61 protein-coding genes (1 of these 61 only partly in view) are annotated in these 53904 nt (G+C 65.7%); 23 read left to right on the top strand and 38 right to left on the bottom strand.

Going from position 1 to position 53904, the window contains the following annotated elements:
* From dmpH to WJU27_RS19150, 8 genes are all read right to left on the bottom strand, one after another.
* A protein-coding gene (gene dmpH, locus WJU27_RS19185; protein ID WP_020165927.1) for a 2-oxo-3-hexenedioate decarboxylase crosses the window boundary here: on the bottom strand, window positions 1-695 show its 5' portion. It extends 94 nt beyond the left edge of the window; the window shows 695 of its 789 coding nt (coding positions 1-695); it begins with the start codon at window positions 693-695; the stop codon falls past the left edge of the window.
* 3 nt (window positions 696-698) lie between these two features.
* Window positions 699-1739 (bottom strand): 4-hydroxy-2-oxovalerate aldolase, encoded by a 1041-nt coding sequence (dmpG, locus tag WJU27_RS19180; RefSeq protein WP_341423119.1) that lies wholly within the window; start codon window positions 1737-1739, stop codon window positions 699-701.
* A gap of 17 nt (window positions 1740-1756) precedes the next feature.
* On the bottom strand, window positions 1757-2674 hold the full coding sequence (locus WJU27_RS19175) for an acetaldehyde dehydrogenase (acetylating) (protein ID WP_341423118.1): 918 nt from the start codon (window positions 2672-2674) through the stop codon (window positions 1757-1759).
* Complete coding sequence (locus tag WJU27_RS19170) at window positions 2671-3285, bottom strand: carboxymuconolactone decarboxylase family protein (protein WP_341423117.1); 615 nt, start codon at window positions 3283-3285, stop codon at window positions 2671-2673. The genes WJU27_RS19175 and WJU27_RS19170 overlap by 4 nt, the downstream gene beginning before the upstream one ends.
* A 10-nt stretch (window positions 3286-3295) precedes the next feature.
* Window positions 3296-4081 carry a 2-oxopent-4-enoate hydratase gene (dmpE, locus tag WJU27_RS19165; protein WP_304011707.1) on the bottom strand — a complete coding sequence of 262 codons (786 nt, stop codon included), beginning with the start codon at window positions 4079-4081 and terminating at the stop codon, window positions 3296-3298.
* Window positions 4082-4186: 105 nt separating this feature from the next.
* Window positions 4187-5014 carry an alpha/beta fold hydrolase gene (locus tag WJU27_RS19160; RefSeq protein WP_341423116.1) on the bottom strand — a complete coding sequence of 276 codons (828 nt, stop codon included), beginning with the start codon at window positions 5012-5014 and terminating at the stop codon, window positions 4187-4189.
* An 11-nt stretch (window positions 5015-5025) separates the two neighbouring features.
* Window positions 5026-6486 carry a 2-hydroxymuconic semialdehyde dehydrogenase gene (locus WJU27_RS19155; RefSeq protein WP_341423115.1) on the bottom strand — a complete coding sequence of 487 codons (1461 nt, stop codon included), beginning with the start codon at window positions 6484-6486 and terminating at the stop codon, window positions 5026-5028.
* Window positions 6487-6513: 27 nt separating this feature from the next.
* Entirely contained in the window at window positions 6514-6951 is a 438-nt protein-coding gene (locus WJU27_RS19150) for a GlcG/HbpS family heme-binding protein (protein ID WP_341423114.1), read from the bottom strand.
* 190 nt (window positions 6952-7141) lie between these two features.
* Between WJU27_RS19150 and WJU27_RS19145 the strand changes: the two genes are divergently transcribed.
* Window positions 7142-7885, top strand: a complete 744-nt coding sequence (locus WJU27_RS19145; protein WP_341423113.1) for a GntR family transcriptional regulator — start codon at window positions 7142-7144, stop codon at window positions 7883-7885.
* A 189-nt stretch (window positions 7886-8074) separates the two neighbouring features.
* Here the strand turns inward: WJU27_RS19145 and WJU27_RS19140 are convergent, their stop codons facing one another.
* From WJU27_RS19140 to WJU27_RS19105, 8 genes are all read right to left on the bottom strand, one after another.
* Entirely contained in the window at window positions 8075-8410 is a 336-nt protein-coding gene (locus WJU27_RS19140) for a 2Fe-2S iron-sulfur cluster binding domain-containing protein (RefSeq protein ID WP_341423112.1), read from the bottom strand.
* 2 nt (window positions 8411-8412) lie between these two features.
* Entirely contained in the window at window positions 8413-9471 is a 1059-nt protein-coding gene (locus tag WJU27_RS19135) for an NADH:ubiquinone reductase (Na(+)-transporting) subunit F (protein WP_341423111.1), read from the bottom strand.
* A complete protein-coding gene (locus WJU27_RS19130; protein ID WP_020165940.1) occupies window positions 9471-9830 on the bottom strand; it encodes a phenol hydroxylase subunit P4 in 360 nt (119 codons plus the stop codon). Before WJU27_RS19130 ends, WJU27_RS19135 begins: the two co-directional genes overlap by 1 nt.
* Window positions 9831-9843: 13 nt before the next feature.
* Window positions 9844-11397, bottom strand: coding sequence for an aromatic/alkene/methane monooxygenase hydroxylase/oxygenase subunit alpha (locus WJU27_RS19125; RefSeq protein WP_020165941.1), 1554 nt, complete (start codon window positions 11395-11397; stop codon window positions 9844-9846).
* A gap of 80 nt (window positions 11398-11477) precedes the next feature.
* A complete protein-coding gene (locus tag WJU27_RS19120; protein ID WP_020165942.1) occupies window positions 11478-11747 on the bottom strand; it encodes an MmoB/DmpM family protein in 270 nt (89 codons plus the stop codon).
* 9 nt (window positions 11748-11756) lie between these two features.
* The gene (locus WJU27_RS19115; RefSeq protein ID WP_020165943.1) at window positions 11757-12749 is read right to left on the bottom strand and encodes an aromatic/alkene monooxygenase hydroxylase subunit beta; all 993 of its coding nucleotides are present in this window, start codon (window positions 12747-12749) and stop codon (window positions 11757-11759) included.
* A 42-nt stretch (window positions 12750-12791) separates the two neighbouring features.
* Entirely contained in the window at window positions 12792-13055 is a 264-nt protein-coding gene (locus tag WJU27_RS19110) for a phenol hydroxylase subunit (RefSeq protein ID WP_020165944.1), read from the bottom strand.
* Between the two features lie 10 nt (window positions 13056-13065).
* Window positions 13066-13992: a catechol 2,3-dioxygenase gene (locus tag WJU27_RS19105; protein ID WP_020165945.1), complete on the bottom strand. Its 927-nt coding sequence runs from the start codon at window positions 13990-13992 to the stop codon at window positions 13066-13068.
* Between the two features lie 405 nt (window positions 13993-14397).
* Here WJU27_RS19105 and WJU27_RS19100 point away from each other — a divergent pair, with 405 nt between their 5' ends.
* Entirely contained in the window at window positions 14398-16092 is a 1695-nt protein-coding gene (locus WJU27_RS19100; protein ID WP_020165946.1) for a sigma-54-dependent Fis family transcriptional regulator, read from the top strand.
* 10 nt (window positions 16093-16102) lie between these two features.
* On the opposite strand, the gene WJU27_RS19095 is transcribed toward WJU27_RS19100, so the two are convergent.
* From WJU27_RS19095 to rsxA, 10 genes are all read right to left on the bottom strand, one after another.
* On the bottom strand, window positions 16103-17359 hold the full coding sequence (locus WJU27_RS19095) for a putative Na+/H+ antiporter (protein WP_341423110.1): 1257 nt from the start codon (window positions 17357-17359) through the stop codon (window positions 16103-16105).
* 85 nt (window positions 17360-17444) lie between these two features.
* Complete coding sequence (locus tag WJU27_RS19090; RefSeq protein WP_341423109.1) at window positions 17445-18251, bottom strand: ankyrin repeat domain-containing protein; 807 nt, start codon at window positions 18249-18251, stop codon at window positions 17445-17447.
* 41 nt (window positions 18252-18292) lie between these two features.
* On the bottom strand, window positions 18293-19915 hold the full coding sequence (locus tag WJU27_RS19085; protein ID WP_341423108.1) for a nitroreductase family protein: 1623 nt from the start codon (window positions 19913-19915) through the stop codon (window positions 18293-18295).
* Window positions 19905-20186 carry an RnfH family protein gene (locus WJU27_RS19080; RefSeq protein ID WP_020165950.1) on the bottom strand — a complete coding sequence of 94 codons (282 nt, stop codon included), beginning with the start codon at window positions 20184-20186 and terminating at the stop codon, window positions 19905-19907. The genes WJU27_RS19085 and WJU27_RS19080 overlap by 11 nt, the downstream gene beginning before the upstream one ends.
* Window positions 20187-20207: 21 nt before the next feature.
* The gene (locus tag WJU27_RS19075) at window positions 20208-20885 is read right to left on the bottom strand and encodes an electron transport complex subunit E (RefSeq protein WP_020165951.1); all 678 of its coding nucleotides are present in this window, start codon (window positions 20883-20885) and stop codon (window positions 20208-20210) included.
* Complete coding sequence (gene rsxG / locus WJU27_RS19070; RefSeq protein WP_341423107.1) at window positions 20885-21520, bottom strand: electron transport complex subunit RsxG; 636 nt, start codon at window positions 21518-21520, stop codon at window positions 20885-20887. Before rsxG ends, WJU27_RS19075 begins: the two co-directional genes overlap by 1 nt.
* Window positions 21517-22590, bottom strand: coding sequence for an RnfABCDGE type electron transport complex subunit D (locus WJU27_RS19065; RefSeq protein ID WP_341423106.1), 1074 nt, complete (start codon window positions 22588-22590; stop codon window positions 21517-21519). Before WJU27_RS19065 ends, rsxG begins: the two co-directional genes overlap by 4 nt.
* Window positions 22587-24089 carry an electron transport complex subunit RsxC gene (gene rsxC, locus WJU27_RS19060; protein WP_341423105.1) on the bottom strand — a complete coding sequence of 501 codons (1503 nt, stop codon included), beginning with the start codon at window positions 24087-24089 and terminating at the stop codon, window positions 22587-22589. Before rsxC ends, WJU27_RS19065 begins: the two co-directional genes overlap by 4 nt.
* Window positions 24090-24092: 3 nt before the next feature.
* Window positions 24093-24629, bottom strand: coding sequence for an RnfABCDGE type electron transport complex subunit B (locus WJU27_RS19055; RefSeq protein ID WP_304003420.1), 537 nt, complete (start codon window positions 24627-24629; stop codon window positions 24093-24095).
* A gap of 28 nt (window positions 24630-24657) precedes the next feature.
* Entirely contained in the window at window positions 24658-25248 is a 591-nt protein-coding gene (gene rsxA / locus WJU27_RS19050) for an electron transport complex subunit RsxA (RefSeq protein ID WP_019916661.1), read from the bottom strand.
* 302 nt (window positions 25249-25550) lie between these two features.
* On the opposite strand from rsxA, the gene WJU27_RS19045 reads away from it, so the two are divergent.
* From WJU27_RS19045 to WJU27_RS18990, 12 genes are all read left to right on the top strand, one after another.
* Complete coding sequence (locus WJU27_RS19045; RefSeq protein ID WP_341423104.1) at window positions 25551-26759, top strand: IscS subfamily cysteine desulfurase; 1209 nt, start codon at window positions 25551-25553, stop codon at window positions 26757-26759.
* Window positions 26760-26796: 37 nt separating this feature from the next.
* On the top strand, window positions 26797-27201 hold the full coding sequence (gene iscU, locus WJU27_RS19040) for a Fe-S cluster assembly scaffold IscU (RefSeq protein WP_020165958.1): 405 nt from the start codon (window positions 26797-26799) through the stop codon (window positions 27199-27201).
* Window positions 27202-27212: 11 nt separating this feature from the next.
* Window positions 27213-27593 (top strand): iron-sulfur cluster insertion protein ErpA, encoded by a 381-nt coding sequence (gene erpA, locus WJU27_RS19035; protein WP_341423103.1) that lies wholly within the window; start codon window positions 27213-27215, stop codon window positions 27591-27593.
* A 10-nt stretch (window positions 27594-27603) separates the two neighbouring features.
* Window positions 27604-27927, top strand: a complete 324-nt coding sequence (gene iscA, locus WJU27_RS19030) for an iron-sulfur cluster assembly protein IscA (protein WP_019916657.1) — start codon at window positions 27604-27606, stop codon at window positions 27925-27927.
* Between the two features lie 31 nt (window positions 27928-27958).
* A complete protein-coding gene (gene hscA / locus WJU27_RS19025; RefSeq protein ID WP_341423102.1) occupies window positions 27959-29830 on the top strand; it encodes a Fe-S protein assembly chaperone HscA in 1872 nt (623 codons plus the stop codon).
* Window positions 29827-30159, top strand: coding sequence for an ISC system 2Fe-2S type ferredoxin (gene fdx / locus WJU27_RS19020; RefSeq protein ID WP_296813162.1), 333 nt, complete (start codon window positions 29827-29829; stop codon window positions 30157-30159). The genes hscA and fdx overlap by 4 nt, the downstream gene beginning before the upstream one ends.
* Before the next feature lie 653 nt (window positions 30160-30812).
* Window positions 30813-31952 (top strand): homocitrate synthase, encoded by a 1140-nt coding sequence (nifV, locus tag WJU27_RS19015; RefSeq protein WP_341423101.1) that lies wholly within the window; start codon window positions 30813-30815, stop codon window positions 31950-31952.
* Complete coding sequence (gene cysE, locus WJU27_RS19010) at window positions 31949-32770, top strand: serine O-acetyltransferase (RefSeq protein WP_341423100.1); 822 nt, start codon at window positions 31949-31951, stop codon at window positions 32768-32770. Before nifV ends, cysE begins: the two co-directional genes overlap by 4 nt.
* Window positions 32763-33095, top strand: coding sequence for a nitrogenase stabilizing/protective protein NifW (gene nifW / locus WJU27_RS19005; protein ID WP_020165964.1), 333 nt, complete (start codon window positions 32763-32765; stop codon window positions 33093-33095). Before cysE ends, nifW begins: the two co-directional genes overlap by 8 nt.
* A 15-nt stretch (window positions 33096-33110) precedes the next feature.
* The gene (locus WJU27_RS19000; protein WP_020165965.1) at window positions 33111-33560 is read left to right on the top strand and encodes a hypothetical protein; all 450 of its coding nucleotides are present in this window, start codon (window positions 33111-33113) and stop codon (window positions 33558-33560) included.
* Between the two features lie 22 nt (window positions 33561-33582).
* On the top strand, window positions 33583-33906 hold the full coding sequence (locus WJU27_RS18995) for a (2Fe-2S) ferredoxin domain-containing protein (RefSeq protein ID WP_020165966.1): 324 nt from the start codon (window positions 33583-33585) through the stop codon (window positions 33904-33906).
* Complete coding sequence (locus tag WJU27_RS18990; RefSeq protein ID WP_341423099.1) at window positions 33903-34391, top strand: hypothetical protein; 489 nt, start codon at window positions 33903-33905, stop codon at window positions 34389-34391. The genes WJU27_RS18995 and WJU27_RS18990 overlap by 4 nt, the downstream gene beginning before the upstream one ends.
* On the opposite strand, the gene WJU27_RS18985 is transcribed toward WJU27_RS18990, so the two are convergent.
* The 3 genes from WJU27_RS18985 to WJU27_RS18975 are packed head-to-tail and all read right to left on the bottom strand — an operon-like array spanning window position 34392 to window position 36892.
* Window positions 34392-34994, bottom strand: coding sequence for a DUF938 domain-containing protein (locus WJU27_RS18985; RefSeq protein WP_341423098.1), 603 nt, complete (start codon window positions 34992-34994; stop codon window positions 34392-34394). It lies immediately after the preceding gene.
* On the bottom strand, window positions 34991-35527 hold the full coding sequence (locus WJU27_RS18980) for a GNAT family N-acetyltransferase (RefSeq protein WP_341423097.1): 537 nt from the start codon (window positions 35525-35527) through the stop codon (window positions 34991-34993). Before WJU27_RS18980 ends, WJU27_RS18985 begins: the two co-directional genes overlap by 4 nt.
* A gap of 18 nt (window positions 35528-35545) precedes the next feature.
* Complete coding sequence (locus WJU27_RS18975) at window positions 35546-36892, bottom strand: (Fe-S)-binding protein (protein ID WP_341423096.1); 1347 nt, start codon at window positions 36890-36892, stop codon at window positions 35546-35548.
* 108 nt (window positions 36893-37000) lie between these two features.
* On the opposite strand from WJU27_RS18975, the gene WJU27_RS18970 reads away from it, so the two are divergent.
* The gene (locus tag WJU27_RS18970; protein WP_019916645.1) at window positions 37001-37234 is read left to right on the top strand and encodes an FmdB family zinc ribbon protein; all 234 of its coding nucleotides are present in this window, start codon (window positions 37001-37003) and stop codon (window positions 37232-37234) included.
* A gap of 173 nt (window positions 37235-37407) precedes the next feature.
* Here WJU27_RS18970 and WJU27_RS18965 read toward each other — a convergent pair whose 3' ends face one another.
* Window positions 37408-37587: a nitrogen fixation protein NifQ gene (locus WJU27_RS18965; protein WP_341423095.1), complete on the bottom strand. Its 180-nt coding sequence runs from the start codon at window positions 37585-37587 to the stop codon at window positions 37408-37410.
* 445 nt (window positions 37588-38032) lie between these two features.
* Here WJU27_RS18965 and WJU27_RS18960 point away from each other — a divergent pair, with 445 nt between their 5' ends.
* Genes WJU27_RS18960 through WJU27_RS18940 form a run of 5 tightly spaced genes read left to right on the top strand, consistent with a single transcriptional unit; the run spans window position 38033 to window position 45498 of the window.
* Complete coding sequence (locus tag WJU27_RS18960) at window positions 38033-38311, top strand: type II toxin-antitoxin system ParD family antitoxin (RefSeq protein WP_341423094.1); 279 nt, start codon at window positions 38033-38035, stop codon at window positions 38309-38311.
* 58 nt (window positions 38312-38369) lie between these two features.
* Complete coding sequence (locus WJU27_RS18955; protein WP_341423093.1) at window positions 38370-41099, top strand: class I SAM-dependent DNA methyltransferase; 2730 nt, start codon at window positions 38370-38372, stop codon at window positions 41097-41099.
* A 46-nt stretch (window positions 41100-41145) separates the two neighbouring features.
* A complete protein-coding gene (locus WJU27_RS18950; protein ID WP_341423092.1) occupies window positions 41146-42240 on the top strand; it encodes a hypothetical protein in 1095 nt (364 codons plus the stop codon).
* Complete coding sequence (locus WJU27_RS18945) at window positions 42240-44330, top strand: DEAD/DEAH box helicase (protein WP_341423091.1); 2091 nt, start codon at window positions 42240-42242, stop codon at window positions 44328-44330. The genes WJU27_RS18950 and WJU27_RS18945 overlap by 1 nt, the downstream gene beginning before the upstream one ends.
* Window positions 44317-45498, top strand: a complete 1182-nt coding sequence (locus WJU27_RS18940) for a GIY-YIG nuclease family protein (protein ID WP_341423090.1) — start codon at window positions 44317-44319, stop codon at window positions 45496-45498. The genes WJU27_RS18945 and WJU27_RS18940 overlap by 14 nt, the downstream gene beginning before the upstream one ends.
* 68 nt (window positions 45499-45566) lie before the next feature.
* Here WJU27_RS18940 and WJU27_RS18935 read toward each other — a convergent pair whose 3' ends face one another.
* From WJU27_RS18935 to WJU27_RS18900, 8 genes are all read right to left on the bottom strand, one after another.
* Window positions 45567-46178 (bottom strand): nitrogen fixation protein NifQ, encoded by a 612-nt coding sequence (locus WJU27_RS18935; protein ID WP_341423089.1) that lies wholly within the window; start codon window positions 46176-46178, stop codon window positions 45567-45569.
* A 16-nt stretch (window positions 46179-46194) separates the two neighbouring features.
* A complete protein-coding gene (fdxB, locus tag WJU27_RS18930; protein ID WP_341423088.1) occupies window positions 46195-46503 on the bottom strand; it encodes a ferredoxin III, nif-specific in 309 nt (102 codons plus the stop codon).
* Window positions 46504-46516: 13 nt separating this feature from the next.
* Window positions 46517-46714, bottom strand: a complete 198-nt coding sequence (locus WJU27_RS18925; protein ID WP_341423087.1) for a CCE_0567 family metalloprotein — start codon at window positions 46712-46714, stop codon at window positions 46517-46519.
* Between the two features lie 10 nt (window positions 46715-46724).
* Window positions 46725-47201, bottom strand: coding sequence for a NifX-associated nitrogen fixation protein (locus tag WJU27_RS18920; protein WP_341423086.1), 477 nt, complete (start codon window positions 47199-47201; stop codon window positions 46725-46727).
* Window positions 47194-47607 carry a nitrogen fixation protein NifX gene (gene nifX, locus WJU27_RS18915; RefSeq protein ID WP_341423085.1) on the bottom strand — a complete coding sequence of 138 codons (414 nt, stop codon included), beginning with the start codon at window positions 47605-47607 and terminating at the stop codon, window positions 47194-47196. Before nifX ends, WJU27_RS18920 begins: the two co-directional genes overlap by 8 nt.
* Before the next feature lie 30 nt (window positions 47608-47637).
* Entirely contained in the window at window positions 47638-49077 is a 1440-nt protein-coding gene (gene nifN / locus WJU27_RS18910) for a nitrogenase iron-molybdenum cofactor biosynthesis protein NifN (protein ID WP_341423084.1), read from the bottom strand.
* 10 nt (window positions 49078-49087) lie between these two features.
* Entirely contained in the window at window positions 49088-50482 is a 1395-nt protein-coding gene (nifE, locus tag WJU27_RS18905) for a nitrogenase iron-molybdenum cofactor biosynthesis protein NifE (protein ID WP_341423083.1), read from the bottom strand.
* Window positions 50483-50693: 211 nt separating this feature from the next.
* Complete coding sequence (locus WJU27_RS18900) at window positions 50694-51008, bottom strand: hypothetical protein (RefSeq protein ID WP_020165975.1); 315 nt, start codon at window positions 51006-51008, stop codon at window positions 50694-50696.
* Window positions 51009-51113: 105 nt separating this feature from the next.
* On the opposite strand from WJU27_RS18900, the gene WJU27_RS18895 reads away from it, so the two are divergent.
* The 3 genes from WJU27_RS18895 to WJU27_RS18885 are packed head-to-tail and all read left to right on the top strand — an operon-like array spanning window position 51114 to window position 53807.
* Window positions 51114-51530: a response regulator gene (locus WJU27_RS18895; protein WP_341423082.1), complete on the top strand. Its 417-nt coding sequence runs from the start codon at window positions 51114-51116 to the stop codon at window positions 51528-51530.
* Between the two features lie 10 nt (window positions 51531-51540).
* Window positions 51541-53253 (top strand): ATP-binding protein, encoded by a 1713-nt coding sequence (locus WJU27_RS18890; protein ID WP_341423081.1) that lies wholly within the window; start codon window positions 51541-51543, stop codon window positions 53251-53253.
* An 11-nt stretch (window positions 53254-53264) separates the two neighbouring features.
* Window positions 53265-53807: a flavodoxin gene (locus WJU27_RS18885; RefSeq protein WP_341423080.1), complete on the top strand. Its 543-nt coding sequence runs from the start codon at window positions 53265-53267 to the stop codon at window positions 53805-53807.
* Window positions 53808-53904: the final 97 nt, after the last annotated feature.

Here is a 53904-nt window from a genome sequence, read left to right as displayed (position 1 = left end):
GACAGGATGAGCGTGCCGGCCGGGATCTCCTCGCCGCGCCGGCCGAGCATGTTGGCCAGCATCGCGATCGCCGCCGCCGGGTGGCCGAGCACTGCTGCACCGGCGCCGAGCGCCACCGGCTGGCCGTTCTTCTCAAGCACGACGCCCAGCGTGCGCAGGTCCAGGCCTTCGACCGGCGTGGCGGTACCGCCGACCACGAAGCGCGACGACGAGCAGTTGTCGGCGACCACGCTCTTCAGGTCGAACTTGAAGTCGCGGTAGCGCGAATCGATGATTTCGATCGCCGGCACCACGAAGTCGGTGGCGGCGAGCACCGCGGCGATGTGGCAGCCCGGGCCCCGCAGCGGCGCCTTGGTGACGAAGGCGATCTCCGGCTCGACCTTGGGGTGGATGAGCTTCTTGGTGTCGATGTCGCCGCCGTCGGCGACCGCGAAGTCATCGACCAGGAAGCCGAACACCGGGTCTTCGACGCCCATCTGCTTCATCTTGGCGCGTGAGGTGAGCCCCGCCTTCAGGCCGACGATGCGTGCGCCGCGCGCCAGCTTGCGGGCGCGTATCGCGTCCTGCACCGCATAGGCGTCCTCCCAGTCCATGTCCGGGTGGTCGTCGGTGATCTTGGTGGTGTCGCGGGCTTCCAGCTCGCAGTTTTCGAGGCGCTCGGCGAGCAGCGCAATGGTGGTGCGGTCGAGGTTCATCGTTCAGCCCTCCGCCGCCGCGGTCGCCCGCTCGCGCGCCATCGTGATCGCGGTGTCCTCGATCATGTCCTCCTGACCGCCCACCATGCCGCGGCGACCCAGCTCCATCAGGATGTCGCGCGGCGCGATGCCGTACTTGGCACCGGCGCGCTTGGCGAACAGCAGGAAGGAGGAATAGACGCCGGCATAGCCCAGCGTCAGCGAGTCGCGGTCGATGCGCACCAGGTGTTCCATCATCGGCAGCACCAGGTCTTCCGCCACGTCCATGATGCGGTACAGATCGACGCCGGTTTCGATGCCCATCCGGTTGGCCACCGCGACGAACACCTCCAGCGGCGTGTTGCCGGCGCCGGCGCCCAGACCGTTGGTCGAGCCGTCGATGCGGTTCGCACCGGCCTCGATCGCGGCCAGCGAATTCGACACGCCCATCGACATGTTGTGATGGCCGTGGAAGCCGATCTCGGTTTCAGGCTTCAGCGCCTGGCGCACCGCGCTCACGCGCGCCGTCACGTCGTCCGGCAGCATGTAACCGGCGGAGTCGGTCACATACACGCAGTTGGCGCCGTAGCTTTCCATCAGCTTCGCCTGCGCGACCAGTTTGTCCGGCTCGATCATGTGGGCCATCATCAGGAAGCCCACGGTGTCCATGTCCAGCTTGCGCGCCAGACCGATGTGCTGTTCCGACACGTCGGCTTCGGTGCAGTGGGTGGCAACGCGTATCGTGTGCACACCCAGTTCGTGTGCCATGCGCAGGTGATCGACGGTGCCGATTCCCGGCAGCAGCAGCGCCGACACCTTGGTGTTCTTCATCGCCGGAATGACGGTGGAGAGGTACTCCTCGTCGGTGTGCAGCGGAAAGCCGTAATTGACCGAGGCGCCACCGAGGCCGTCGCCGTGCGTCACCTCGATCAGCGGCATGCCCGCCTCGTCGAGGCCGCGCGCGACCGCCAGCATCTGGTCCAGCGTGATCTGGTGACGCTTCGGATGCATGCCGTCGCGCAGCGTGTTGTCGTGCAGCGTGACCTTCTTGCCCTTGAGATTCATGGTCGTGTCCTTTGCGCTCAAGCGGGGACGGGCTCGAGCGAGAGCGAGCCGTTCAGGATTTCTTCGGCGAACATCTCGGCCGTGCGCGCGGCGGCGGCGGTCATGATGTCGAGATTGCCGGCGTACTTCGGCAGGTAGTCGCCGAGGCCGGCGACTTCCATGAAGATGGATACGCGGTGGGTGTCCATGTCGATCACCGGGCCATTGACCAGGCGGTAGCCCGGCACGTAGGCCTGCACCTGGCGGATCATGTCCTGCACCGATTCCTCGATCTCGGCCGCGCGCGGCGCCGATTCGGTAATGCAGTGGATGGTGTCGCGCATGATCAGCGGCGGCTCGGCCGGATTGATCACGATGATGGCCTTGCCCTTCGCCGCGCCGCCGACACGCTCGATGGCGCCCGAGGTGGTGCGGGTGAATTCGTCGATGTTCTTGCGCGTACCCGGACCGACCGAGCGGCTGGACACGGTGGCGACGATCTCTCCGTAGCTCACCGGCTGCACGCGACTCACCGCCGCCACCATGGGGATGGTGGCCTGGCCACCGCAGGTGACCATGTTCACGTTCATCTCGCGCTTGCCGACGTGTTCCTTCAGGTTCACCGGTGGCACACAGAAGGGGCCGATGGCCGCTGGCGTGAGGTCGATCATCATCACGCCCAGCGCATTGAGCTTGCGCGAGTTCTCTGCATGCACGTAGGCACTGGTCGCGTCGAAGGCGATCTGGATGCCGTCCGCCTTCACGTGCGGCAGCAGGCCGTCGACGCCATCGCTGGTGGTCTTGATGCCCATGTCGCGCGCACGCGCCAGACCTTCCGACGCCGGGTCGATGCCGACCATCCAGACCGGTTCCAGTACCGGGCTGCGCTTCAGCTTGTAGAGCAGATCGGTGCCGATGTTGCCGGGCCCGATCAGCGCGCATTTGATCTTGTTCATGCGGGGATGTCCTCGTCTCCGGCGGCGTGCTTGCCGGCCGACCAGCCGGTGTTCGCGAGCACGCTGCCAGCGGTTTGAAGGGGCTCGGACTCAAGCGTCGTTGCCAGGGAATCGTTCCAGCGATTGAAGAAGCCGAAGAGCGCGATCACGCCGAGCAGCTCGACGATCTGGCCCTCGTTCCAGTGCGCACGCAGGCCGGCGAACAGTTCGTCCGTCACGTCGTTCGGCTGGCTCGCCGCGGCCAGCGCGAAATCGAGCGCCACGCGTTCGGCGTCGGAGAAAAGCGGGCTGCTGCGGTAGTCGGCGATGGCCGCCATCTTTTCCGCGGCCACACCGTGGCGCAGCGCACTGGTGGCAGTGTGCGCACGGCAGTAAAGGCAGCCGGCCGCCATGCTGGCGACGTGACCGATCAGGCGCTTGAAGCCCAGATCGACCTCGCCCGCCGGGTCGTACACACCGCGGCTCAGCGCGATCAGGCCCTTCGCCAGCGCCGGCCGGTACGCCATCGTGCGCAGGCTGTTCGGCACGAAGCCGAGCGTGCGCTCGAAGAAGGCGAAGTCGGCCGCCATGTCCGGCGTAGACTCGATCGGCAGGGGCGCGATGCGTGCCATGGCGTCGGTCCTAGACGAAACGCACCGAACAGCCGCCGAGGCCGCCGATGGCGATGCGCAGGCTGTCGCCCGCCTTGACCGGAATGAGGGCGGCGAGCGATCCGGACAGGATCACTTCGCCCGCCTTGAGCGGAATGCCGAGACGGCCCAGCGTGTTGGCGAGCCAGACCACGGCATTGACCGGATGGCCGAGGGCGGCTGCACCGGCGCCGGTGCCGACGATGTCGCCGTTCAGCTCCAGCACCATGCCGCACAGGCCGAGGTCGAGATTGCGCGGCGACACCGCGCGGTCGCCGAGCACGAACACGCCGCAGGAGGCGTTGTCGGCCACCGTGTCCTGGATGCGGATCTTCCAGTCGGTGATGCGCGAATCGACGATCTCGAAACAGGGCATCACGCACTCGGTGGCGCGCAGCACGTCGGCGCCGGTAACGCCGGGGCCCATGATGTCGTGCTTCAGGATGAAGGCGATCTCGCCTTCGGCGCGTGGCTGGATCAGCGAGTTCGCGGCAATCGATTCGCCCTCGTTGTAGATCATGCCGTCAAGCAGGTAGCCGAAGTCCGGCTGGTGCACGTTCAGCATGTTCTGCACGACTTTCGAGGTGACGCCGATCTTCTTGCCGACGATGCGCTCGCCCGCATCCAGCCGGCGCGAAATCATGCGCTGCTGGATGTGGTAGGCATCCTCGATCGTGATGTCCGGCTCGCGGCTGGTCAGCGGTGCCACCGTTTCGCGGGTCGTGAGCGCGGCGTACAGCTCGTCGCCGTACTGCTGGATCTTGTCGGCTTGCATCATCATCTGCTCCGTATCGTTATTGACCGCGCCGCGCCGCCCGCCGGGCCGCCCCAAGGGCGAGCGCAGCCCCCTTGGGGGGCAGCGAGCGGAGTGAGCGTGGGGGTCTCATTCGTTTAGGAAGTCGCCCACCAGGCGCGCGAAGCGGGCCGCGTGCTCGATCTGCGTCCAGTGGCCGCACTTGCCGTACACGTGCAGTTGCGCGTTCGGTATCCACTGCGCCAGCGTGAGCGAGGTATCGAGCGGGATGACCAGGTCTTCGCGGCCGTGGATCACCAGTGTTTCGTGCGGCAGCGCCTTGATGTCTTCCGCGCGGCTGGCCATCGCATCGACCCAGCGCTGGCGCGGTGCCGGGAACATGGCGGCGAAGGATTCCTGGAAGCCCGGGCGGATGGTCGCCTCGTAGCGCAGCTTCGCCAGGTCGTCGTTGGCCAGCGAGCGGTCGTAGGCGAACAGGTCGAGCAGGCCGCGCATCGTTTCGATCGACGGCGTGTAACCCCACACCGCGTCGAGCGCCGGCGTGATGTCGAAGCGCACGCCGACGCTGCCCATGAGCACCAGGCGGCGGATGCGGTGCGGGTGACGGATGGCGACCTGGAGTGCCAGACCGCCACCGAAGCTGTTGCCGACCAGATCGGCCTGTTCGATGCCGAGCGCGTCCAGCATGCCGATGGCCTGGGCGACCCAGGTGTCCATGTCGTAGCGGAGATCCGGGCGGCGCTCGGTGTAGCCGAAGCCGGCCATGTCCGGCGCGATCACGCGGGCGCGTTCGGCCAGAGACGGCATGACCAGTCGCCAGTTCGCCCAGGCACTGACACCGGGGCCGGAGCCGTGCAGCATCAGCACCGGAAAGCCGCTGCCCAGGTCGTGATAGTTGGTGGTGATGCCGGCGGCGACGATGCTGCGGGCGACTTCGGGGTTGAGCGGTGCATTCATGTCGTCAGTCCTCACAGCTTCACGCATACGTTCTTCAGCTCGGTGTAGAACTCGAGCGAATGCACGCCGCCTTCGCGGCCGATACCCGACTGCTTGGCGCCGCCGAAAGGCGTGCGCAGGTCGCGCAGGAACCAGGAGTTCACCCACACCAGACCGGTGTCGAGCGCGGCGGCGACGCGATGGCCACGGGTGATGTCGGTGGTCCACACCGAGGCGGCGAGGCCGTAGTTGGTGTCGTTGGCCATGCGGATCGCATCCTCTTCGCGGTCGAAGGGCGCGATGTGGCAGCAGGGGCCGAAGATTTCCTCGCGCACGACGGCGGCGGTTTCGGGCAGACCGGTCCAGATGGTCGGTTGCACCCAGGCGCCGTCGGCCAGTTCGCCCGGCATGTCCGGTACGCCGCCGCCGGTGACGACGGTGGCGCCCTCTTCCACCGCGCGGCGGTAGTAGGACAGCACCTTCTGTCTGTGCTCGGCGGAGATCAGCGGCCCCATGCCGGTGGCGTCATTCTCCGGCCGACCCATGACCAGCGCCTCGGCGCCCTGCTTCAACGCGGCAACGAAGCGCTCGAAGATCGGGCGCTCGACATAGACGCGTTCGGTCCCGAGGCAGACCTGACCGCAGTTGGCGAAGGCCGAGCGCAGCGTGCCGGCGATGGCGGCATCGAAGTCGCAGTCGGCGAACACGATGGCCGGGTTCTTGCCGCCCATTTCCAGCGATACCGGCCGGGCGCCGCCGGCGGCCGCCTTCATGATGGCTTCGCCGGTGCGCGTCTCGCCGGTGAAGGTGATGGCATTGACGCCCGGGTGGGTGGTCAGGAATTCGCCGGCCGAATCCGGGCCGAAACCATGCACCACGTTGTAGACGCCGGCCGGCACGCCGACCGCGTTCATTACCTCACCGAGCAGGGTCGCGGTCTGCGGCGTCTCTTCCGACGGCTTTACCACCACGGTGTTGCCGCAGGCCAGCGCCGGACCCACCTTCCAGGTCATCAGCAGCAGCGGCAGGTTCCACGGACACACGACGCCGACCACGCCGACCGGCTTGCGCAGCGCGTAATTGATCGCGCCTCGGCCGTCCGGGGTCGCCATTTCGAAGAACTCGCCTGGCACGTTCTTGACCACGTCGGCGAAGATCGTGAAGTTGGCGGCACCGCGCGGGATGTCGAGGTGGCTGGCCAGGCTGACCGGCTTGCCGGTGTCGGCCACTTCCGCGGCGACGAAGTCGTCGAAACGGCGGTTGATTTCATTGGCGACCGCGTACAGCAGTTCGGTGCGCTCGGTCACCGTCATGCGGCCCCACGGGCCTTCGAGCGCGGCACGCGCTGCGGCGACCGCGGCATTCACCTCGTCGCGCCCGGCTTCGCTGACCGAGGCGATGACGCGGTTGTCCAGCGGCGAGCGCTTGTCGAAGCGGCGGCCTTCGCGGCCGGCGACGAACTCGCCGTTGATGAAGTGGCTGATCTGTTTCATCGATCTCTTTCTTGTGGGAGCGGCGCGTCAGCGCGCCGGGGTCAAATCGAGCGCAGCGAGTGCGGCGCGGGCGCAGTCTTCGTCCTGCGCTTCGGAACCGCCGGAAATGCCGATGCCGCCGATGCGCTCGCCGGCCACCACCAGCGGCAGGCCGCCGCCGAACATGACCATGCGCGGGCGCAGCGGCAGCCCCTGGCGGACCGCGTCGGAATGGGAAGAGAGGGCTGCCGCCCAGTCGCCGGTCGGCAGACCGAAGCTGGCGGCGGTATAGGCCTTGTCGATCGCGATATCGACCGAGTGCAGCGGCGCGCCCGGCATGCGGAGGAAGGACACGAGCTGGCCGGCGCGATCGACCACCGCCGCGTTAACGCAGGCGCCCACGGACGCCGCGTGCGCCACCGCGGCGCTGACCGCCGCCGATGCCGCCTCCCAGCCCACTGTCGATTGCCGTGCTGCCACGTCCATGTCGTCTCCTCCGCGGGGCCGCTGTATCGCGACCTCATGCTCATCGATATTCGATGGACTTAACGATATAAAACGATTATCTCGACGTCAACGTTTTTTCTCGAGATTTTTGGCTTTTCACGGAGAAAGTTCGGAACTAGAATGGCGACATGCCCGCCACAACCCGCGTGGGCATTCAGGGAAACATCAAATGGATCAGCTGATTACCGGCGACTTCCAGGTCAACGGCGACGCCTACGAGCCGAAGACACTGGTCGATGGCGCCTACCGGCAGTTGCGGCGCGACATCATCGAAGGTCGCCACGCACCCGGCGCGAAGCTTCGCGTCGAGCACCTGAAGGACGAGTACGAGGTGGGCGCCGGCACGCTTCGCGAGGCGCTGGCGCTGCTGGTGAGCGATTCACTCGTCGTGGCACAGGGTCAGCGCGGCTTTCGCGTGGCGCCAATTTCGCTGGCCGACCTCGAGGACATCACGCGCACCCGCGTCATGCTGGAGAGCGAGGCGCTGCGGCAGAGCATCGAGAACGGCGACGAAGCGTGGGAAGGCAATCTGGTCAGCGCCTTCCACCTGCTCACCCGGGCCGAGGAAAAGCTGGCCGGCGACCTGGATGGCAGCGTGAACGAGTGGGAAGACCGCAACCGGGTGTTCCACGAAACGCTGATCGGCGCCTGCAACTCGCGCTGGATACGCCACTTCCTGGCCATCCTCTACCGCCAGTCCGAGCGTTATCGCCGCATCTCGGTGCTGAACCGGCCGGTGCCGCAGGACGTGCATGAAGAGCACGAACAGATTTTCAAGGCGGCCATTGCGCGCGACGTCGACGAAGCCTGCCGCCTGCTGTCCGGGCACATCTGGCGGGCCTTCCACACGGTGTCCGCCGTCCCCGAGTTCGCGCAGGAATCGGCAAGCCGCAAGGTTGCGAACGGGCGCTGACGGCGGGCGCAGCCGGATCCCAACCGCCCCGTCGCGGCCAAGGCCGCTCCCACAAGAAGCACTCCTTGTCGGCGGCACGAGCAAGCCTCTTGTGGGAGCGAGCTTGCTCGCGATCTCGGCGGCGATCGACGCACGCGGCGTGCAGCGGCCCTTTCGCGAGCAAGCGCGCTCCCACAAGGACTCGCCCCGTCAGCCCTTTTCCGCCGCCTCCTGCTTCAGCGCCTCGACACTGCGCGCCATCTTGCCGACCACCTTCAGCTTCAGGTCACTGGTCGGATAGATGCGACAGGCAAGCACGCACTGGCGGCGCTCGTCGTCCTCGCTGATCGCGCTGCGGCTCATCACGCCGGCGGTATAGGTGCCGGACAGCACCTCCACCTTGCACACGCCGCAGCCGCCCTGGCGGCAGCCGACCGGGATGCCACGGCCGCCCAGCGCCTCCATGCCGCGCAGCGCGTTCTGCGTGTCCGCACACAGATACTCGCGGCCGATGCCTTCGAGCACGATGCTGTACGAACGCCCCACGATCAGATCTTCCTGAACAGCGGGCTGCGTACCTGCTGCGCGTCGGCCGCCGAGAAGAACTTCTCGGTGTGGATGTCGCGCTCGAACAGCCGCCCCTGCATCAGTGCGTTGATGCAGGCGTCGATCATGACCGGCGGTCCGCACAGATAGGCCTGGTGGCCACGGAAGTCCTCGCGGAAGTGGGCCAGCGCCGCCTCGTGTGCGTAACCGCGGAAGCCCGCCCAGTCGCTGCCCGCCGGTTCGTCCGACAGCGCGGGCACGTAACTGAAGTTCGCGTGCGCCGCCGCCAGTGCGACGAAGTCGTCGTGGTAGTACAGCTCGGCGCGGTTGCGCGCGCCGTACACCAGCGTGATCGGCTGCGCGTAGCCCTTGGCCAGCAGGTCGAGAATCATTGACCGCGGGCTCGACAGCCCGGAGCCGCCGGCCATGAAAATGAGCGGCTTGGCCGCGGACTCGCGCACGAAGAAGCGGCCGTAGGGACCGGACAGCTTCACCCGGTCGCCCGCCTGCAGCGACTCGTGTATCCAGGTGGTGCCGCGGCCGCCGGGCACGATGCGGATGTTCAGCTCGACTTCGTTGCCGTTCGACGGTGCATTGGCCAGCGAGAACGCGCGACTCATGCCGGCTTCGGCGCCGATGTCCAGATTGATGTACTGGCCGGCCTGGAAGTCGATCGGCCGGTCGAGCCGGATGAACAGCCCCTTGATCGTCGGCGTGAGCTGTTCGATGCGGGTCACCGTGCCGTTGAAATCCTCGACCGGAATGTTGCGCGCGTCCGGCTCCTCGTCGATGTCCGCCTCTATCGTCACGTCGCTCTGCAGCCGTGCGCAGCAGGCCAGGGTCTTGCCCTCCTCGCGCTCGAAATCCATCAGCGCGAAGTCGGACGCCTCGCCGTGGTCCACCTCGCCGTCGGTCACCTGCACCTTGCAGGTGGCGCACAGACCGTGACAACAGGCATGCGGCAGCCAGATGCCTGCCCGCAGGCAGGCATCCAGTACCGTCTGGTCGTCCTCGACCTCAAGCGTCTGGCCGAGCGGTTCTATGGTCAGCGCGTAAGCCATCAGCTGCACGATCCCTTGATGCCGGTCAGGCCAGGCGTGCGGAAGCGGATGGCGTCCTTGTGGCCGATGCCGTTCTCCGCCAGCGTGCGGTTGAAATGCGGCACCCACGGCTCGCCGGACTTCATCCACTCCACCTTCGACCAGTCGATCCTGGCCCAGTCCGGGTGATAGCCGTAGGCGCCGGGCAGCACCTTCTCGACGATGTCGCCGAAGCGCATGGTGGGCGGGAAAGGAAAGGTCAGCGGCGCGCAGAACATCAGGTGATCGTCCCAGCCGACGTACACGAGCTGGTTGCCGTGGAAGTTGTCGACCACGTCGCGCGGCACGCCGACGTAATCCTTCACTGCAGCGACTTGCATGTCTTCGTCCCCCTCAGTCGTTGCGCTTGGCCATGCCGCGCCAGGCTTCGAAGTTGCGATGGTCTTCCGAACCTTCGAACTCGCCGTTATCGTGACCGACGTTGAGCCGGTAGTACTCCAGCACCGCGGCCAGCGGATCGAAGCCGGGCGCAGTCGGGTCGGTGCCCTCCGGGAAGCAGTTACCCTGGTAGATCTGGTGCACCGGCAGCCAGGCCTGTACGTACTTCTCCGGCTCGTTGTCGAAGATGTGCTGGCAGTGGTCGGAGCAGAAGTGGTACTTGTTGCCCTTGTAGCTGCGCTCGCGGTAGCAGATCTTCGTCGGGTCGCCAGGCTCGGTGAACAGCATCGGAATCTGGCAGGTCTGACACAGCATGGGCAGCGTCTTGTTGTAGAAACGGTTGCCCTTTTCCTGCTGTTCGCGCCAGAACTCGAAGCGCGGCCGGTAGTACTTGTCGAAGGTGTCCGGGTACTTCTGCGACAGCCACTGCATTTCTTCTTCGGTCGGCATCCAGGTGTGGAAGTCGGTGGCGCCGCTGTAGTTGTAGAAAGCTGACCACACCTGGTGCGACAGGTGCTCCTTCTCCTGGCGGATCTGTTCGGCGCAGGCCGGCATCTTGATGCCGTAGCGGGCGAGGTCCTTGAACAGCGCGCCGCCGTTCTCCTCGAAATAGATTTCCCAGGCTTCCTTCCAGCTCATGACGCGCTTGGGCAGCATGTAGTCCATCATCATCGCGACGATGGACAGCAGGCGCACGCCGCGCCAGCACCACTTGTCTATCCAGCGCTGCATGATGGGCAGGTTGGCCGGGTCCTGCTCGAGGATGAACTTGATGCACTCCAGCCCCAGCGTCATGTGACGCGCTTCGTCCGACTGCGCCGAGAAGCCGAAGGTCATGGTGCCCATGTCGCCGTTGTAGGCCGCACCCGACACGAAAGGCACGAACAGCAGATTGGTCAGCACGTACTCGAAGGAGAAGCCGATCGACACGATGAATTCGAACGGACCGGCGGTGATCGCGTCGTCGAAGAAGCTCTTCGGGACCGACAGGTACCAGACGCGGTCGAACATGTGCGGCGCGTCGTGGAAGCCGTTGTAGTACTTGTTGTAATTCGACAGCGAATGGATCTGCGTCTGCGCGTGGCGCATTTCGTCGATCGCCTGCATCTGGCAGGCGACGCGCGCACCGGCGCCGGGGAAGGCGCGGCCGACGTGGGCGAAGCCACGATGCGCCATGTGCTCGAGCGGCGTCACCGCGGTCAGGAAGATCTTGATCGCGTTCAGGTAGCGCGCGTCGGTCACGCCGAGGTGGCCGTTGCTCTGGCTGTAGGCGTCGATGATGGCGTACAGCTTGCGCTCCTTCTCCGCCTGGTACTTCCAGTAGGCGTCCATAGTCAGCCGGAACGGGTCTTCCCACTTGTCCCAGTCGTGGATCTTGATGCCTTCGTAGTCGGCGTACGGATACACCTTCTCCTTCGGCTGATAGGTGGTGTCCCACGCCAGATCACGGGTCATCAGCGTGTAACGTTCCTTCAGGCCCAGCTTCTTCTTCGGTACCTGCATGTCCATCTGTACTTCTCCTCAATGACGGAGCGGGTGCGGCCTCTGCGGTGGGCCGTCCGTGTCCCGCGTTCTCCCTCGGGTATGACTCAGTCGTTCCAGTGCAGCGTGAATTCGTCGTCGCTTTCGTCGATATGGCCGGACAGCGATATCAGGTGCGTGTGCAGTTCCTGCAGGTCGAAGTCGCGGCCGATCAGTTCGGAGATCGACTCGCGCTTCACCGTCAGGTGACCTTCAGCGTCGATCTTGATCATCGCCGGCGACTCGACCGGCACCGCGTGCGGGTTGTCGGCGAGGATGGATTCGATGATCGGACGCGTGTCGTCGTTGGTCTGCAGCGCGATGAATACCTTGGACATGGCGCGACCTCAGGCCGGCACGCCGCACTTGGCGACGCGGGCCGCGAACTGCGTGGCGAGATCGTCGACCGCCGCGCCGGCACGCTCACCGAGCGCGCTTTGCGCCAGCGGCGTCACGGCCTCCAGCGCGCGCGCCTGCCAGGCGCTGACCCAGCCGCGCACCAGCGCCGCGTTGTCGGGCGATTCGGCGCAGGCGGTCTTGATCTGCGCATCGACCCACTTCGCGGTCTCGGCGTACCACTCGGTCATGAACTGCGTGAGCATGGCGACCGCGGTGCCGCCGCGCAGCGACAGTTCATCCTCGACCAGGGTCTTGTAGAACAGCGGGTACACGAGACCGTCGAGCACCAGGTTCTGCGCGATGAACAGCTCGAACCAGTCCTGCACCACCAGGCAGTCCTCGACATAGCGGCGCAAGCCCTGCCAGTCGGCGGCGTACAGCCAGTGTTCCTTCGCCGTGGCCAGCGACGAGGTGTCGCCGAGCAGCAGGCCGATGCGCGTCAGGTACTGGGCGATGGCCAGGTTGTCCATCGCGTGGAACATGCAGGGCTGGGTGATCGCCGTGCCGTAGCCGTAGGCGCAGATGGACGAGTTGTTCATGTTGGCGCCCCAGGCCACATGACGCAGCGGCAGCAGCATGTCGAGCGCCAGCCGGCGCACGTCCTCGGTCAGCAGCGCACCGAGGTTGCGCGACTCGACGAAGTCGAAGTTCGATTCGGCGGTGTCCTGCTGGCGCGCGCGCGCCAGCGTCCAGGCGCCGTAGTAGTACTGGCGAGGGTCCTTGAACGCGTACCAGTCCTTCATCGTGAGCCGGGTGCGCGAGGCGTCGAAGATTTCGCGGTCCGGGTCCCAGGTCGGGCGGTAGTGGAAGTTGGCGGTCGGCTGCAGGTCGAAAGTGCCTTCCTGATAGCGCGATGCGGGCTTGTCGCCGAAGCGCCGCGCGATATGCCCGTAGGTCTGTCGCTGCGGCTTGATTGATACGGTACGCAGATCGATCTGCATGCCTGTCTCCTCTGGTGTGTTCTTGTTCCGTCGTACCCGCGCTCACCGCGAGTCGCTGTTCAGTACATCGTCGAGTCGTGCCGACAGCGGCGAGTGCGGACCGGCATCGCTGCCGGGCTGACCGCCGGCGCCATCGAGCACGACCACGTCCTGCGCCGCGCAGAATTCGTCGAAAGCGGCGCGCGTGAGCATCATTTCGGCGAACAACTCCGGCTCGCCGAGTGCGAAATCGAACTCGACGAAGCCGTCGTCACGCTCGCCAGTGACACGCACGAACTTGCGGAAGGGATCGAATGCCGACGCCATGACGCTCACCTCAGGTGTGCACGTTGAGGAAGGCCTCGTTCAGCTTGCGGTCGTGATAGAAGATCGCCCGCCCGAGGTCTTCCACCATCCACGTGATGACCGGCTTGTCCGGGTAATAGATGTAGCCGCCAGCGAACACTTCGTTGCGGTTGCCCGACGGGTCGAAGAAATAGATGGTCGCGCCGCGCGTGATGCCGTGCCGCGTCGGCCCGATGTCCAGCGACACGTCGTGCTTCGAGATCAGGTCCGCCGCGCGCAGCACGTCGTTCCAGGTGTCGAGAATGAAGGAGCAGTGGTGGAAGCGACCCTTCTCCGGGTTGCGGATGAAGGCGATGTCGTGCGGTTTCGTTGAACAGGTCAGGAACACGCCCACCATCACGTCACCGGCCATCACCTGTTCGGCGATGGTGAAGCCCAGCACCTCGGTGAACAGCTTCACCACGCCATCGACGTCGTCGCCGTACAGCAGGCAATGGTCGAAGCGGGTCGGCTGCATGCCCACCAGGCCGTCCGGCCACGGGTCCGGGTTCACGTCCGGCAGGCCGTTGCCCACCTTGTCCTTGGTCGCGAACAGTTCGATCGCGTGCCCGGTCGGCACCGTGAAGCGGAAGCGGCGGCCGGTATGCAGATGTTCGCCGGCCGGTATCCATTGCAGGTCGGTCGCCAGACGGCTGCCTTCGACTTCGGCGGCCAGCCTGTCCAGCGTGTCCTCGCTGTCAACGCGGAAACCCATGTAGTCCATGCCCGGAGCATCCGCCTTGCGCAGCACCACGCTGTGGTGGTCGTGTTCGTCCCAGGCCTTGAAATACACCCGACCCTGAGCATCCCGCCCGGTCTCGATCAGGCCCAGTACCTGCCCGTAATGCTTTACCGCGGCTTCCAGGTCCGTCACGCGTAGCGCGACATGACCCGGGCGCAGCACGCCCGTCATCGGCATTTCTCCGTCCTCCTTTGTTGTGTGGTGCGTGCTGCGGCGCACCAGCGGTTCGGAAAGGCAGGAAGCAGGAGAGCCCTTGCCGAAACACCGGATGCAGCCGTCAGCCGCACCCTCTCCTATCCAAGAAGCGTGCCATACTCGATAATCAACAAAAATCTCGATATTTGGCGGTTTTGGGCGGGCGAGAGTACAGTCCTCTCGTCCACTGCTTGATGAGTTGATGAAGCACCCGAAGAGGTGTTCACCAACTGATGAACGCGTCAGGCGGAAGAAGACCGGCCACTCGGGTCACCCGGCATCACGGAAGAAGCCGGACCGGCTCGCAGGAGGTCGAACAGGCGCTGCGGCGCAACATCGGCACGCCGGCCTGGCGTGACCGGCACCGGTCTGGAGGAGGCACGGGCAATGGGTACGATCAAATACCCGCACAACAGCGATCTGCGTCGGCTGGTCAGGTTCTCGGCCGACGACGGACTGATCTGGCTGGCGGAAAACCGCATGCTGCTGATGCATTGCGTCGCCATGTCGGCGCTGCGCGCGCAGCTCATCAGGTCGGTCGGGCCGGAATCGGCGCGCCGCATCCTGACCCGCATGGGCTACGAATCCGGCATGCGCGACGCCGAACTGGCGCGCACGATACGGCCGGACCAGAACCCGATCGAATCCTTCTTCGTCGGCCCGCAGTTGCACATGCTGGAAGGCAGCGTGCAGGTGACGCCGGTGCACATCCATATCGATGTGCGCAGCGGCGAGTTCGACGGCGAATTCCTGTGGGAGCACTCGTGGGAAGCCGAATTCCATCTGCGCGAATTCGGTCAGGCCGCCGACCCGGTGTGCTGGATGCAGATCGGCTACGCCTCGGGCTACACCTCGGCCTTCATGGGCCGCATGGTGCTGTACAAGGAAACCGAGTGCGCCTGCTGTGGCGCCAACCACTGCCGCATCGTCGGCAAGCCGGTCGAGGAATGGGAGGACGGCGAACAGTACGCCCGCTATTTCGAGCCGGAGAACCGCATCGCCCACCTGCCCCCGGCCGCCTGGGCCGGTGTCGCCCAGCGCGACGACAAGGTCGATGCGCCGACCCCGCCCGACCTGATCGGCAGTTCGGCCAGCTTCCGCCGCGCCTATGAACTGATGCTGCGCGCCGCCGGCACCACGGTGACCGTGCTGCTGCTGGGCGAGACCGGCGTCGGCAAGGAACGCTTCGCCCGCGTGCTGCACCAGATGAGTCCGCGCAAGGACGCGCCCTTCGTCGCGGTCAATTGCGCCGCCATCCCGAACGACCTGATCGAATCCGAACTGTTCGGCGTCGAGAAGGGCGCCTTCACCGGCGCCCACGCCTCACGCGCCGGCAAGTTCGAGCGCGCCGAAGGCGGCACGCTGTTCCTCGACGAGATCGGCGAAATGCCGCTCGCCGCCCAGGCCAAGCTGCTGCGCGCGCTGCAGGAAGGCGAGATCGAGCGGCTCGGCGACGAGCGCACGCGCAAGGTGAATGTGCGCGTGGTGGCCGCCACCAACGTCGATCTGGCGCAGGCGGTGAAGGAAGGCCGCTTCCGGCCCGACCTGTACTACCGGGTGCATGTATATCCGATACACATCCCGCCGCTGCGCGACCGGCTGGCCGACCTGCGCCTGCTGGTCGATACGCTGGTGGCGAAATTCAACCGGGCCCACGGCAAGCATGTGCAGGGCGTGTCGGACAAGGGCTTCCAGGCGCTGCACGCCCACCACTGGCCGGGCAATGTGCGCGAACTGGAAAACGTGATCGAGCGTGGCGTGGTGCTGGCGCCGCAGCAGGGCTGGATCGAGGCGCACCACCTCTTCCTGTCTCTGGAAGCGGTGCTGGCACGCGAATCCGGCATTTCCGCCTGCGGCAAGCTGGAAGAAGGCTGCGGCGACACGGTGCGCGAACATCTGGTGGAGCAGATCCTGCGCAGCGGCATTCCGCTGGAGGAGCTGGAACAGCAGCTGATGAAGGCCTGCGTCGATCAGGAGGGCGGCAATATCGCCCGCGCCGCGCGCCGGCTCGGCATGTCGCGGCCCAAGCTCAGTTACCGGCTGCAGCGCAGCGAAGGCGAGACCGAAGCGGCGGACTCCTGAGCCGGCACGCTCAGAGCAGCTGGAAAGCCAGGATGGCGACGATGGTCGGCGGCAGCGCGGTCACGAACAGGCCCAGGGGATTGATCGCCTCGTCGTCGAAATGGCCGCGCAGGATCGCGAAACCGGCCGGATTGGGCGCGTTGGCGATCACCGTCAGCCCACCGCCGGTCACGGCACCGGCTACCAGCGAGTACTTGAAGGCCTCGTCCGTGCCCTCGACCAGCGAACCGAGGTAGGTCAGTGCGGCGTTGTCGGTGATCGCGGTCAGCGCGGTGGCGCCGAAGTAGAGCGCCGTGCTGTCCATGCCGGTCAGCGCGGCCTGCAGCCACCCCTGCTGCAGCGCCCCCAGCGTGACCAGGCCGGCGAGGAAGAAGCCCACCATCAGACCCTCGCGCAGCATCAGCCGGTCGTGGTAGTGCCGGTAGGCCTCGGCCACACCGAGGAAGAGCAGGAACAGTCCGACGAACACCACCGGATGGTGCGCGAAGTAAACGATGCCGGCGAGAAACAACACGTGCAGAAGCATCAGTGAGCGCGGCACGGTGCGGTCGCTGTTGCGCGTATCCACATGCAGCGACTTCAGCTCGCGCGCGAACAGCAGCGTTGCCACGCCGGCGTTGACGAACACGGCGATCGCCGACTTCCAGCCGAAGTGGCCGAGCATGTACCACATGTCCCAGTTCCACTTGCCGGCCACCATCAGCACCGGCGGCGCGGCGAAATGCGTGAGCGTGCCGCCGATCGACACATTCACGAACAGCGCGCCCAGGGTGACGTACTTCAGGCGGTGCGAAATCTTCCGGCTGTAGACGTTGTCGCGCAGCATCAGCGCCGCCAGCGTCATCGCCGCCGGCTCGGTGATGAAGGAGCCGAGCAGCGGAAGCACGGACAGGCAGACGAAATGGAAGGCGACGCTGTCGGGCGCCGGGATGTAGCGCGCCAGCATGCGAGCGCCCGCCTTGCACAGTTCGAGCACCGGCCGGCTGGCCGCCACCACCATGATGACGAACACGAAGGCCGGCTCGGTGTAGTCCAGCGCTTCCAGATAGCCGGCCGCACTGCCGGCACCACCGGTGAGCGCCATGAAGGCCAGCAGCACGAAGGCCCAGAAGCCGAACACCACTTCGACCTCGCCGAGCAGATGCCAGATGCCGGCGCGACCGGGCTGCAGATGTGCGAGGTGCTCGAAATACCGGGTCAGGAAGGTGTGTGCGACGGCGACCGCGAACAGCGCAGTGCCGACCGTCTGGAGCGTGCCCGGAGTCATCGGGAGTCCTTGCTTCGGCTGGGTTGGAATGAAGGCGCGCGCAGGCGTCGTGCGGTGACGCCGGGAGCTGCCTTGGTCGGGGTGCTCATGCGACGGTGTGCCGCAGCAGCTGCAGGCATTCGACGGTCGAGGCAAGATCGGCGGCGAGATAGTCGTCGTCGGTGCGCAGCAGCGGGTCCGCCCCCAGATCGAGCAACAGGGCCAGCATCGCGTGCCTGCCGCTCGACGCGCAGTACATCAGCGTGGTGGCACCGGTGTCGTTGCGGTTGTCGAGGTCTATGCCGGCGCCGGCCAGCGCGCGCACGACATCGACGTTGCCGCCGACACAGGCCAGCCACAGCGCGTTGTTGCCGTCGGCGTTGCGGCAGCCGACGTCGGCGCCGGCCGCCAGCAGTTCGTCCACCAGTGCCGCCTCGCCGTCGAGCGCGGCGCGCATCAGCGGCGTCAGTCCGTGCGCGATCGCGCCATCGAGATTGCGCGGGTCGAAGCCATTCGATTCGATCAGCGCGCGCAGCGCCGGCGATGCGTCCGGCGGCAGCGCACAGCCGTCGCGGCCGACCGCCAGCCGGTCGAGCGCATTGGCCAGCGGCGCGTGGCCACCATCGACGCTGTACACCTCGGCGTAGCGGAAATCGCTGAAGCGCTCGGCCCAGCTCTGGCTCGCGTTGCCGTGATAGCAGTAGATGAGCACCGGCGTCGGCCGCGCCACGGTCTGCAGCACATCGCCGAACACGGCGTCGCTCAGGTGGCGTGCGCCGTCGATGTGGCTGCGCTCGAAACTGGCGCGGTCGCGCGTATCGAACAGCGCCAGCGCCGGCAGCCGGCCGCTGCGGTGGCGGGCGATCACGTCGGCCGCCTGAGCGGCGGAAATGCGGCGGTAGGTCGTGCTCACTGTTCAGCCCTCCGGCCGATGCGCCGACGTCCTGACGGACCTCATGCGGCCATCGGCTCCTGTTCGGCGCCCGCGTAGGCAGGCGTGGTTTCGATGCGAGCGTCGTCGATGGCACGCCCCATCGTGAAGTGATAGATCGTTCGGAAGCGCTCGTCTTCGAGGCCGAGCAGCTCGTGCACCGCGTCGTCGAAGAAGCAACCGATGCCGGTGCCGCGCAGCCCCAGCGCTTCGGCTTCGGCATAGAGCTGCTGGCCGATCAGGCCGGCCTGACGGTGCAGCGCGCGGTAGGCGGCCGGCGATGCTTCAAGTGCGGCATCGAATTCGCACAGCATGCCGAGCGCGAAACACGAGGTCGATGCGATGTCCTGATGGCAGTGCAGGCTGCGCGCCAGCCGGGCCAGCGCGGCCGGCGCCATCGTCGCGAGCAGTCGCAGGTCGCTGCGCAGTCCGTCGACCGGCGTCAGCGGATACAGCGGCGCCAGCAGCGGCAGCACGCCACCGTCCGCCGGACCGCGCGGCAGCAGATAGACGCCGGGCGCTACCCCCGCGACCCGGTGCACGAACAGCAGCAGATCGATCCGGCGCTCGTCGGGCAGTGCGTCCCAGGGTGCGGCGCGGCAGGGCCGAAGACGCTCCAGCACGCCGTCGAATTCGTCGCGCGTCATCATGTGTCGGCCGTCGAAACGCTGCGCACTGCGCCGGCCGAGCAGCACATGACCGACCGAGCGGCCGCACGGCGCCGCCACCGCGCGCGACTGCGCCGGCAGCTCACCGCGCGGCAGCGCATCGCGCGTCGCCTCGGCGATGTCGTCGATCACCGGCCAGCGGTACATCGGATGCGCGTCTATCGTGCTCGCGCGCCCGTGCCAGCGCTCGACCGTGCGCACCGGCAGCGGCCCGGGCAGATGGCCGATGCCGACCCCGAACAGCAGTTCGGCCTCTTCCACTTCGGTGGCCTGGTCACGCCGCGCCGGGAAATCGGGCAGGCGATCCAGCCCCAATGCAGCCGCCAGCAGATCAACGCGTACCGGCTGCACGGCGAGCGACCAGCCGAGCACGGCCGCCGCGTTGCGCAGTGCGGCCGTCGCGTGGCCGACGTCGAGCTGGCAGTAGCGGAAGGCGCGTTCGCCGTACTTCCATGCCTCGCGCCACATGACCGAACTGAGCGCGAGGTGCAGGCCGGGCGCGCCACCGGGCTCGAAGGCGGCGCGCAGTTCCAGCGCGTGCACTTCGGGCAGGTAGTGCCAGAGGCCATCCTCCAGCCCCGGCACGCCGACTGCGAACAGCCAGCCCTCGACCGGGTGCAGATTGCCGCTGGACGGATTGGCGCGCACCGCCCAGCGGTCGGGCCCGGTCGACTTCCAGGCGGTCAGGCCGAGAGCCAGATGCAGCAGCGCACCCAGTGCGGACAACGTGCAGGGCAAGGGCGGCAGACCGGTGTCGAGCATGCGCCAGTCCAGACGCAAGCGGGCGGTGACCGGACTGTCGTCGTCGGTGGCCAGCGGCAACGCCACCCGCGGCGCGCCTTCGTAGTGGCGGAACGGTGATGGCTGCGCATCCCAGTCCAGCGTTTCCGGGCCGGCAGCGTAGCCGGCAAAGCGGTGGATGGTGCGACGGTGGTAATCACGCACGCGGCTGCGTGCGCGCACGGCTTCATTCGTCATCGTCGTCATCGGCACCGTTGCGCCGCGGCACCGTTTCCGGGTCGCAGATGATGGGGCGATAGATTTCGATGCGGTCGCCCGGTCGCAGCGCAGCGTCCTTCTTCACCACCTTGCCGAACACGCCCACCTTGGCCCTGTCGATGTCGATGTCCGGACAGCGTTCGAGTATTCCGGAGCGCAGGATGCCTTCGGACACCGTGCAGCCGTCCGGCACCTCCACCTGCATCCACACACGGTCGGTCGGCCCGACCCACGCCACGCCTATCTTCATCGCGTCGCCCTCATCCAGTCGTCATTGCGCAGCCGGCGCCGGCACGCCAGCCGGCTGCCGCGATTCCGACCAGTGCTGCAGACGGCGCCGCGCGGCGATCAGCAGCCCCAGCACGAGGAAGCCGCCGGGCGGCAGGATCATGAACAGCGCCCCGGCGTCCGCCACCTTCGTTTCGAGAAAGGCGAACTGCGGACCGAGCAGCAGCGACGCGCCCGCGAACAGCGTGCCGGCACCGGTCACCTCGCGCACCGCGCCCATCAGCGTCAGCGCCAGCGTGAAGCCCAGCCCGGTGGCCAGCCCGTCGAACGCCGACAGCGCCACCGCGTGACGCGACGCAAAGGCCTCGGCCCGACCGAGCACCGCGCAGTTCACGACGATGAGCGCGATGAAGATGCCGAGCACCTTGTACAGGTCGTGGAACCAGGCGTTCAGACACAGATCGACCAGCGTCACCATGCCGGCGATGAGCACGATGAACACCGGGATGCGGACCTCGTCGCTGACCCAGTGCCGCAGCGACGAGATGAGCACGTTCGACATCAGCAGCACGGCGGTCGTCGCCAGCCCCATGCCGAGTCCGTTGGTCGCGCTGCTGGTCACCGCCATGGTCGGGCACAGGCCCAGCATCTGGCCGAGCACCGCGTTGTTGTCCCATACGCCGTCACGCATGACGGCCTTCACGTTCGGGCTGTCGCTCATCACTGTCCTCCTCCGGCGGGCGCCGCGTCGCCGATCAGCTCGGCCCGGTGTGCGGCGAAGAATTCAAGTCCCTTCCTGACCGTACCGACCACCGCACGCGGCGTGATGGTCGCGCCGGCGAACTGGTCGAACACGCCACCGTCCTTCTTCACCGCCCAGCGGGCCGGCTCCGGCTGCTGCAGCGACTTGCCGTCGAAGGAGCGTATCCAGTCGTTGCGTGCGACTTCTATCTTGTCGCCCAGACCCGGCGTCTCGGTGTGCTTGGTCACGCGCACGCCGACCACGCGGCCGTCGACGTCGACCGCCATCAGCAGCACGATGCGGCCGCCATAGCCGTTGCCCGACATTTCGTACAGCACCGCCCGCAGCGCGCCGCCCTTGCGCGCCCGATGCACGGTCAGCGCAGCGCCGTCGGGGCCGGCCAGCTGCTGCGTATCGGTCAGCAGATTGTTGTCCGCGTAGCCGGCCGGCAGGATCTGTTCCAGCTGCTGACGGGTGTCGTCGGCAGCCGCCTGTTCGATGCGCTCGGCGGTCGCGCTGTGACTGAACGCGAGCACCGCGGTGGTCACCAGCATCACCACACCGAGCGACAGGCCGGGAAACCAGACGGTATCGGGTAGGCGTCGTTCGCTCATCGCGGAAGCTCCTGCACGCGTCGCGCCGGCAGCGACTTGCCACGGATGCTGCGGCCGAATATGCGTGGCCGCGCCCACAGGTCGAACACCGGGGTCACCGCATTCATCAGCAGCACGGCGAAACCCACGCCCTCGGGATAGCCGCCCCAGGTGCGGATCAGCCAGGTCAGCAGGCCGGCGCCGAGGGCGAATATCCACTGCCCGAACGGTGCGCTGGGCGAGGTGACGTAGTCGGTCGCGATGAAGAAGGCGCCGAGCATCGCGCCGCCCGACAGCAGGTGGGCCAGCGGCGGCAGATAGTGGTCGGGCGCAATGCCATGTGCGATCGCCGCCGGCAGGCACAGGCCGGCCAGGAAACCGAGCGGTATGCGCAGGCCGATCACGCGTTTGGCCACCAGGAACAGTCCGCCCAGCAGCACCCACAGCGACGCGGTCTCGCCGAGGCTGCCGGCGCGTTCGCCGGACGCGCCCTGAGCGGTGGCGAAGCCGGACATCGCCTCGGCCAGTACCGTGCCGCGTCCCAGCTCCGTCTTCACGTTGCCGAGCAGCGAAGCGCTGGTGTAGGCGTCGGGCACGCCACCTGACAGGCCGATGTGCACCGCCTGCATCAGATCTGTACCCTGGCTCAGCATCTGCGGATTGACCCACTGCGTCATCAGCACCGGGAAGGACACCAGCAGCACGGTGCGCCCGACCATGGCCGGGTTGAACACGTTACAGCCGAGACCGCCGAACACCTGCTTGGCGATCACGATGGCGATGACGCCGCCCAACGCGCCCAGCCACCAGGGCGCCCACGGCGGCATCGACAACGCCAGCAGCCACCCGGTCAGTGCCGCCGAGCCGTCGAACAGCACCGGCATGACGCGCCGCCCGGCCCAGCGCAGGCACAGCGCCTCCGACAGCACGCAGGACAGCACGGTCACGGCCCACAGGCAGAAGGCCGGCCAGCCGAACTGCCAGAAGCCGGCCAGCGTGGCCGGCAGCAGCGCCAGCATGACCAGGCCCATGATCTGGCCGCTGGTGCGCGAAGCCACCGCATGCGGTGACGCATGTATGGGGGTGTTCATGCGGTGGTCTCCTTGCGGGCCGCTTCGGCGGCGGCCGCCGCCGCCGTGCGTTCGGCCTTGCGCCGGGCGTGTGCCTCGGCCTTCTCGCGCGCTTCCTGCTCGACGCGGGCAGCGCGCGCCTCGGTCAGTTCACGCACCCGGTCGAGCTTGCGGCCCTCGCGCTCACGCGCCCACAGCTCGCCCTTGCCGTGGTTGAAGTACTGCACCAGCGGAATGCGCGACGGGCAAACGAAGCCGCAGGCACCGCAGGTGAGGCAGTCGCCCAGGCCGATGTCCTCGGCGCGGCCCAGTTCGTTGGCGTGGATGAGCGCCGCCATGTCCAGCGGCATCAGCCCGACCGGACAGGCACTCACGCAGCTGCCGCAGCGTATGCAGGCGCTCGGTTCGCGCTCGCCGACCTCGGCGGCAGTCAGCGCCAGCGCGCCGCTCGATCCCTTGACCACCGGCGTGTCGATGTCCGGCACGCCGACGCCCATCATCGGACCGCCGACCACCACCCGCGCCGGCGCGCCACGCAGACCGCCGCAGCGTTCGAACAGCCAGGACAGCGGCGTACCCAGACGCACACGCAGATTGCGCGGCGCCGTCACCGCGCCGCCAGCCACGGTGACCACGCGTTCGGTCAGTGGCTCGCCGTAGCGCAGCGCGCGCTGCACGGCGTAGGCGGTGCCCACGTTGTGCACGACGATGCCGACGTCGGCGGCGCGACCGTCGGCCGGCGCCTCGATGCCGGTCAGCGTCTGGATAAGCTGGCGGTCAGCGCCCATCGGGTAGCGGCTGGGAATGCGCACCACCGACACCTCGGGGAAGGGGTGGGCGGCCACCTTCATCGCCGCAATCGCCTCCGGCTTGTTGTCCTCGATGCCCACCAGCACGCGCTGTGCGCCGGTCGATCGCATGATCAGGCGTGCGCCCTCGATGATGTCGGCCGCGCATTCCTGCATCAGCCGGTCGTCGCAGGACAGATAGGGCTCGCATTCGCTGCCGTTCAGGATGACGGTGTCGATCTGGCTGCGCCGTCCCAGCTCCAGCTTGACCGCCGACGGAAAGCTAGCGCCGCCGAGACCGACGATGCCCGCTGCGGCAACGCGGCGCGTTATCTCGTCCGGCGCCAGCGTGATCGGGTAGGGCTCGGCGTGCCGCTCCGTCCATTGATCCAGCCCGTCGGGATGCAGCGTGATTGCCGGCCCCCCCAGACCGGCCGGATGCGCCATCGAGGCTTCGCCGATGGCGGTGATGACGCCGGAGGTCGGTGCGTGCAGCGGCGCCGAAATGCGCCCTCCGGCTTCTGCGATCAGCTGGCCGCGCAACACGGTGTCGCCGATCTTCACCACCGGCCGGGCCGGTGCACCGGAGTGCTGCGACAGCGGGATCACCAGCGCCGGCGGCAGTCCAGCGTCGACGATATCCAGTGTCGCCGCGGGAAACTTATGGCTGTCAGGATGCACGCCCCAGCGCTGGAGCAGGCGGCGTATCGGCGGAATGACGATGTGTGCCATGGCTCAGGCCGCCAGCGCCGGTTTCGGCATCACCCAGGTACCCACCGTCAGCGGCAGCGGCTGCATCGTGATGGCGCCGGTCGGGCACTTCTCGGCGCACTGGTTGCAACCGGTGCAGGCGTCCTCGAACACGCCGTGCAACTGCTTCATCGCGCCGATGATGGCGTCCGACGGACACAGCCGGTAGCACTTGGTACAGCCTATGCACAGCGCGTCCTCGATCACCGCGATCAAGGGCACGTCATCGACCTCGTCGGCGTCGAGCGCGATGCCCAGGTGCTCGGCGATGGCCAGCGCCACCACCTTGCCGCCCGGCGGGCAGCAGGTCGGCGACGCGGTGCCGGCGACGATGGCCTCGGCCGCACCGGCGCAGCCCGGAAAGCCGCACTGGCCGCAGTTGGCGGCCGGCAGCATGTCCTCGACCTCCTTCACCCGGCTGTCGCCTTCGACGGCAAAGCGCCGGGCCGCCACACCGAGCACGATGCCGAGCCCGGAGCCGATCGCAGTCAGACTCATGACCGCGGTAATCATCTGTTCCATCGCGCTACCTCCCGTTCGGTGCGGCGCATCAGCCGCCGCCTGCCGGCACCAGGCCGGTGAAACCCATGAAAGCCAGCGCCAGCAGGCTGGCCGTGATGAAAGCGACCGGCGGTCCGGCGAAGGTCTGCGGCACGCGCATCAGCGCCAGTCGTTCGCGCAGGCCGGCGAACAGGATCATCACCAGCGTGAAGCCGGCACCCGAGCCGAAGCCGCCGAGCACGCTCATGCCGAGGCCATGACCGGCCTGCGCGTTGAGCAGCGGAATGCCGAGCACCGCACAGTTGGTGGTGATCAGCGGCAGATAGATGCCGAGCACGCGGTGCAGGTCGGGCAGCGTCTTGTGCATGGCCATTTCGACGAACTGCACGACGGCGGCGATGACCACGATGTAGGCGAGGATGCGCAGGTAGCCGAGCCCGAAAGGCAGCAGCAAGGCGTGTTCGAGCGCCCAGGCGGCCATCGCCGACAGCGTCATCACGAAGGTGGTGGCCAGACCCATGCCGAAGGCGCTGTCGATCTTCTTCGACACGCCCATGAAGGGGCACAGTCCGAGAAAGCGGACCAGCACCACGTTATTGACCAGCACCAGGCCGATCAGGGTCATCAACACTTCGCTCATGGCGACCTCCTGACCGGCCTCAATGCATGCGCTGTGCCAGATGACGTCGTCACGGGTGGTGAGTGCCCGGCGCGGCGAGCCGCTGCTGTTGTGATCGCACGCGACCCGCCCCCGCGCGTACACGTGCGCATGCATGCGTGCGCGGCGACCGCGTCGGCAACGCGACAAACTCGACAGGCGCTGTCGCGACAGCCGGACATGCGTCGGTCGAAAATCCACAAGTGGTTGATCCAGATCAATTTTCAAAACCGGCCCGCAACTTGCTGAGAGGGATGCAACCCCCTCATGCAGGAGAAGCCGACATGAATCGCCCGATCTATCTGGACTACGCCGCCACCACCCCGGTCGACCCGCGTGTGGTGGGCAAGATGATGCCCTGGCTGTTCGACAACTTCGGCAATCCGGCCAGCCGCTCGCACGCCTATGGCTGGGCGGCGGAGGAAGCCGTCGAACTGGCGCGCGAACAGGTGGCCGCGCTGATCGGTGCCGATCCGCGCGAAATCGTCTGGACCTCTGGCGCGACCGAGTCGAACAACCTGGCGATCAAGGGCGCGATGCAGTTCCACGCCGACCGCGGCAGGCACGTGGTGACCCTGAAGACCGAGCACAAGTCGGTGCTCGACACGGTGCGCGAACTGGAACGCAGCGGCTGCGAAGTGACACTGCTCGACGTGCAGGAGAACGGCCTGCTCGACATCGAGGCCTTCCGCGCCGCGCTGCGGCCCGACACCGTGCTCGCCTCGGTCATGTACGTGAACAACGAGACCGGCGTCATCCAGGACATCGCCGCGCTGGGCGCGATCTGCCGTGAGAAGGGCGTGCTGTTCCACGTCGATGGCGCGCAGGCCACCGGCAAGGTGGCCTTCGACCTGGACGAACTGCCGGTCGACATGATGTCGCTGTCGGCGCACAAGACCTACGGCCCGAAAGGCATCGGCGCGCTCTACGTGTGCCGCAAGCCGCGCGTGCGCATCGACGCCATCATCCACGGCGGCGGCCACGAGCGGGGCATGCGCTCGGGCACGCTGCCGACACACCAGATCGTCGGCATGGGCGAAGCCTACTGGCTCACGCGCGAGAACATGGGCGCCGAGAACGAACGCATCCGCATGCTGCGCGACCGCCTGCTGAACGGGCTGAGCACGCTCGACCAGGTGTTCGTCAATGGCGACATGGAACGTCGCGTACCGCACAACCTGAACATCAGCTTCAACTTCGTCGAAGGCGAATCGCTGCTGATGGGCATGAAGGACATCGCGGTGTCGTCCGGTTCGGCCTGTACCTCGGCCAGCCTGGAACCGTCCTACGTGCTGCGCGCGATGGGCCGCAGCGACGAACTGGCGCACAGCTCCATCCGCTTCTCGATCGGCCGCTTCACCACGCAGCAGGAGGTGGACTCGGCAATCGAGCAGGTGTCGACCGCGGTGCGCAAGCTGCGCGAACTGTCGCCGCTGTGGGACATGCACAGCGCCGGTATCGATCTGTCGACCGTCCAGTGGGCTGCCCACTGAAGGTCACCCTTCCACACTGACTTTGCGGAGAACCACCATGGCATACAGCGACAAGGTGCTCGATCACTACGACAACCCGCGCAACGTCGGGTCCTATGCGGCGGACGACGAAGGCGTCGGCACCGGCATGGTCGGCGCCCCGGCCTGCGGCGACGTGATGCGGCTGCAGATCAAGGTCGGCGCCAACGGCATCATCGAGGACGCCAAGTTCAAGACCTACGGCTGCGGCTCGGCCATCGCATCGAGCTCGCTCGTGACCGAGTGGGTCAAGGGCAAGACGCTGGACGAGGCACTGGCGATCAAGAACACCGAAATCGCCGAAGAACTGGCGCTGCCGCCGGTGAAGATCCACTGCTCCATCCTCGCCGAGGACGCGATCAAGGCCGCCGTGGCCGACTACCGCACCCGGCAGACCGCCCCCGACACCGTCGAAGCCGCCTGAAAGGACACGCCATGAGTTCGCTTGCCGAAAGTACCGTCGCCCCGGCCACCACCCTGCCCCTGCCCTCGCCGATCAAGTTCTGCGAAGCCGCCGCGGCAAAGGTCGCCGACCTGATCGCCGAAGAAGGCAACCCGGCGCTGAAGCTACGCGTCTATGTCACCGGCGGTGGCTGTTCCGGCTTCCAGTACGGTTTCGCCTTCGAGGAAGGCGTCAACGAGGACGACACGCCCATCGTCACCGACGGCGTCACGCTGCTGGTCGATCCGATGAGCATGCAGTACCTGATGGGCGCCGAGATCGACTTCGAGGACGGTCTGGAAGGCTCGCGCTTCGTCATCCGCAACCCGAACGCGACCTCGTCCTGCGGCTGCGGCAGCTCCTTCTCGATGTGAGGTGACGGACATGACCATCACGCTCAGTGAAGCGGCCGCGCGCCACGTGCAGAAAAGTCTGGTCAAGCGCGGACAGGGCGTCGGCCTGCGTCTCGCGGTCAAGACCAGTGGCTGTTCCGGCCTCGCCTACGCGATCGAGTTCGCCGACGCGCTGCAGCCGGAAGACATCCAGTTCGCCAGCCACGGCGTCACGCTGCTGGTCGACCCGAAAAGTCTGCCCTTCCTCGACGGCACCGAACTCGATTTCGTCCGCGAAGGCCTGAACGAAGGTTTCAAGTTCAACAACCCCAACGTGAAGTCGGCCTGCGGCTGCGGCGAAAGCTTCGGCGTCTGAGCTCGCACCACGCACACCGGAGTACGCCAACATGGCCCTGCTGCAGATCGCCGAACCGGGCATGAGCGCCGCCCCCCACCAGCACAGGCTGGCCGTGGGCATCGACCTGGGCACCACGAACTCGCTGGTCGCGACCGTCGCCAGCGGGCTGTCCCGCGTGCTGCCGGACGACGACGGCCGCATGCTGCTGCCGTCCGTGGTGCGCTATGTCGAGGACGGCATCGTGGTCGGACACGCGGCGCAGTCGGCGCAGACCGAAGACCCCTGCAACACCATCGTTTCGGTCAAGCGCTTCATGGGTCGCTCGCTGGCCGACATCGACGCGTCCGCCACGCCCTATGCACTGGTCGACACGCCGGGCATGGTCAGCCTCGACACCCGCGCTGGCGTGCGCTCCCCGGTCGAGGTGTCGGCCGAAATCCTGCGCACCCTGCGCGACCGGGCTGAGGCCTCGCTCGGCGGCGATCTGGTCGGCGCCGTCATCACCGTACCGGCCTATTTCGACGACGCGCAGCGCCAGGCCACCAAGGACGCGGCGCGTCTGGCCGGCCTCAACGTGCTGCGCCTGCTCAACGAACCTACTGCAGCCGCCATCGCATACGGTCTCGATCGTGCCGCACACGGCACTTTCGCGATTTACGACCTGGGCGGCGGCACGTTCGACATATCGGTCCTGAAGCTGTCCCAGGGCATGTTCGAAGTGCTGGCGACCGCGGGTGATGCCGCGCTCGGCGGCGACGACTTCGACCACCGGATCGCCGACTGGCTGCGGCAGCAACTGGCACTCGCAGCGCCTTCCGCCGGCGAAACGCGCATGATGCTGGCGCGGGCGCGTAGCGCCAAGGAAGCGCTGTCGAGTGCCCCGGTAACAAAGATTTCACTGACGCTCGACGACGGTCGCTGCTTCTCCTTCGACCTGTCGCGCGAGCAGTTCGAACTGCTCACCGGCGACCTGGTAGTACGCAGCATGGCGCCGGTGCGCCGCGCCCTGCGCGATGCCGGGGTCGCCGCCGACGAGGTCGACGGCGTGGTGATGGTCGGCGGCTCGACACGGATGCCGCAGGTGCGCGCCGCGGTACGCAAGCTGTTCGGTCAGGAGCCGCTGACCGATCTCGACCCCGATCAGGTGGTGGCCATCGGTGCCGCCATTCAGGCCGACGTGCTGGCCGGCAACAAACCGGCCGGCGAGGAAAGCTGGCTGCTGCTCGACGTATGCCCGCTGTCGCTCGGTCTGGAAACGATGGGTGGCCTGGTCGAGAAGGTGATTCCGCGCAACTCGACGATACCGGCGGCACGCGCACAGGAATTCACCACCTACAAGGACGGGCAGACCGCGATGGCCATCCATGTCGTGCAGGGCGAGCGCGAACTGGTGAGCGATTGCCGCTCTCTGGCGCGTTTCGAATTGCGCGGCATCCCGCCCATGGTGGCCGGCGCGGCGCGCATCCGCATTACCTTCCAGATCGACGCCGACGGCCTGCTGTCGGTGTCGGCGCGCGAACAGACCAGCGGTGTGGAATCCCATATCGAGGTCAAGCCCTCTTACGGGCTGAGCGACGCGCAGATCGCCGACATGCTGATCGACGCCTACGGCAAGGCCGACAGCGACATGGCCGCACGCATGCTGCGCGAGGCGCAGGTCGAGGCGCGCCGTCTGGTCGACGCCACCGAGGCGGCACTGGCCGAGGATGGTCACGCACTGCTGACGCACGACGAGTTCGTCGCCATACAGGCCGCGATGTATGCACTGGCCGAGGCGCTCGAAGCCGGCGACGACAGCACGAAGCTCAAGCTGCTGAGCGAGGCGCTGAATGCCGCCACCACCGAGTTCGCCGGCCTGCGCATGAACGCCGGCATACGGCGCGCACTGTCGGGCACCCGCGTGTCGGAGCTGCAATCGTGAGCACGCTCACCGTACTGCCGCATCCGCAGCTATGCCCGGACGGCGCCCGCATCGAGGTTGCCGCCGGCACCTCGATCTGCGACGCGCTGCTGGCGCACGACATCGCGATCGAGCACGCCTGCGAGAAGGTCGCCGCCTGTTCGACCTGCCACGTCTATGTGCGCGCCGGCGCCGCCTCGCTCAACGAAGCGGACGACGACGAGGAAGATCAGCTCGACGACGCCTGGGGCGTTCAGCCCGCCTCCCGCCTCGCCTGCTGCGCCCGCCTCGGCAGCGCCGACGTCACCATCGAACTGCCGCTGCACACGCGCAACCTCGCGCGCGAGTAAGCAGCCCCCTGCCAGCAAGGGTTCTGTGGGAGGGGTCTTCTGACCCCGACAGCAGCCTGGATCGAAGCCGGCGAACCTCAGCGGCCGCATCGCGGCCAAGGCCGCTCCCACAAAGGCATGCCCTGTCGGTGGCACGAGCGAGGGTTCTGTGGGAAGGGTCTTCCGACCCCGATAGCAGCCTGGATCGAAGCAGACGAACCGCAGCGGCCGCATCGCGGCCAAGGCCGCTCCCACAAAAGCATGCCCTGTCGGTGGCACGAGCGAGGGTTCTGTGGGAAGGGTCTTCCGACCCCGACAGCAGCCTGGATCGAAGCAGACGAACCGCAGCGGCCGCATCGCGGCCAAGGCCGCTCCCACAAAATATTCCCTGTCGACGGCACGGGCGAGGGTTCTGTGGGAGGGGTCTTCCGACCCCGACAGCAGCCTGGATCGAAGCCGGCGGACCGCAACGGCCGCATCGCAGCCTGTATCGAAAACCCAAGGCAGAGCACCTGTTGCAAACGGGACATTCACGACAGCCTCGCCACGGGCGACGGACATGTCGCATGCGCGACATCGTGACACGCGCGAAACCTCCATCAACATCAATCACTTGCATCCCGCCATTACCGTGGCACAGCGCTTGCTGAATGCTCTGCAGGAGGTCCGACGACATGGCAGCCGCATTCATCATCAACGACACCACGCTGCGCGACGGCGAGCAGACGGCCGGCGTGGCCTTCACCGCCGACGAGAAGTGCGCGATTGCGGACGCCCTCGATCAGGCCGGTGTACCGGAGATGGAAATCGGCATCCCGGCCATGGGCGCTGCCGAGATCGACGTGATCGAACGCATCGCGACACTCGGCCTGAACGCGCGACTGATGGTGTGGGCGCGCATGACGGACAGCGACCTCAAAGCCGCGCTGCGCTGCCCGGTGGACATCGTGCATATGTCGCTGCCGGTGTCGGACCTGCAGATCGCCGGCAAGCTGCGGCGCAACCGCGACTGGGTAATCGAGCAGATCCGTCCGCACGTCGAGCGCGCACTCGATGCCGGCGTCGAGGTGAGCGTCGGCATGGAAGACGCATCGCGCGGCGACATCGACTTCCTCTGTCGCGTCGCGGAAGAGGCGCAGATGGCCGGCGCACGCCGCATCCGCATCGCCGACACGCTGGGCATACTCGACCCCTTCGGCACCTATGTGCTGGTGTCGCAGCTGCGCCGGGCGGTCGATCTCGAAATCGAGATGCACGCGCACAACGACCTCGGCCTGGCCACCGCCAACACGCTGGCCGCCTTCCGCGCTGGCGCGACGCACGCCAACACGACAGTGAATGGCCTCGGCGAACGCGCCGGCAACGCGCCGCTGGAAGAGGTGGTGATGGCGCTGCGCCACATCCACGGCATCGACAGTGGCGTCTCGTCGCAGTCGCTGCTGCCGATCTCGCGCCTGGTCGAACGTGCCTCCGGGCGCGCCATCGCCGCCAACAAGAGCATCGTCGGCGACGCCGTGTTCACGCATGAGTCCGGCATCCACGTCGATGGCCTGATCAAGAATCCGCGCAACTACCAGAGCTTCGACCCGGCCGAACTGGGGCGCGCCCATCGTCTGGTGCTGGGCAAGCATTCGGGCTCGCACGCCGTGCTGGAAGCCTGTGCGCGGCTCGGGCTGTATCCGTCCGACGTGGAGGTCGCGCACATCATCGAGCGCATCCGCGCCTACGCGACGGCCAACAAGCAGTCGCCGGATGCCACGCAACTGAAGGCCTTCTACCTCGAAGCGGCGCAGCCGCTGCCGGAGGCGTCATGAGCGGCGAACAGGGCACGGCGGGCGCGCTGTCGCCGGCCCCAGCAGCCGTACCCGGGCTGTTCGCGATGCTGCGCGAGGACGTGAACTGCGTGTTCGACCGCGACCCGGCGGCGCGCAACAAGCTCGAACTGCTCACCATCTATCCGGGCATACAGGCGCTGGTGGCGCACCGCTTCGCGCACGCGATGTGGCGGCGCGGTCTGCGCTACCTGCCTCGCCTGCTGTCCTTCCTGTCGCGCCTGCTCACCAATGTCGACATCCACCCGGGCGCGCGCATCGGCCGCCGTTTCTTCATCGACCACGGCGCCTGTGTCGTGATCGGCGAGACGGCGGAGATCGGCGACGACGTGACGCTGTACCACGGCGTCACGCTGGGCGGCACGACCTGGAATCCGGGCAAGCGTCACCCGACGCTGAGCGACGGCGTCGTGGTCGGCGCCGGCGCCAAGATACTTGGACCGATCACCGTCGGCGAGCGCGCGCGCGTCGCCGCCAACTCGGTGGTGATCGAGGACGTGACGCCCGGCATGACCGTGGTGGGCATCCCCGGCCGCATGGTGCTGCCGAAGAGCCAGCGCCGCATCACCGCCGGCGGCATCGATCTCGACCACCACCAGATGCCGGACCCGGTGGGCAAGGCCATCGCCTGCCTGCTCGAACGCATCGCCGACCTCGAGCGCGACGTCGTGCGCCTGGCCGGCGAGCGCAGCACCGCCCAGGGCATCTGCAGCGACTGCGACGACACCTGTTCCCAACCCGCTTTCGACGGCAGCACCCACGCGGCCGCCGCACACATAGGAGTGACCCGTCATGGATGATCTGACCCAGCGCCTGGCCAAGCTGTCGTCGGCCGAAGATTTCCTCGAGTTCTTTGCGCTGCCCTTCGACCAGGGTGTCGTCAACGTGAACCGCCTGCACATCCTGAAGCGCTTCTACCAGTACCTGCGCAGCGAGAAAGGTCTGGCCGACGGCGACGAGGGCGTGGTCTATGCGCGCTACCGCGGCCTGCTGTCGCGCGCCTATGAGGACTTCGTGAAATCCACACCGGCGCAGGAAAAGGTGTTCAAGGTGTTCCAGGAAGCGGACGGTCAGCAGCGCGTGTCGCTCGACAGCCTGCGCGCCACGCTGCCCTCGGTCGCCTGAGCGGGAGGACACACCATGCACGACAGCGACATGTTCCTTGCCAGCGTCAACGCGCTCGAAAGCGAAGCGGCGCTGCATTACGAAAAGGCTGCTCGGCACGCGCTCGATGCGGGCGACACCGAGCTCGAAGCCTTCTTCCACAATCTGGCCGAGCTGGCGCGCATGGAGGCGCACGAGGCGCTGTCCGGCAAGCCGCTGCCGGTGGCCGCCAACCTGCCGCGCATCCGGCCGATCGAGATCGAGAAGCCGCGCACCGCCGTGAAGGTGATCAGCGACGAAATGCTCGACCTGCACATGGCGCTTGAACGTGCGCTGGACCTGAAGCGGCGCAGCCACAGCTACTACGCAATGATGGCCATCCTCGCGCCCGACCCCGGCCTGCGCAAGATGGCGCGCGCCTTCGAGCACGACGACGCGGCCCATCTCGGCGAGATCGAACGCTGGATCGCCCGCCTCACCGCCTGACCCCCATCCGGAGAACCGCACCATGCCGAAGCCGCAGAAACACGTTTTCGTCTGTTCGCAGCAACGCCCGCCGGGCCACCCGCGCGGCTCCTGTGCGCACAAGGGCGGCACCGAGGTGCTGCAGACCTTCTGGGCGGAACTGCAGAAGCGCAACTGCTTCGACCGCGTCGCCATCACCTACTCCGGCTGCCTTGGCCCGTGCGACCAGGGCATCAATGTCGTGGTCTATCCGGACGCGGTGATGTACTCGAACGTGAGCAAGGACGACGTCGGCGAAATCTTCGACAGCCACCTGCTCGGCGGCGCGCCGGTCGAGCGCCTCTTGGCACCGGAGATGGTCTGGTGAATCTGTTTACCGGCGAAACGTCGGACGAGTACTTCGGCGGCACGGTGCCGCAGTCGGTGCGCCGCCTGTTCGACGAGGCGGCCGGCGCGCCGCCGCAGCGCATCGAGGCGCTGCTGTGGACGGCGCAGGCGAGCGCACCGGAATGTCTGCCGGTGTACTACCTGCTGTACAAGTTCCACGCCGGTCGCCGGCAGTTCGATCTGGCCGAGAAGGCCGCCACCCGCGGCATCACGGTGGCCGGCCGGCAGGCCGGGCTGGACGCCGACTGGCGTCGCGTGCAGCCCGGCGACGCCGATTTCGCCGCCACCGGCCCGGCGCGCTTCTGGCTGTTTAGCCTGAAGGCGCTGGCTTTCATCTGCCTGCGCAGCGGTCGCAGCGACGATGCGCGCGCGCTGGTCGAGCACATCGGCCGTCTGGATCCGACGCACGGTCTCGGCGGCGAAGTGATCGCCTCGCTGCTCGACGGCAGCACCGGCGCACGCTGATCAGCGCGCAAACACCAGACAGCGGTTGTTGGCCGGCATCTCCTCGTCGGCACGCAGCGACAGCCCGGCCAGCCGCGCCAGCGCCTCCACCGTTTCGAAGTCGCGTATGCCGCGATGCGGCGCACCCTCGCGCAGCGAGCGATCGAAGGCCGCGTTGCTGTCGCTGGTGAAACGGCCGCCGTAGTTGAACGGGCCGTAGATGACAAGCGTGGCCGACGGCGCGAGCACCGTCGGCAGCGCGGCGAACATCTTCTCGACTTCGTGCCAGGCCATGATGTGCAGCGTGTTGGCGGTGAACACCGCATCGAAATGCGCGACCGGCCAGCGGCCGCAGACGTCGAGTTCGAACGGCGGCGGCGTGTTCGGCAGCGCCGCCTCGTCCAGCCACATGCGCAGACCGGGCAGCGCGTCGGCGCGCTCGCTGCACTGCCACTGCAGGTACGGCAGTGCAGCGGCGAAATGCACCGCGTGCTGGCCGGTTCCGCTGCCGATCTCCAGTACCTGACGATGCCCGGCGAAATGCACGCGCAGGCGTTCGAGAATGACGTCGCGGTTGCGCTCGCACGACGGCGCGAACGGCTTTTCGGTCAGTGAAGGATTCATCTGCGCACTTTCGCATGAAGCAGCACGTCGCGCGGCTCGGGCGACAGATTGGGGTGCAGGATATAGCGGCCGAGCCGCGCCTCCAGCGGCAGGCCGGCGCGCGCCAGCGTGCGCGACGAACGTTCGTTGTCGGCATCGCAGACGGCATCCACGCGGCACACCGCCGCATGACTGAATGCTTCCTCCACCAGCGCCTGCAGCACCTCGCAAGCCAGCCCCTGCCCCCACAGACGGCGCGCCAGCGCGAAGCCCAGGCGCAGCGCGTGGCCCTGGCCGATCAGCTGGAACAGCCCGCCGGCCTCGCCGTCGTCGGCCAGCAGCACCCAGCTGCGGGCGACGTCGCGCTGCCAGCGCGCGAGCTCGTGCGAAATCTGCCGGCGCGTCTGCGTCAGTTCGGTATGCGTGGTCCAGCCAAGATAGCGCGTCACCTCGGCATCGCCGCTGATGCCGGCGAACAGCGCCGGCGCGTCGCCGGGCTGCGGCTTGCGCAGCCGGCAACGCACGGTGCGCAGTTCTTCCGGCCAGGCACTCATCGTCGGCTCATCACCGGCTCAAGGCGCGCGCAGCGCACGCTGCAGCACGCAGGCGATGTGCTCGCCCTCGCGCTGCGCGCCGTCGCGTATCTGGTGGCGGCAGCTGCTGCCATTGGCGATCAGCAGCGCGTCGGCCTCGAGCGCGCGCACCGCCGGCAGCAGCGCCAGCTCGGCCATGCGCATCGACATGTCGTGATGTTCCGCCTCGAAGCCGAAACTGCCGGCCATGCCGCAACAGCCGGATTCGATGAAATGGCTGTCCAGCCCGCGCACCAGTCCAAGCACCTTGCGCATCGCCTTCATCGCGCCGAAGGCCTTCTGGTGACAGTGGCCGTGCACTGCGGCGCGCGTGCCCGCCGGCAGCTGCAGGTCAAGCGCCAGCCGTTTGGCGTCGTGCTCGCGGGCGATGAACTCCTCGAACAGCAGCGCCGCCTTCGCCACCGGTGCCACGCGCTCACCGAGGCCCAGCGCGTGATACTCGTCGCGCAGCATCAGCAGACAGGACGGCTCCAGCCCGATCACCGGCATGCCGCGTTCGACCAGCGGCGCCAGTGCGTCGAGCAGACGGCCGGCTTCGCGTCGTGCGTCGGCGACCAGGCCCTGCGACAGCCAGGTGCGGCCGCAGCACAGCGGCGCTTCGCCGGCGGCAGGACGCACCACATGCACGCGACAGCCGGCGGCCACCAGCACATCGACCGCCGCTTCGGCGATCGCCGGATCGATGCGATTGGAGAAGGTGTCGACCAGCAGCGCCACCTCGCGCCCGCCCTCCGCACCGTAAGCCGGCAGCGTGTGCGGCGCGAGAAAGGGCCGCGCCGCGATGCGCGGCAGCGAACGCCGGCGGGCAATGCCGCTCACGCGTTCGATCAGCGCCCCCATCCCGGGCACTGTAGTGGCGAGCTGCCACGGCCGCTGCAGCCCGCGCATCAGCCCGAGCCAGCGCGGCAGCGTGGCGAACAGCCGCTCGCGCAGCGGCACCCGCCCCTGCGCCCGCCAGCGCTGGGCGCGCGCCTCCGTGCGCAGCAGTGCCATGTCGGTTCCGTTCGGGCACTCCCGCTTGCAGCCCTTGCAGCCGACGCACAGATCCATCGCCGCCGCCAGTTCGGCGCCGACGAAAGGATGCGTGCCCAGTTCGCCGTTCAGCGCCGCCTTCAGCGTCTGTGCGCGGTGGAAGGTCGAATGCACCGGATCGCCGGTGACGCGGAAGCTCGGGCACATGACGCCGTTGCCGTCGCGCTGGCACTGGCGGTTGCCGATGCACACCGACGCCGCCTTGCCGAAGCTGCCACCCTGCGCCGGCAGTTGCGCATAGGCGTCGCCGGCGCCGTAGCTGTCGTAGGCCGACCAATCGAGTTCTGTCTGCACTGTCGCTTCTCCGTCTGACGACGACTCCGTGCAAGACCGGTGCCAAGCCGCCCGCCCCGGACCTGTTCTTGCTTTTAGCGGATATCGATACCGAAACGGAGACCCGCCATGCCTCTGCACGACTTTCACTGTCGCAAATGCGACAAGACCTTCGAACGCCTGGTGCGAAGCGACACGCAGATCGTCTGCCCGGCCTGCGGCAGCGATCAGGTGGACAAGCTGCTGTCGGCACCCCAACCGCCGGGCCGCAGCAAAGCCATCATCGCGGCCGGCCGCGCGGCGGCGGCGCGCGAAGGGCACTTCAGCAACTACTCGGCGGCGGAGCGGGCGAAGGTGAAGTAGAGGCGGTGCCGGCAGTCCTGGGCGGCCTCAGCCGGCCGCTATCGCGAACACGCTCGCTCCCGAGAACCCTCCCTGGAAGCCCCTCGGGCGCGCTGTCGTGGGAGCGAGCTTGCTCGCGATGCAGCCTGTGCAGCGCGACCGCCTCGCTTCCAACTACCACAGTGGTCAGGTACTCAGTCCTCCGGACCGAAGCACACCGCGTAGTCGGTGCACACGCCGCAGCTGGGCGCCTTGCAGACGCGGATCTGCTCACGCTCGCACAGCTGCTTGTAGAGGAATTTCTTCCACTTCATGTCCTGCGTATTGCGCTCGGCCAGCGAGGTGAAGCGGCCGTGCATCAGTTCGGACAGCATGGCGGCGCGCCAGCAGGCGGCGTGTTTCCGATACGTCGATGCCGCACAGCGCTAGCGGTCGAGCTACCCCAAGGTGTGCACGTGGGCGACGCCTTGGCCCTGATCGCCCGCAAGATCGCGCGGTCCGCCGAAGATGTCGCCGCCGGCGAAGAAGTGCGAGACACGATGCCGGCCAGGCCTTGTCGCGTGGACTGAACGATCGTCCCCAACGGCACCATCGAATCGAGGCTAGGAGACTGACTCTGGGAGCCGCCATGAGGACAGGGTTATCGGAATGCCGAGGTGCGGTTCCGACCTGTCGCCGTGCAATGTAGATATCCGGTGCACGCCTCTCGGAGCGCCCACGGGCATGTCAGCACACCTCCATCGCACCTCTGGAAATGTCAGGCTTTGACATCGCCTGATATATTCGTGCCTCCCATTTTTTAGGTTTCAGCCAATGGGCATGAACGTGAACCTCACGCCCCAACTGGAAGAGATGGTGCGAGCAAAGGTCAGTTCCGGCATGTATACCTCGGCAAGTGAGGTTGTGCGAGAAGCGCTTCGTCTCATGCAGGAGCAGGACCGCTTGCGACAGGTCAAGCTGGAACAACTTCGTCGCGACAGCCGCAACAGTCTGAAAAACGGTTCGAGCGAACCTATGGATGCCCCCGCTCTACAGGGGGACGCGCGCACCGGGAAGACGGCCAAATTGAAAGCGGCTGCACGGCACGACAAGAAATGAACACCCCACATAACGAAAGCACGCTGGCGACCTCGCCCGGAGCGGGAACTACACGCCCATGAACGCCGTAGAAATCGAACAAGCGATTACGGACCTTGCGGAGCGGCCCTTTGATCCTGCCGAGTTTCCGTACGCCTTCCTTGAAGCCTTCGGCAACAAGGAAACGACCCTCAAGCGACTGCGCGCCGGCGCGTCCAACAAGTCCGACTTGGGCGGTGTTCTCCAAACCAACAACATCCACATCCTGACTTGCGATGCAGGGCAGGTCACGCAATCGCTGGCCGCGCTCAAAGCCAGCCCGGCCAGCACCAAGGCCAAGGCCCGGTTCATCCTGGCCACCGACGGCGCGGACTTCGAGGCCGAAGACCTGATCAGCGGCGACACGGTTGCCTGCGCCTTCAAAGACTTCCCGGACCACTTCGGTTTCTTCCTGCCGCTGGCGGGCATCACCACTGTCCGGCAGATCAGTGAAAACGCCTTCGACATCCGGGCGACCAGCCGCCTGAACCGGCTCTACCTCGAACTCTTGAAGGACAACCCCGCCTGGAGCCAGGCAGAGCGCCGCCACGACATGAACCACTTCATGGCGCGGCTCATCTTCTGTTTCTTCGCTGAAGACACCAACATCTTCGTCGGCAAGGGCTTCACCGAGACCGTGGCACAGATGAGCGCCAAGGACTCGTCCAACACCCACGAAGTCATCAGCACCCTGTTCCGTGCCATGAACACGCGGGCCGAGGACCGAGCCGAAGCCGGCATTCCCCGCTGGGCGGAGCACTTCCCCTACGTCAACGGGCAGCTGTTCTCCGGCAACGACGACGTGCCCCGCTTCAGCCGGATCGCGCGTTCGTACCTGTTGCACGTTGGAGGACTGGACTGGACCAAGATCAACCCCGATATCTTCGGCTCGATGATCCAGGCCGTGGCCGAGGACGAGGAGCGCGGCGAGCTGGGCATGCACTACACCAGCGTGCCCAACATCCTCAAGGTGCTCAACCCGCTGTTTCTTGACGACCTGCGCACCAAGCTGGAAGAGGCGGGTGACAACCCGCGCACGCTGCTGAACCTGCGCAAGCGCATGGCCAAGATACGTGTGTTCGACCCCGCCTGCGGCTCGGGCAACTTCCTCGTGATTGCCTACAAAGAGATGCGCGCCATCGAAGCCGAGATCAACCGACGGCGTGGCGAGGCGGATCGCGCGTCGGACATCCCACTCACGAATTTTCGTGGGATCGAATTGCGCGACTTCCCCGCAGAGATCGCTCGCCTTGCGTTGATCATCGCCGAATATCAGTGCGATGTGCTGTATCGGGGGCAGAGGTTAGCTTTGGCAGAGTTTTTACCTTTGCGCAATGAGAACTGGATTACTTGCGGAAATTCGCTCCGACTTGACTGGTCGAGCGTTTGTCCGCCCACGGGAACTGGTGTGAAGTTGCAGGCAAATGACCTGTTCGACGCGCCTTTTAATCAAGCTGAAATTGATTTTGAAAATGAAGGTGGAGAGACATACCTTTGTGGCAATCCTCCATATCTCGGCAATAAACTCCAATCGGATGAGCAAAAGTTCGATCTCGCCGCTGTGTTCGATGGTCGTGTCGAAGGCTGGAAATCGTTGGACTATGTTGCCGCTTGGTTAATGAAGGCAGCGGACTACGGTCTAGAGACAAGTGCGGCTTCAGCATTTGTTGTCACGAACTCGGTGTGCCAAGGTCAGCAAGTACCTATCTTGTGGCCCAAGATCTTCGCGACTGGTCACTCAATCGACTTTGCGCACACCTCGTTCAAATGGTCGAACTTGGCTAGCAACAATGCCGGAGTGATCGTGATCATCGTCGGGATTTCAAACAAGTCTAGAGCAAGGCGGCGACTCTACACACCCGGCGAGGGCGATGCCGTTATGGAGCGCATATGTACCAACATCAACCCATATCTCGTGGATGGGCCAAACCTGGTTGTTGAAGCTCGGCGTGATACCCCATCAGACCGGGCCTCAATGCTATTTGGAAATATGCCACGCGATGGTGGCCACCTCCTCATCTCTTACGATGAGAAAATTTCTTTAGCTGACCACGATTCTATTTTTTTTAAGTACTTGAGACGCTTTGTGGGGTCCGAGGACTTCATCCAAGGAAAGCTCCGCTATTGCCTTTGGATCGAACAAGATCAATGGAAGGATGCCCTCCTTTCTCCTACAGTGGCCAAACGTCTTGACGCTGTAAGGGATATGCGCCTTGCAAGTAAGGCAAGCTCAACACGCGACTACGCGAGAGCGCCGTACAGGTTTGTGCAGATTCAAGGAAAAGCTAGGCAGTCAACATTGATCGTCCCGCGTCATAGCTCTGAACATCGTCCGTACCTTCCTGTTGGGCTACTTGACGCAACATCGATCGTTGCCGACAGTGCATTCGCACTATATGACGCTCCCCTTTGGTGCTTGGCGCTTATCGCTTCTCGACTTCATTTGGTTTGGGTCGCCTCTGTCTGTGGAAAACTGAAGACAGACTATCGATACTCGAACACTTTGGGATGGAATACATTCCCTATCCCCATGTTGACTGAGAAAAACAAAGCAGATCTCACGCGGTGTGCAGAAGATATTTTGCTTGCACGAGAGGTGCATTTCCCAGCCACTACAGCCGATCTTTACGACCAAGAATCCATGCCTTCGAACCTGCGTATGGCGCATGAGCATAACGACGAGGTGCTTGAGCGGATTTATATCGGTCGCAGGTTTCGCAACGATACGGAGCGACTAGAAAAGATGTTCGCCCTCTACTCAAATCAGTAGAGCACCGCATTCGCAAGCTGAGAGTTTTTGACTCACGGAGTTACGCATGACCCAAGCTGATTTCATAGCTCAACCCACCACTCGCACCACCTTGGATGCACTGCGCGCCGTCTTGCAAAGCGGGGGAGTGGCACAACTTGACGTGGCCGTAGCCTATATAACAACCAGCGGCGCTCATGAACTACTCAAGAGCATGTCGACTTCGCTTGGCGGTGCTTGGGATGCACTTCCGAAAAGGTGGATTACCTCCTTTGACTACTGTCGCACTGAACCAATTGCTCTCGGTTCCTTGATGTCTCTGCCCAACTCTTCTATCCGTATCTATGACGCCGGGTTTTGCCTTAATCACGGAGGAGCGCCAAAAGTACCCTTTCACCCAAAAGCTTTTCTGATACGGACCGCACAGCGAGACTATGCGCTCGCAGGGTCAGGCAACATGTCTAGGTCGGGCCTGCTTCGTGGTGTGGAAGCAGGTCTTGTGATCAGTGTGAACCGATTGCAACCGTCCGAGCCGTCTTCTGTCGCTGCAATCAATGCCATGCATACGTGGTTTACAGGAGCGTGGGACGTTTCAGAGCCACTCAATGCATCTCTCCTGTCGAGCTATACCCAGCTCTTCGAACGTAGGGAGAACTTGATGTCGCCCGCACCAACGGAGGACGATGTAGCAAGTACGGATACCGGGCGTAGTGGGCTGTCCACTAAAGACCTTCAAAAACTTCGCGTGTGCAAACACTTCTGGATTGACGCCTGGAACATTACGAAGAATCGCGGCCCGAATTTACCCGGCAATCAACTAATGATGAAGCGACTTTCGAGGGTGTTCTTCGGTTTCGCTGCAACGGCAGTCCCCGAGAATACGCATATCGGAGATGTGCAGATCAGCTTTAACCATGGTCAAGGAGAGGTGTTTTCTTTGACCTACAGCGATAACAAAATGGACAAGCTTGTACTTCCGATTCCAAATGTAGGCGGACCAGCCGCATATGACAACGAGCATCTGCTCTTTGAGCGAACGAAGCCGGGTTTCTTCGAGATGTCGATTGGATCTAAAGCAACAAGGAATCAGTGGGCTAAAAGGAGTGCCGCAATTGGTGGTCTTTTTCGCATGACTAGTGGACGCGAGTGGGGCGTATTCTGATGAAAGCACTGGGCAGCGACCCTGGCCGATCAAAAAGTGTTCCTTCTGTTTCGGTCACCTACGCGAGCAGCGGCGTATCCGCCAAAGCCAACGCCCTAGGCATGCGCCCGATGCAGGAGCGCGCTTACGAGAAGCGCGGCGAGCAGTACCTGTTGATCAAGTCGCCTCCCGCATCTGGCAAGAGCCGGGCGCTGATGTTTGTGGCGCTGGATAAGCTGGCGAACCAGGGCTTGAAGCAGGCCATCATCGTGGTGCCCGAACGCTCCATCGGCGCCAGCTTCAACGACGAACCGCTATCGAAGTACGGCTTCTGGGCCGATTGGCATGTCGAACCGAAGTGGAATCTCTGCAACGCGCCGGGCAACGACAACGGCGGCAAGGTTCAGTCGCTGGGCGCATTTCTTCAGAGCCCGGATCAGGTGTTGGTCTGTACCCATGCCACCTTCCGCTTTGCGGTGGACGCTTTTGGCGTGGAAGCCTTTGACGACCGCCTGATTGCGGTGGACGAGTTCCACCACGTTTCCAGCAACCCCGACAACAAGCTGGGCGCACACCTCGGACAATTCATCGCGCGTGAGCGCACGCACATTGTTGCCATGACCGGTTCGTACTTCCGTGGCGACGCCGAGGCGGTGCTGGCCCCGAGCGATGAAGCCAAGTTCGATACCGTCACGTACACCTATTACGAACAACTGAACGGCTACGAATACCTGAAGCGGCTCGACATCGGCTATTTCTTCTACAGCGGCCCATACGTCGACGACATCCTGAAGGTGCTGGACCCGGCGGAGAAGACCATCATCCACATCCCCAACGTCAATTCGCGTGAGAGCACGAAGGACAAGATCAAGGAGGTGGAGCACATCTTTCAGGCGCTGGGTGAATGGCAGGGCGCGGATGCCGCGACCGGTTTCCAGCTAGTGAAGATGGCGGACGGTCGCGTGCTGCGCATTGCCGATCTGGTCGATGACGATGCGGGCAAGCGCGACCGCGTTTCCGCCGCGCTGAAAGACCCGACGCAGAAGAACAACCGCGACCATGTGGACATCATCATCGCCCTGGGCATGGCCAAAGAGGGCTTCGACTGGATCTGGTGCGAGCACGCGCTGACCGTCGGCTACCGCGCCAGCCTGACCGAGATCGTGCAGATCATCGGGCGGGCCACCCGTGACGCACCGGGCAAGACCCGCGCGCGCTTCACCAACCTTATCGCTGAGCCGGACGCGACCGAACAAGCTGTCACCGAGGCCATCAATGACACCTTGAAGGCCATTGCCGCCAGCTTGCTGATGGAGCAAGTGCTGGCGCCCCGCTTCGAGTTCAAGCCCAAGAACCCCGACACCGGCCCGGTGCCAGGCTTCGACTACGGCGAGAACGGATACGACTCTGACAAGTGCAACGTCGGGTTCAACGGGCAGACCGGTCACTTCCAGATCGAGATCAAGGGCCTGGCCGAACCCAAGAGCAAGGAAGCCACACGTATTTGCCGGGAAGATCTGAACGAGGTCATCGCGGCCTTTGTGCAGGACAAAAACACCATTGAGCGAGGACTGTTCGACGAGGAGCTGGTGCCCGAGGAGCTGACCCAGGTCCGCATGGGCAAGATCATCAAGGACAAGTATCCGGAACTGGATGCGGAGGATCAGGAAGCGGTGCGCCAGCACGCCGTTGCCGCGCTGAACCTGACGCAGCAGGCCAAGCAGTTGGTGACCGGTTTCAATGAGGCCAGCGTCGACGACCCGTCGCCCAACACCGCGCTGATCGACGGCGTGCGCCGATTCGCGATGGACGTGCGCGAACTGGATATTGATCTGATCGACCGGATCAACCCGTTCGGTGAGGCCTACGCCATCCTGGCCAAGGCCATGAGCGAGGAGAGTTTGAAACAGGTCGCCGCGGCCATTTCGGCGAAGCGCACCTCCATCACTCCCGAGGACGCTTATGTAATTGCCAAACGCGCGCTTGAATTCAAGAAGGAGCGCGGTCGCGTTCCTGCCGTTACGGCGTCCGATGCCTGGGAAAAGCACCTGGCAGAGGGTGCGGCTGCGTTCATGCGCTTCAGAGCGGAAGGTCGGTATGCGCAAGTCTGATCTGGACGAACTCGCGGACGAGTTGGCCGAGTTCGCCCCTTCCGAGAAAGCCACGGGGCGCCCGGCCAGTGACGAGCGCGTCATTGCCGGCTTTGAAGAGATTCAGCGATTTGTCGAAAAGCATGGCCGTCCGCCGCAGCACGGCGAGGATCGCGACATCTTCGAGCGGCTGTACGCCGTGCGGCTGGACCGTCTGCGAGCGTTGCCGGACTGTCGGGCGCTGCTGGAGCCGCTGGATCATCAGCGCTTGCTGTCAGGTGCTGCTGTTGTGGCGGAGCCTGGGGCGGCTTACAACGTCGATCAGTTGGCCGCCGAGTTGGCCGGTGCGCCGGAAGCCGAGGACATCACCGTGCTGCGCCACGTTCGCACGAGCGCGGACAAGCGCGCGGCCGAGGAGATTGCGGACCGCAAACCGTGCGAAGACTTCGAAACCTTCCGCCCCTTGTTCGAACGCGCGGCAACCGAGATCAAGACCGGCCTGCGCCAATCCCAGCCCATCACGGCAGGCAATCGCTCGATCGAGGCCGGGGACTTCTTCGTTCTCGACGGCGTGACCGTGTACGTCGCCGACGTCGGCGACCCACTGAAAACCACAGCTCGCGAAGTAGATCGCCGGCTGCGCCTGATCTTCGCCAACGGTACGGAAAGCAATCTGCTGCTGCGATCGCTTCAGCGTGCGTTCTACAACGACCCTGCCGCGCGCCGGCTGGTTTCGCCGGAGACGGGACAACTGTCCTTCGGGGGCGAACTGGAAGCCGACGATGTTGAAAGCGGAACCATTTATGTCCTGCGCTCGGACTCGGACCATCCGTATGTCGCGCAGCACCGCGATCTGATCCACAAGATCGGCGTGACCGGCGGGAACGTCGAAGCGCGCATCGCCCATGCCGAAAACGAGGCGACCTACCTGCTGGCGAAGGTCGAAGTGGTGGCGACCTACAAGCTCGCGGGCATCAACCGCACACGAATGGAGAACCTCTTCCACCGGCTTTTCGCCCCTGTGCGGCTGGACATCACGATTCAGGACCGTTTTGGCCGCCCAGTGCAGCCGGAGGAGTGGTTCCTGGTTCCGCTCTTCGTGATTGACGAGGCCGTGGCACGCATCAGGGATGGCAGCATCACCGGCTACATCTACGATCCCAAGGCTGCACAGCTGGTGAAGGCATAGCTCCGCCCAGATGCGTGGAGTCTGCTTCGATGCTCACCATTCGGCATCGGGCTCAGCGTAGGACGTAGTTACTCTTCCGGACCGAAGCACACCGCGTAGTCGGTGCACACGCCGCAGCTGGGTGCCTTGCAGACGCGGATCTGTTCGCGCTCGCACAGCTGCTTGTAGAGAAATTTCTTCCACTTCATGTCCTGCGTATTGCGTTCGGCCAGCGAGGTGAAGCGGCCGTGCATCAGTTCGGACAGCATGGCGCGCGAGGTCAGGTCCATGTCCTGCCACAGGTGGTCGGCGCCGAGGCAGCCGGTGGCCACCGCATGCGCAAGCCACAGGTGATCCTGATCGTCGATGGACAGATGCTCGCGCAGCAGCGCCACCACGTCCTCCATCTCGATCGCCTCGGCGAACTCGGCGGGCGTTGTCGCGTGCAGCGCCGGCAGCCACTCGGCGCCGGGGAAATGGCGCGCCAGCAGGCGCCGGGTGTCGGACACGTCCACGCCATACAGCGGCAGGCACTGCAGCCCGCGCTGCGTCCAGCTGCGACCGATCACACCGGCGAGCACCTGAGGCACCAGATCGTCGGGCCGGCGCGCCAGCTTCAGCAGCAGGCCGCGGAAGCCGCCGGGTGCGGCCGGCAGTGGCCAGGCCGGTCGCAGCGGTGCGGTCGGAAAGAGCGTAGGCATCACCGTCGTCCCGCGCTCACACCTCGACCGGCGCGTGCGTGTAGCACTTCTTCGGACAGACCTTGGAACAGGCCTGACAGCCCACGCAGTTCACCTGGCGCGAGATGGTCATCACCTTGCGCTCGTACTCCTCGTCGTCATCCTCGTTGTCCGGATCGACTACGACGATGTCGCCGTCCTCGGTGATACCGGCGAGTTGCAGCACGTCGTTGGCACAGACCTTCACGCAGCGCGCGCAGCCGATACAGGTGTCCTGGTTCAGACTGGACACGAACTTCGGCGTCCAGATTTCGCCGCTGGGCAGCGTGACGGAAAATGCAGCCATGATGCGTCCTTCCTCAGGCGGTCGCGGCCGCCAGTTCCTTGCGCGCAGCCATCAGCGACCGGTGCGCGTCGTAGGCGACCTGCGCGACTTCGAGGATCTTCTCCCAGTTGGTCGGCAGTTCTTCCGACAGGTCGTGCAGGTCCATCTTGGCCTGCGTTGCCTGCGCGTTGAGTTTCTTCACCCGTGTCTTCAGTGCGTCGACGTCTTCCATCGCTTCGTCCTCAGCCCCAGTTGGCGACTTCGTTGTACTTGTTCACCATGCCGACGCCCTCGTCGACGAACTTCTGCCCCGCCTCGGCCAGCTTCGCGTAGGTCGGAAAGCCGAAGCGGTGGGCATCGCGCAGCTGCTTGTTCACCGCGATCAGGCGACCGGCGATCAGCACCATGCGGCCGAAGCCCTCGTGCGACATCTTCATCATCGGCGTCACCATCACCTTGGTGGCACGCTCGATCGACAGCCCGACCGCGTTGTAGAACAGCTCGATGCGCCACAGCGTTTCCGGGTCCGGGTCGCCCATGATGGGCAGCGCGCGGCGCGCCTCGGCGCTCAGGATGTAGGGTTCGAGCAGCTGCGCGTCGCTCTTGCCTTCCCAGGCGCCGTGCATGTCCTGCGCGCGGTACTGCTTGATCAGTTCGCTCAGGAAGGGTGATGCCAGCGCTTCGCTGTCCTCAGCGCTCAGTTCCAGTGTTTCAGCCATGTTCTTCCACCTCGTCTTCAAAATCGAAACTGCGTGCTTCGTCCTTCTGCAGCGCCTTGCGCAGCCACGGCGGCGGCGTGCCGCGCAGCACTTCCTGCAGCTTGTCCAGAATGTCCATGATGGGTTCCGGCTGATTCACCTTGATCGGGTGGATCTTGCTGGCGACCACGCGCGCGGCGGCCGAGCCGCCGATGGCGGCGACATAGACGATGGCGACGTCCTTGATCGCCTCCAGCTTGGGCGCGAGCTTGTCCTCGTCGCCGTCCTCGTCCAGCTTGCCGCCGAAGTCGAAGTCCTCGACGTGGTGGTAGCCGGCCTTGTCGATCTCGTACACGGCGAGGTGTTTGGCCCAGCCGAAGTGCGCGTCGATGCGCTGCTTGTCCTGGGTGGCGAAGGCGATCTTCATGCGCTGCTCCTCGGTGGATGGGCGACCGGCTCAGGTGCCGGACGCAACGGTTTCAGGAATTTCGGCGGACGATGCGCAGCCGCAGCCGCCGCTGCTGCAGGCGGAGGCCTGGCTGACCTCGCTCGCCGCGACGATGCTCTCCTGCGGCAGCGGCCAGTCCTCAGGCGTGTTCACGTGCTCGTCGGCGAGGAAGGTGTTGGCCCAGCCGAGTATCAGTTCGCGCGTGCCGCGGTAGCCGACACGCAGTACGTGCGCCGCGCCCAGCCGGTCGAACATCGGCAGGCCCTCGCGCAGAAGCGGAATGCCCAGTCGCGCCGCCGGCTGCCGGCCATGCGCATGCGTGATCAGCAGTTCGGCGCCGGCGGCCTTGGCGCGCATTTCCAGATCCTCGAGATCACCGAGCAGCACTTCGGCACAGGGCACGGCTTCGAGCACGCGCGACGGCGTGGTGCTGACGGCCGCCACCACTTCGGCGCCCATTTCGGCGGCGGTGGTCGCCAGTGCGTAGAGCAGGTCCGGTTCGGCACCGATAGCCATCTTCCTGCCGCCGACCCAGAAGTGGGCGTCCAGCATCACGTCCAGCAGCTGGGTACGCGCACGGCGGTATTTCGGCGGCACCGGACGGCCGGACAGTTCGGACAGGTACTGCAGGAAGTCGTCTACCGCGGCCAGTCCGGTCAGCCGGTCGAACACGCGGAAGGGCACGCCGCAGCGTTCCTCGATCGCCGCCGCAGCGGCGTCCATGCGCGCGCCGATGGCGAGGGTGGCGGCCGCTGCGCCGACCCGGCGCAGCGTGTCGACACGGGTGCCGCCCAGTGTGGTCGGCGTGAAATTGTCCGGAATGTGACCGTCGAGCGAACCGGAAATGTCCGGCAGCACCTGCACGCGCAGGTCGAAGGCTTCGATGGTTTCGCGCAGTTCCTCGATGTCGGCCGGCGTCAGGTGTGCGCCCGGCAGCAGGTTCACCAGGCCGGCGTCGCGATCGCAGGGCTGGGCGAAGGCGTCGATCACGGCCAGCACCGCCTTGCCCCAACCGTCCTCGAAGGCGCCGACATAGTCCGGCGTCGACACGTAGACGATTTCGGTACCGGTCAGCGCCTCGCCGTGCTTGCGGCGGATCAGGTTCAGATAGCCGTCGACATCGTCGCCCTTGGTTTCGGTCAGCCCGGTCGAGGCAATGGCGATGATGGAGGGATTGGCGCGCTTCTTGATGTTCAGCACCGCCTGTTCGATGTTCTCCAGCCCGCCGAGTATGGTGCTCACCTCGTTCATCGCCGTGGTCTGCATCGGGATCGCCTCCTTGAAGTGGCGAACCAGCAGTACCAGGCCGAACGAGGTGCAGCCCTGCGAGCCATGCATCATGGGCATGCAGTTGCCCAGGCCCATGAAGGCGTAGCACGCGCCCAGCGGCTGGCTCATCTTGAGCGGATTGACCGTGCAGGCCTTCTTCGATTCGATGACGGTGGCCATGGCGTGATCCTCAGGCGACCGCCACGTCCCAGGGCGCCGGACGGCGCACCTGTTCCCAGATCGGGTTGTACAGCGCCTTGTCGATCTCGCGCACCAGATCGACCATGCCTTCGTAGCCAGCGTAGGCGTGGTGGCGTTCCTGGTTGATGTCCAGCCAGGGCATCTTGGCCTTCAGCGCGATGAACTGGCTGCGCCCGCCGGATAGCATGATGTCGGCCTTGGCGTCCTTCAGCATTGCGTACATCTCGCGCGGCGTCATGTCGTCGATCATGTGCGCGTCCTGCCCCATCAGCTCCTTGATCTTTTCCTTGTCTTCCTTGGTCGATTTCTTGACGCTGGTGCCGACGATTTCCAGACCGGCCTCCTGCAGCGCGGCCACCACCGACCAGCTTTTCACGCCGCCGGTGATCAGCAGCACCTTCTTGCCTTCGAGCCGCGGGCGATAGGCGGCGATACGCTCGAAGGCGCGCTTCTCCTCGACCGCGATCAGCGCTTCGGTACGTACCTTCAGCTCCTCCGGCGCGCCCTTCTCGACCAGCAGGCGGGCGATTTCGCGCAACGTTTCCGACATGTCGCCGATGCCGTAGAAGGAACCTTCGAAGAAGGGGATGTCGTAGCGCTCGTCCATCTTGCGCGCGATATTGATCATCGACTTCGAGCACACCATCATCGCCGCCTTGGCGCGGTGACTGTAGGCGACTTCCTTGTAGCGGCCGTCGCCCGAGATACAGGACAGGATGCGCACACCGAGCGCGTCGAGCAGCGGCTTCACCTGCCACAGCTCGCCGGCCAGGTTGTACTCGCCGATGATGTTGATGTCGTAGGGCGTGACGAAGTCCGGCTCTTCGGTGCCGATCACGTAATCGAGCAGCGCTTCGGCGCCCAGCTTGTTTCCGAGGTTCTTCGGCCCGACGAAGCCCGGCGAATTGACCGGGATGACCGGCTTGCCGAACTTCTCCGACGCCTTCTTGCACACCGCTTCGATGTCGTCGCCGATCAGCGCGGTGACACAGGTCTGGTAGACGAACACCGCCGGCGGGTCGTACTTCTCGATGATTTCCTTGACCGACTTGAACAGCCGCTTCTCGCCGCCGTAGATGACATCCAGTTCGTTGATGTCGGTGGTGAAGCCGGTGCGGTAGAGCTGCGAGGTGCTGGACGAGGAATTGCGGTTGTCCCAGGAATTGCCCTCGCAGGCGATCGGCCCGTGCACCAGGTGGGCCACATCGACGATGGGCTGCAGCGCGACCTTGGCGCCGTCGAAGGCACAGCCGCCGGCGGCCGCACCGGGCGACAGCTGCTTGGTACAGCCCTTCTTCTTTTCCTTGGCCGACTTGTTCTGGTTGTGCTCGCAGGCAGGTTCTTCGAACACGTCCTGGATCTTTGCCGATACGCGTGCATCCATGGCCCACCTTCCTTCCTGTCAGGGTCGGCGCGCAAGGCGCTGTCGGAGCTCACTCAGCAGGATTGATGCCAGAGCAGGCGCACGGCGCAGAGGTCCCCGGAAATCAGTCATCTGCGGTCCGCCGGGTCGCCGGAGGGCAACCCGGCCCGACAAAGGCTGGTCGTTTTGCGACAGGCAATGTCGGGTTTGGCGGACCGCCACGACGCCAGCACTACTCGATGCCCTCCATGCGCGCCTTGTTGTGGATGGCCGACTGCAACCGCTTGGCGATGCCCATCGGGCTGGCGTCGAAACTGCGATGCGCCTCGGTCAGCGCGTCCTGCGCGACCTGTGCTTCCTCCAGCGTGAGCGGAATGCGCCCGGCCACATGGGTGGCGCCCGGCACCGCTTTCGCGATGGCCTGGCGGTTCGGATGTTCGGACAGCGGAACCAGCCCGCCCGCCTCCGGCTTGCCCTCCAGACAGACCACGCCCTCGATCACCTCGACCCGCCGTCCGTCCATCGTCGTCTTGATCAGTACGCCCATTGCGACCTCCTTCGAATGAATGACGAAGGCTGAGAAGCGAAAGCCATGCCGCGTTTGGAACGAAGCTTGCTCGGACCGGGAAGACGACAGACAGGGAGAGTCCTCATGCAGATCGGCGTAGACAGTCAGCGCGCAGTCGAGAACAAGCGCGTGTTCGTGGTCGATGACGACGACGTGGTCGGCACCGCCTTGCAGTTCATGCTGGCCGACGAGATGGAAACCCATGTGTTCGCCGACCTCGCGTCGGCACTCACGGTGGCCGCGGCGACACCGCCCGACCTGGTGCTGCTCGGCGCCGGACTGCTGGCCGCCGACGCGGTGACGCGCCTGCGCGCGGTGCTGCCGCAGGTGCGCATCCTGATCGTCTGCAGCGATGCCGACGACGACGCTGTCCGTCAGGCGCTGGCGGCCGGCGCACAGAGCACGCTGCTGCGTCCGCTCAAGGTCGAGAACGTGCGGCGCAAGGTAGACGCCCAGCTCGGCCGGCGCGCGGCGCTGGAAATTCCGGTCGTCACCCGCTGAGGGCGCGGCGATGAAGGTGACGATAGAGGCGCCGCAGATCGAGTCGATGGCCGACGCCTTTCCCGATCTGGCCAGCCTGCGCGACCAGCTGCAGTACTGCGACAGGGTCGAGGTGCCGGTGTCGCGGCTGTCCATCGACGCGCTGCGCTTCCTCGGCCGGCTCTACGCCGACGCCGGCCCGGCCATGCTGGAGCGCGCGACCGCGCTGACCACGCTGGCCGACGCGCTGGAAGGCGACGGCCGCCGCTTCGACAGCAACGACCTGGAACAGCTGGTGCCGGCGCTCGCCCGCCATCTGGCCGACGGTGCCATCCGCGGCTGGCTGTTCACCGCCAACCAGGTCACCCGGCCGCTGCCCTGGGTGGTGAGCCGGCTCGACTACACGCCGGCCAACAACGAAGAGACGGGCAAGGTATTCATCGAGCTGAAGGCCAATGTGAAGGCGACGCTGGCTACCTCGGTCATCCGCATCTACGGCGCCGACATCACCGGCAAGACGGTGGGCGAAGTGCTGGCGGCCAAGGGCTTCCTGAAGGAAACGCCGGCGCTGATCGCCGCCTGCGACACGGTGACCGCACGCTACATCGAGTGGCGCGCGCGCTACGGCGAACAGTTCTCGGCTACCGGCACCGGTTTCCACGCAGAAGACCCGAGTGCCACCCACCGCGACACCGACTGGTCTCGCAAGGATCAGGTCGTGCTGTCGGCCAGCGGCGGCACGGCGCGCCTGGTCAATGACGAAGCCATCCTGCCGGCACGCACGCTGCTGCTCGAAGCACCGGGCGACATCCTTGGCCCCTATCTGCGCAAGGCGGCCAAGAGCAACCGCTACGAGGCGGAAGACGAGGTCGAAGCGTCGCGCGATGCAATGCCCGAAGGTCTGTTCTCGCAGCTGCCGGTGCATCCCTATGTGCTCATGTTCCACCTCGACCTGCACCAGCATCTGTGGGTGCACGTCGACGACATGGCGCCCTATGCCTACCAGCCCGCACTGAAGCAGAAGCTGGTGCTGCCGCCGGAACAGACCGACCTGATCGATATCCTGACCGCCGAGATGGACGTGCTGATGGACGACATCGTGGCCGGCAAGTCGGGCGGCACCACCGTGCTGTGCGCAGGGCCTCCGGGCGTGGGCAAGACGCTGACCGCCGAGGTGTACTCGGAAATCATCCGCCGGCCGCTCTACCGCGTGCACTCCGGCCAGCTCGGGCTGAATGTCGCGCAGATGGAAGGCGCGCTCAAGCAAGCGCTGACGCGCGCCCAGCGCTGGGGCGCGGTGATGCTGATCGACGAGGCCGACGTCTATATCAAGCGGCGCGAGGACGACATGACGATGAATGCGGTCGTCGGCGTGTTCCTGCGCGTGCTCGAGTACTTCAACGGCCTGCTCTTCCTGACCACCAACCGGGTGGACGACATCGACGAAGCCATCGTGTCGCGCTGCATCGCGCTTATCCGCTACCACGCGCCGGACGAAGCGGCACGCCGTCGCATCTGGCAGGTGATGGCAACGCAGTTCGGGCTCGCGCTGGACGACGGCATGGTCGAGGCACTGGCCGTGCTGTTTCCCGACGCCTCCGGCCGCGACATCAAGGGTCTGGCCAAGCTGGCGGCGAAGTACTGTCAGCACAAGGCCTGCGCGCCAACGCTGGAGGTATTCCAGCGCTGCGCCATCTTCCGCGGCATGGACGCCGCATACACCTCCCCCGCAACACTCAACTGAATGGATCTGTCATGGCACGCATCGGACTTTTCTTCGGCACCAACAGCGGCAGCACGCGCAAGATCGCGAAGCAGATCAAGAAGCGCTTCGACGACGACACGATGGCCGAGCCGGTCAACATCAACAAGGCGACGGTGGACGACCTGCTCGCCTACGATTACCTGATCCTCGGCACGCCGACGCTGGGCGACGGCCTGCTGCCTGGCATCGAGGCGGAATGCGACGACGAGAGCTGGGCCGAGGCGCTAATCAAGTTCAAAGGCACCAGCTTCGCCGGCAAGACGGTGGCGCTGTTCGGCCTCGGCGACCAGGACACCTACGGTCACGAGTTCGTCGACGGTCTGATCCTGCTGTACGACTTCTTCAAGGACGCGGGTGCAAAGATCGTCGGCGCCTGGCCCACCGACGGCTACGACTTCACCGAGTCCCAGTCGGTCATCGACGACAAGTTCGTCGGCCTGGCCATCGACCAGGACATCCAGCCCGAACTGACGGCCGAACGTGTCGACGGCTGGCTCAAGCTCATCGCTCCCGAGTTCGGTCTGAGCATCTGAGCGCAACAGGGCGTCGGGGGGGGGGGGGGGGGGAAAAAAAAAACACACGAGAACAAAAGAGAACCCCAAAAAAAAAAAAAACCACCCACTAGCACAA

The sequence above is a fragment of the Methyloversatilis sp. NSM2 genome (assembly GCF_038066675.1).
Taxonomy (GTDB): domain Bacteria; phylum Pseudomonadota; class Gammaproteobacteria; order Burkholderiales; family Rhodocyclaceae; genus Methyloversatilis; species Methyloversatilis discipulorum_A.
This window is presented reverse-complemented; position numbering and strand designations above follow the sequence as displayed.

What these genes read in the sequence shown, in the direction of transcription:
- WJU27_RS18985 (WP_341423098.1), bottom strand. Translation starts at nt 34,994, where the DNA reads ATGAATCCTTCACTGACCGAAAAGCCGTTCGCGCCGTCGTGCGAGCGC.
- WJU27_RS18970 (WP_019916645.1), top strand. Translation starts at nt 37,001, where the DNA reads ATGCCTCTGCACGACTTTCACTGTCGCAAATGCGACAAGACCTTCGAA.
- rsxG (WP_341423107.1), bottom strand. Translation starts at nt 21,520, where the DNA reads ATGAGCGAACGACGCCTACCCGATACCGTCTGGTTTCCCGGCCTGTCG.
- WJU27_RS18960 (WP_341423094.1), top strand. Translation starts at nt 38,033, where the DNA reads ATGAACGTGAACCTCACGCCCCAACTGGAAGAGATGGTGCGAGCAAAG.
- WJU27_RS18925 (WP_341423087.1), bottom strand. Translation starts at nt 46,714, where the DNA reads ATGGAAGACGTCGACGCACTGAAGACACGGGTGAAGAAACTCAACGCG.
- rsxC (WP_341423105.1), bottom strand. Translation starts at nt 24,089, where the DNA reads ATGGCACACATCGTCATTCCGCCGATACGCCGCCTGCTCCAGCGCTGG.
- WJU27_RS19145 (WP_341423113.1), top strand. Translation starts at nt 7,142, where the DNA reads ATGGATCAGCTGATTACCGGCGACTTCCAGGTCAACGGCGACGCCTAC.
- hscA (WP_341423102.1), top strand. Translation starts at nt 27,959, where the DNA reads ATGGCCCTGCTGCAGATCGCCGAACCGGGCATGAGCGCCGCCCCCCAC.
- WJU27_RS18920 (WP_341423086.1), bottom strand. Translation starts at nt 47,201, where the DNA reads ATGGCTGAAACACTGGAACTGAGCGCTGAGGACAGCGAAGCGCTGGCA.
- WJU27_RS19175 (WP_341423118.1), bottom strand. Translation starts at nt 2,674, where the DNA reads ATGAACAAGATCAAATGCGCGCTGATCGGGCCCGGCAACATCGGCACC.
- nifW (WP_020165964.1), top strand. Translation starts at nt 32,763, where the DNA reads ATGGATGATCTGACCCAGCGCCTGGCCAAGCTGTCGTCGGCCGAAGAT.
- WJU27_RS19115 (WP_020165943.1), bottom strand. Translation starts at nt 12,749, where the DNA reads ATGCAGATCGATCTGCGTACCGTATCAATCAAGCCGCAGCGACAGACC.
- iscU (WP_020165958.1), top strand. Translation starts at nt 26,797, where the DNA reads ATGGCATACAGCGACAAGGTGCTCGATCACTACGACAACCCGCGCAAC.
- WJU27_RS19125 (WP_020165941.1), bottom strand. Translation starts at nt 11,397, where the DNA reads ATGGACATGCAGGTACCGAAGAAGAAGCTGGGCCTGAAGGAACGTTAC.
- WJU27_RS19170 (WP_341423117.1), bottom strand. Translation starts at nt 3,285, where the DNA reads ATGGCACGCATCGCGCCCCTGCCGATCGAGTCTACGCCGGACATGGCG.
- WJU27_RS18885 (WP_341423080.1), top strand. Translation starts at nt 53,265, where the DNA reads ATGGCACGCATCGGACTTTTCTTCGGCACCAACAGCGGCAGCACGCGC.
- WJU27_RS18900 (WP_020165975.1), bottom strand. Translation starts at nt 51,008, where the DNA reads ATGGGCGTACTGATCAAGACGACGATGGACGGACGGCGGGTCGAGGTG.
- WJU27_RS19110 (WP_020165944.1), bottom strand. Translation starts at nt 13,055, where the DNA reads ATGGCGTCGGCATTCGATCCCTTCCGCAAGTTCGTGCGTGTCACTGGC.
- iscA (WP_019916657.1), top strand. Translation starts at nt 27,604, where the DNA reads ATGACCATCACGCTCAGTGAAGCGGCCGCGCGCCACGTGCAGAAAAGT.
- nifX (WP_341423085.1), bottom strand. Translation starts at nt 47,607, where the DNA reads ATGAAGATCGCCTTCGCCACCCAGGACAAGCAGCGCATCGACGCGCAC.
- WJU27_RS19100 (WP_020165946.1), top strand. Translation starts at nt 14,398, where the DNA reads ATGGGTACGATCAAATACCCGCACAACAGCGATCTGCGTCGGCTGGTC.
- WJU27_RS18965 (WP_341423095.1), bottom strand. Translation starts at nt 37,587, where the DNA reads ATGCTGTCCGAACTGATGCACGGCCGCTTCACCTCGCTGGCCGAGCGC.
- dmpE (WP_304011707.1), bottom strand. Translation starts at nt 4,081, where the DNA reads ATGATGCAAGCCGACAAGATCCAGCAGTACGGCGACGAGCTGTACGCC.
- WJU27_RS19105 (WP_020165945.1), bottom strand. Translation starts at nt 13,992, where the DNA reads ATGCCGATGACGGGCGTGCTGCGCCCGGGTCATGTCGCGCTACGCGTG.
- WJU27_RS18940 (WP_341423090.1), top strand. Translation starts at nt 44,317, where the DNA reads ATGCGCAAGTCTGATCTGGACGAACTCGCGGACGAGTTGGCCGAGTTC.
- WJU27_RS19155 (WP_341423115.1), bottom strand. Translation starts at nt 6,486, where the DNA reads ATGAAACAGATCAGCCACTTCATCAACGGCGAGTTCGTCGCCGGCCGC.
- WJU27_RS19045 (WP_341423104.1), top strand. Translation starts at nt 25,551, where the DNA reads ATGAATCGCCCGATCTATCTGGACTACGCCGCCACCACCCCGGTCGAC.
- nifV (WP_341423101.1), top strand. Translation starts at nt 30,813, where the DNA reads ATGGCAGCCGCATTCATCATCAACGACACCACGCTGCGCGACGGCGAG.
- erpA (WP_341423103.1), top strand. Translation starts at nt 27,213, where the DNA reads ATGAGTTCGCTTGCCGAAAGTACCGTCGCCCCGGCCACCACCCTGCCC.
- WJU27_RS19065 (WP_341423106.1), bottom strand. Translation starts at nt 22,590, where the DNA reads ATGAACACCCCCATACATGCGTCACCGCATGCGGTGGCTTCGCGCACC.
- WJU27_RS18980 (WP_341423097.1), bottom strand. Translation starts at nt 35,527, where the DNA reads ATGAGTGCCTGGCCGGAAGAACTGCGCACCGTGCGTTGCCGGCTGCGC.
- WJU27_RS18955 (WP_341423093.1), top strand. Translation starts at nt 38,370, where the DNA reads ATGAACGCCGTAGAAATCGAACAAGCGATTACGGACCTTGCGGAGCGG.
- dmpG (WP_341423119.1), bottom strand. Translation starts at nt 1,739, where the DNA reads ATGAATCTCAAGGGCAAGAAGGTCACGCTGCACGACAACACGCTGCGC.
- nifN (WP_341423084.1), bottom strand. Translation starts at nt 49,077, where the DNA reads ATGGCCACCGTCATCGAATCGAAGAAGGCCTGCACGGTCAATCCGCTC.
- WJU27_RS19135 (WP_341423111.1), bottom strand. Translation starts at nt 9,471, where the DNA reads ATGGCTTACGCGCTGACCATAGAACCGCTCGGCCAGACGCTTGAGGTC.
- WJU27_RS18950 (WP_341423092.1), top strand. Translation starts at nt 41,146, where the DNA reads ATGACCCAAGCTGATTTCATAGCTCAACCCACCACTCGCACCACCTTG.
- WJU27_RS19120 (WP_020165942.1), bottom strand. Translation starts at nt 11,747, where the DNA reads ATGTCCAAGGTATTCATCGCGCTGCAGACCAACGACGACACGCGTCCG.
- WJU27_RS18935 (WP_341423089.1), bottom strand. Translation starts at nt 46,178, where the DNA reads ATGCCTACGCTCTTTCCGACCGCACCGCTGCGACCGGCCTGGCCACTG.
- WJU27_RS19130 (WP_020165940.1), bottom strand. Translation starts at nt 9,830, where the DNA reads ATGCAAGTCGCTGCAGTGAAGGATTACGTCGGCGTGCCGCGCGACGTG.
- WJU27_RS19055 (WP_304003420.1), bottom strand. Translation starts at nt 24,629, where the DNA reads ATGGAACAGATGATTACCGCGGTCATGAGTCTGACTGCGATCGGCTCC.
- WJU27_RS19150 (WP_341423114.1), bottom strand. Translation starts at nt 6,951, where the DNA reads ATGGACGTGGCAGCACGGCAATCGACAGTGGGCTGGGAGGCGGCATCG.
- WJU27_RS18945 (WP_341423091.1), top strand. Translation starts at nt 42,240, where the DNA reads ATGAAAGCACTGGGCAGCGACCCTGGCCGATCAAAAAGTGTTCCTTCT.
- WJU27_RS19075 (WP_020165951.1), bottom strand. Translation starts at nt 20,885, where the DNA reads ATGAGCGACAGCCCGAACGTGAAGGCCGTCATGCGTGACGGCGTATGG.
- cysE (WP_341423100.1), top strand. Translation starts at nt 31,949, where the DNA reads ATGAGCGGCGAACAGGGCACGGCGGGCGCGCTGTCGCCGGCCCCAGCA.
- WJU27_RS19095 (WP_341423110.1), bottom strand. Translation starts at nt 17,359, where the DNA reads ATGACTCCGGGCACGCTCCAGACGGTCGGCACTGCGCTGTTCGCGGTC.
- WJU27_RS18895 (WP_341423082.1), top strand. Translation starts at nt 51,114, where the DNA reads ATGCAGATCGGCGTAGACAGTCAGCGCGCAGTCGAGAACAAGCGCGTG.
- rsxA (WP_019916661.1), bottom strand. Translation starts at nt 25,248, where the DNA reads ATGAGCGAAGTGTTGATGACCCTGATCGGCCTGGTGCTGGTCAATAAC.
- fdxB (WP_341423088.1), bottom strand. Translation starts at nt 46,503, where the DNA reads ATGGCTGCATTTTCCGTCACGCTGCCCAGCGGCGAAATCTGGACGCCG.
- nifE (WP_341423083.1), bottom strand. Translation starts at nt 50,482, where the DNA reads ATGGATGCACGCGTATCGGCAAAGATCCAGGACGTGTTCGAAGAACCT.
- WJU27_RS19080 (WP_020165950.1), bottom strand. Translation starts at nt 20,186, where the DNA reads ATGAAGATAGGCGTGGCGTGGGTCGGGCCGACCGACCGTGTGTGGATG.
- WJU27_RS18995 (WP_020165966.1), top strand. Translation starts at nt 33,583, where the DNA reads ATGCCGAAGCCGCAGAAACACGTTTTCGTCTGTTCGCAGCAACGCCCG.
- WJU27_RS19160 (WP_341423116.1), bottom strand. Translation starts at nt 5,014, where the DNA reads ATGAATGCACCGCTCAACCCCGAAGTCGCCCGCAGCATCGTCGCCGCC.
- WJU27_RS19000 (WP_020165965.1), top strand. Translation starts at nt 33,111, where the DNA reads ATGCACGACAGCGACATGTTCCTTGCCAGCGTCAACGCGCTCGAAAGC.
- WJU27_RS19085 (WP_341423108.1), bottom strand. Translation starts at nt 19,915, where the DNA reads ATGACGAATGAAGCCGTGCGCGCACGCAGCCGCGTGCGTGATTACCAC.
- WJU27_RS18890 (WP_341423081.1), top strand. Translation starts at nt 51,541, where the DNA reads ATGAAGGTGACGATAGAGGCGCCGCAGATCGAGTCGATGGCCGACGCC.